Annotated in this window: 55 protein-coding genes and 1 pseudogene (2 of these 56 cut by a window edge); 27 read left to right on the top strand and 29 right to left on the bottom strand. The window is 64.5% G+C overall.

Annotated features, from left to right (window positions below):
• Positions 1-57, bottom strand: the 5' end (the start) of a protein-coding gene (locus W823_RS35345; protein ID WP_023955238.1) for a YccF domain-containing protein. 363 nt of this gene lie to the left of the window's left edge; 57 of the gene's 420 nt are visible here — the first part of the coding sequence; it begins with the start codon at positions 55-57; its stop codon lies beyond the left edge, outside the window.
• Positions 58-158: 101 nt separating this feature from the next.
• On the opposite strand from W823_RS35345, the gene W823_RS0127985 reads away from it, so the two are divergent.
• Positions 159-374, top strand: a complete 216-nt coding sequence (locus W823_RS0127985) for a hypothetical protein (RefSeq protein ID WP_030167137.1) — start codon at positions 159-161, stop codon at positions 372-374.
• Between the two features lie 2 nt (positions 375-376).
• Here the strand turns inward: W823_RS0127985 and W823_RS0127980 are convergent, their stop codons facing one another.
• Both W823_RS0127980 and W823_RS0127975 read right to left on the bottom strand, forming a co-directional pair.
• Entirely contained in the window at positions 377-1,021 is a 645-nt protein-coding gene (locus tag W823_RS0127980; RefSeq protein ID WP_031331436.1) for a response regulator transcription factor, read from the bottom strand.
• On the bottom strand, positions 1,009-2,127 hold the full coding sequence (locus W823_RS0127975; protein ID WP_031331435.1) for a histidine kinase: 1,119 nt from the start codon (positions 2,125-2,127) through the stop codon (positions 1,009-1,011). Before W823_RS0127975 ends, W823_RS0127980 begins: the two co-directional genes overlap by 13 nt.
• A 211-nt stretch (positions 2,128-2,338) precedes the next feature.
• On the opposite strand from W823_RS0127975, the gene W823_RS35340 reads away from it, so the two are divergent.
• The 3 genes from W823_RS35340 to W823_RS35330 all read left to right on the top strand — a co-directional run bounded on the left by W823_RS35340 (position 2,339) and on the right by W823_RS35330 (position 6,521).
• On the top strand, positions 2,339-4,489 hold the full coding sequence (locus W823_RS35340) for an MMPL family transporter (RefSeq protein WP_200866348.1): 2,151 nt from the start codon (positions 2,339-2,341) through the stop codon (positions 4,487-4,489).
• A gap of 70 nt (positions 4,490-4,559) precedes the next feature.
• Positions 4,560-5,879, top strand: a complete 1,320-nt coding sequence (locus W823_RS35335; protein WP_023955230.1) for a cyclic diguanylate phosphodiesterase — start codon at positions 4,560-4,562, stop codon at positions 5,877-5,879.
• A 231-nt stretch (positions 5,880-6,110) separates the two neighbouring features.
• Positions 6,111-6,521, top strand: a complete 411-nt coding sequence (locus W823_RS35330) for a hypothetical protein (RefSeq protein WP_023955228.1) — start codon at positions 6,111-6,113, stop codon at positions 6,519-6,521.
• Between the two features lie 13 nt (positions 6,522-6,534).
• Here W823_RS35330 and W823_RS35325 read toward each other — a convergent pair whose 3' ends face one another.
• Positions 6,535-6,912: an Lsr2 family protein gene (locus W823_RS35325; RefSeq protein ID WP_023955226.1), complete on the bottom strand. Its 378-nt coding sequence runs from the start codon at positions 6,910-6,912 to the stop codon at positions 6,535-6,537.
• Positions 6,913-7,302: 390 nt separating this feature from the next.
• On the opposite strand from W823_RS35325, the gene W823_RS35320 reads away from it, so the two are divergent.
• Positions 7,303-7,494, top strand: coding sequence for a hypothetical protein (locus W823_RS35320; RefSeq protein WP_023955224.1), 192 nt, complete (start codon positions 7,303-7,305; stop codon positions 7,492-7,494).
• Positions 7,495-7,823: 329 nt separating this feature from the next.
• Here W823_RS35320 and W823_RS35315 read toward each other — a convergent pair whose 3' ends face one another.
• Complete coding sequence (locus tag W823_RS35315) at positions 7,824-8,459, bottom strand: hypothetical protein (RefSeq protein WP_051406349.1); 636 nt, start codon at positions 8,457-8,459, stop codon at positions 7,824-7,826.
• 293 nt (positions 8,460-8,752) lie between these two features.
• Positions 8,753-9,817 (bottom strand): GAF domain-containing protein, encoded by a 1,065-nt coding sequence (locus W823_RS35310; protein ID WP_023955220.1) that lies wholly within the window; start codon positions 9,815-9,817, stop codon positions 8,753-8,755.
• A gap of 353 nt (positions 9,818-10,170) precedes the next feature.
• Between W823_RS35310 and W823_RS35305 the strand changes: the two genes are divergently transcribed.
• Entirely contained in the window at positions 10,171-11,874 is a 1,704-nt protein-coding gene (locus W823_RS35305; RefSeq protein WP_161633972.1) for a bifunctional diguanylate cyclase/phosphodiesterase, read from the top strand.
• A 29-nt stretch (positions 11,875-11,903) separates the two neighbouring features.
• Here the strand turns inward: W823_RS35305 and W823_RS35300 are convergent, their stop codons facing one another.
• From W823_RS35300 to W823_RS35290, 3 genes are all read right to left on the bottom strand, one after another.
• Complete coding sequence (locus tag W823_RS35300; protein ID WP_023955216.1) at positions 11,904-12,980, bottom strand: diacylglycerol kinase; 1,077 nt, start codon at positions 12,978-12,980, stop codon at positions 11,904-11,906.
• A gap of 65 nt (positions 12,981-13,045) precedes the next feature.
• Entirely contained in the window at positions 13,046-13,786 is a 741-nt protein-coding gene (locus W823_RS35295) for a glucose 1-dehydrogenase (RefSeq protein WP_023955214.1), read from the bottom strand.
• 101 nt (positions 13,787-13,887) lie between these two features.
• The gene (locus W823_RS35290; protein WP_023955212.1) at positions 13,888-14,256 is read right to left on the bottom strand and encodes a PLDc N-terminal domain-containing protein; all 369 of its coding nucleotides are present in this window, start codon (positions 14,254-14,256) and stop codon (positions 13,888-13,890) included.
• 432 nt (positions 14,257-14,688) lie between these two features.
• On the opposite strand from W823_RS35290, the gene W823_RS35285 reads away from it, so the two are divergent.
• Positions 14,689-14,919 (top strand): hypothetical protein, encoded by a 231-nt coding sequence (locus W823_RS35285; protein ID WP_023955210.1) that lies wholly within the window; start codon positions 14,689-14,691, stop codon positions 14,917-14,919.
• 6 nt (positions 14,920-14,925) lie between these two features.
• Here W823_RS35285 and W823_RS35280 read toward each other — a convergent pair whose 3' ends face one another.
• Positions 14,926-15,606, bottom strand: coding sequence for an alpha/beta hydrolase (locus W823_RS35280; protein WP_023955208.1), 681 nt, complete (start codon positions 15,604-15,606; stop codon positions 14,926-14,928).
• A 152-nt stretch (positions 15,607-15,758) separates the two neighbouring features.
• Here W823_RS35280 and W823_RS35275 point away from each other — a divergent pair, with 152 nt between their 5' ends.
• A complete protein-coding gene (locus W823_RS35275; RefSeq protein ID WP_031331427.1) occupies positions 15,759-16,496 on the top strand; it encodes a DJ-1/PfpI family protein in 738 nt (245 codons plus the stop codon).
• Between the two features lie 24 nt (positions 16,497-16,520).
• On the opposite strand, the gene W823_RS35270 is transcribed toward W823_RS35275, so the two are convergent.
• The 6 genes from W823_RS35270 to W823_RS35245 form a co-directional block, all read right to left on the bottom strand.
• Complete coding sequence (locus tag W823_RS35270) at positions 16,521-18,098, bottom strand: acyl--CoA ligase family protein (RefSeq protein ID WP_023955204.1); 1,578 nt, start codon at positions 18,096-18,098, stop codon at positions 16,521-16,523.
• 59 nt (positions 18,099-18,157) lie between these two features.
• Entirely contained in the window at positions 18,158-18,967 is an 810-nt protein-coding gene (locus tag W823_RS35265; protein ID WP_023955202.1) for a UbiA family prenyltransferase, read from the bottom strand.
• Between the two features lie 114 nt (positions 18,968-19,081).
• A complete protein-coding gene (locus W823_RS35260; RefSeq protein WP_023955199.1) occupies positions 19,082-20,257 on the bottom strand; it encodes an alkaline phosphatase family protein in 1,176 nt (391 codons plus the stop codon).
• A gap of 11 nt (positions 20,258-20,268) precedes the next feature.
• Entirely contained in the window at positions 20,269-20,904 is a 636-nt protein-coding gene (locus W823_RS57065) for a hypothetical protein (RefSeq protein ID WP_235189401.1), read from the bottom strand.
• Between the two features lie 123 nt (positions 20,905-21,027).
• Positions 21,028-22,497, bottom strand: coding sequence for an MFS transporter (locus W823_RS35250; protein WP_023955197.1), 1,470 nt, complete (start codon positions 22,495-22,497; stop codon positions 21,028-21,030).
• Positions 22,490-23,134: a TetR/AcrR family transcriptional regulator gene (locus tag W823_RS35245; protein WP_023955195.1), complete on the bottom strand. Its 645-nt coding sequence runs from the start codon at positions 23,132-23,134 to the stop codon at positions 22,490-22,492. Before W823_RS35245 ends, W823_RS35250 begins: the two co-directional genes overlap by 8 nt.
• Positions 23,135-23,340: 206 nt before the next feature.
• On the opposite strand from W823_RS35245, the gene W823_RS35240 reads away from it, so the two are divergent.
• The 3 genes from W823_RS35240 (at position 23,341) to W823_RS35230 (ending at position 26,019) form a co-directional block, all read left to right on the top strand.
• Positions 23,341-24,864 carry an aldehyde dehydrogenase family protein gene (locus tag W823_RS35240; RefSeq protein WP_023955193.1) on the top strand — a complete coding sequence of 508 codons (1,524 nt, stop codon included), beginning with the start codon at positions 23,341-23,343 and terminating at the stop codon, positions 24,862-24,864.
• Between the two features lie 53 nt (positions 24,865-24,917).
• On the top strand, positions 24,918-25,328 hold the full coding sequence (locus W823_RS35235; RefSeq protein ID WP_023955191.1) for a DUF779 domain-containing protein: 411 nt from the start codon (positions 24,918-24,920) through the stop codon (positions 25,326-25,328).
• 121 nt (positions 25,329-25,449) lie between these two features.
• On the top strand, positions 25,450-26,019 hold the full coding sequence (locus W823_RS35230) for a YdeI family protein (protein WP_023955189.1): 570 nt from the start codon (positions 25,450-25,452) through the stop codon (positions 26,017-26,019).
• A gap of 51 nt (positions 26,020-26,070) precedes the next feature.
• Here the strand turns inward: W823_RS35230 and W823_RS35225 are convergent, their stop codons facing one another.
• The 5 genes and pseudogenes from W823_RS35225 to W823_RS35205 all read right to left on the bottom strand — a co-directional run bounded on the left by W823_RS35225 (position 26,071) and on the right by W823_RS35205 (position 32,217).
• Positions 26,071-26,862: a YsnF/AvaK domain-containing protein gene (locus W823_RS35225; protein ID WP_023955187.1), complete on the bottom strand. Its 792-nt coding sequence runs from the start codon at positions 26,860-26,862 to the stop codon at positions 26,071-26,073.
• Positions 26,863-27,073: 211 nt separating this feature from the next.
• Positions 27,074-27,523 (bottom strand): nuclear transport factor 2 family protein, encoded by a 450-nt coding sequence (locus tag W823_RS35220; protein WP_023955186.1) that lies wholly within the window; start codon positions 27,521-27,523, stop codon positions 27,074-27,076.
• A complete protein-coding gene (locus tag W823_RS35215; RefSeq protein WP_023955183.1) occupies positions 27,524-29,329 on the bottom strand; it encodes an amidohydrolase family protein in 1,806 nt (601 codons plus the stop codon).
• Between the two features lie 133 nt (positions 29,330-29,462).
• Positions 29,463-30,853, bottom strand: a pseudogene (locus W823_RS35210) (glucose-6-phosphate dehydrogenase (NADP(+))).
• 68 nt (positions 30,854-30,921) lie between these two features.
• A complete protein-coding gene (locus tag W823_RS35205) occupies positions 30,922-32,217 on the bottom strand; it encodes an MFS transporter (RefSeq protein WP_038252237.1) in 1,296 nt (431 codons plus the stop codon).
• Between the two features lie 40 nt (positions 32,218-32,257).
• Between W823_RS35205 and W823_RS35200 the strand changes: the two genes are divergently transcribed.
• Together W823_RS35200 and W823_RS35195 are read left to right on the top strand one after the other, a co-directional pair.
• Positions 32,258-33,139, top strand: a complete 882-nt coding sequence (locus W823_RS35200; protein ID WP_023955180.1) for a LysR family transcriptional regulator — start codon at positions 32,258-32,260, stop codon at positions 33,137-33,139.
• A gap of 87 nt (positions 33,140-33,226) precedes the next feature.
• Entirely contained in the window at positions 33,227-33,427 is a 201-nt protein-coding gene (locus tag W823_RS35195; RefSeq protein ID WP_023955178.1) for a hypothetical protein, read from the top strand.
• A 67-nt stretch (positions 33,428-33,494) separates the two neighbouring features.
• Here W823_RS35195 and W823_RS35190 read toward each other — a convergent pair whose 3' ends face one another.
• The 4 genes from W823_RS35190 to W823_RS35175 all read right to left on the bottom strand — a co-directional run bounded on the left by W823_RS35190 (position 33,495) and on the right by W823_RS35175 (position 37,399).
• Entirely contained in the window at positions 33,495-34,304 is an 810-nt protein-coding gene (locus tag W823_RS35190; protein WP_023955176.1) for an ABC transporter ATP-binding protein, read from the bottom strand.
• A 14-nt stretch (positions 34,305-34,318) separates the two neighbouring features.
• A complete protein-coding gene (locus W823_RS35185) occupies positions 34,319-35,341 on the bottom strand; it encodes an ABC transporter substrate-binding protein (RefSeq protein WP_031331413.1) in 1,023 nt (340 codons plus the stop codon).
• A gap of 32 nt (positions 35,342-35,373) precedes the next feature.
• Positions 35,374-36,090 carry an ABC transporter permease gene (locus tag W823_RS35180; protein WP_235189400.1) on the bottom strand — a complete coding sequence of 239 codons (717 nt, stop codon included), beginning with the start codon at positions 36,088-36,090 and terminating at the stop codon, positions 35,374-35,376.
• A gap of 271 nt (positions 36,091-36,361) precedes the next feature.
• On the bottom strand, positions 36,362-37,399 hold the full coding sequence (locus W823_RS35175) for a LacI family DNA-binding transcriptional regulator (RefSeq protein ID WP_031331411.1): 1,038 nt from the start codon (positions 37,397-37,399) through the stop codon (positions 36,362-36,364).
• Between the two features lie 212 nt (positions 37,400-37,611).
• Here W823_RS35175 and W823_RS35170 point away from each other — a divergent pair, with 212 nt between their 5' ends.
• Genes W823_RS35170 through W823_RS35155 form a run of 4 tightly spaced genes read left to right on the top strand, consistent with a single transcriptional unit; the run spans position 37,612 to position 41,910 of the window.
• On the top strand, positions 37,612-38,769 hold the full coding sequence (locus tag W823_RS35170; protein WP_023955168.1) for a Gfo/Idh/MocA family protein: 1,158 nt from the start codon (positions 37,612-37,614) through the stop codon (positions 38,767-38,769).
• Positions 38,766-39,947, top strand: coding sequence for a dihydrodipicolinate synthase family protein (locus tag W823_RS35165; protein ID WP_023955166.1), 1,182 nt, complete (start codon positions 38,766-38,768; stop codon positions 39,945-39,947). Before W823_RS35170 ends, W823_RS35165 begins: the two co-directional genes overlap by 4 nt.
• Positions 39,947-40,810, top strand: a complete 864-nt coding sequence (locus W823_RS35160) for a sugar phosphate isomerase/epimerase (RefSeq protein ID WP_023955164.1) — start codon at positions 39,947-39,949, stop codon at positions 40,808-40,810. Before W823_RS35165 ends, W823_RS35160 begins: the two co-directional genes overlap by 1 nt.
• Positions 40,807-41,910, top strand: a complete 1,104-nt coding sequence (locus W823_RS35155; protein WP_023955162.1) for a glycerate kinase — start codon at positions 40,807-40,809, stop codon at positions 41,908-41,910. The genes W823_RS35160 and W823_RS35155 overlap by 4 nt, the downstream gene beginning before the upstream one ends.
• A 24-nt stretch (positions 41,911-41,934) precedes the next feature.
• Here W823_RS35155 and W823_RS35150 read toward each other — a convergent pair whose 3' ends face one another.
• A complete protein-coding gene (locus tag W823_RS35150) occupies positions 41,935-42,693 on the bottom strand; it encodes an ABC transporter permease (protein ID WP_023955160.1) in 759 nt (252 codons plus the stop codon).
• A 94-nt stretch (positions 42,694-42,787) separates the two neighbouring features.
• Here W823_RS35150 and W823_RS35145 point away from each other — a divergent pair, with 94 nt between their 5' ends.
• The 10 genes from W823_RS35145 to W823_RS58340 all read left to right on the top strand — a co-directional run bounded on the left by W823_RS35145 (position 42,788) and on the right by W823_RS58340 (position 55,189).
• On the top strand, positions 42,788-43,714 hold the full coding sequence (locus W823_RS35145; protein ID WP_023955158.1) for an ABC transporter ATP-binding protein: 927 nt from the start codon (positions 42,788-42,790) through the stop codon (positions 43,712-43,714).
• The gene (locus tag W823_RS35140) at positions 43,711-44,502 is read left to right on the top strand and encodes an ABC transporter permease (protein ID WP_023955156.1); all 792 of its coding nucleotides are present in this window, start codon (positions 43,711-43,713) and stop codon (positions 44,500-44,502) included. The genes W823_RS35145 and W823_RS35140 overlap by 4 nt, the downstream gene beginning before the upstream one ends.
• Before the next feature lie 47 nt (positions 44,503-44,549).
• Positions 44,550-44,846, top strand: coding sequence for a putative quinol monooxygenase (locus W823_RS35135; protein WP_023955154.1), 297 nt, complete (start codon positions 44,550-44,552; stop codon positions 44,844-44,846).
• Positions 44,847-44,906: 60 nt separating this feature from the next.
• Complete coding sequence (locus W823_RS35130; protein ID WP_023955152.1) at positions 44,907-45,539, top strand: PaaI family thioesterase; 633 nt, start codon at positions 44,907-44,909, stop codon at positions 45,537-45,539.
• A 25-nt stretch (positions 45,540-45,564) separates the two neighbouring features.
• On the top strand, positions 45,565-46,674 hold the full coding sequence (locus W823_RS35125; RefSeq protein WP_023955150.1) for a sensor histidine kinase: 1,110 nt from the start codon (positions 45,565-45,567) through the stop codon (positions 46,672-46,674).
• On the top strand, positions 46,671-47,282 hold the full coding sequence (locus W823_RS35120) for a response regulator transcription factor (RefSeq protein WP_023955148.1): 612 nt from the start codon (positions 46,671-46,673) through the stop codon (positions 47,280-47,282). The genes W823_RS35125 and W823_RS35120 overlap by 4 nt, the downstream gene beginning before the upstream one ends.
• Positions 47,283-47,590: 308 nt before the next feature.
• A complete protein-coding gene (gene gltB / locus W823_RS35115) occupies positions 47,591-52,177 on the top strand; it encodes a glutamate synthase large subunit (RefSeq protein WP_023955146.1) in 4,587 nt (1,528 codons plus the stop codon).
• The gene (locus tag W823_RS35110) at positions 52,170-53,636 is read left to right on the top strand and encodes a glutamate synthase subunit beta (protein WP_023955144.1); all 1,467 of its coding nucleotides are present in this window, start codon (positions 52,170-52,172) and stop codon (positions 53,634-53,636) included. Before gltB ends, W823_RS35110 begins: the two co-directional genes overlap by 8 nt.
• Positions 53,637-53,795: 159 nt before the next feature.
• Positions 53,796-54,689, top strand: a complete 894-nt coding sequence (locus tag W823_RS35105; protein ID WP_031331401.1) for a cutinase family protein — start codon at positions 53,796-53,798, stop codon at positions 54,687-54,689.
• Between the two features lie 332 nt (positions 54,690-55,021).
• A complete protein-coding gene (locus W823_RS58340; RefSeq protein WP_023955140.1) occupies positions 55,022-55,189 on the top strand; it encodes a hypothetical protein in 168 nt (55 codons plus the stop codon).
• A gap of 15 nt (positions 55,190-55,204) precedes the next feature.
• On the opposite strand, the gene W823_RS35100 is transcribed toward W823_RS58340, so the two are convergent.
• The 3 genes in view from W823_RS35100 to W823_RS35090 are tightly spaced (at most 50 nt apart) and all read right to left on the bottom strand, a layout consistent with a single transcriptional unit that may run on beyond the window.
• Positions 55,205-56,083 (bottom strand): alpha/beta fold hydrolase, encoded by an 879-nt coding sequence (locus tag W823_RS35100; RefSeq protein WP_023955138.1) that lies wholly within the window; start codon positions 56,081-56,083, stop codon positions 55,205-55,207.
• A 50-nt stretch (positions 56,084-56,133) separates the two neighbouring features.
• The gene (locus tag W823_RS35095) at positions 56,134-56,967 is read right to left on the bottom strand and encodes a class II glutamine amidotransferase (protein WP_023955136.1); all 834 of its coding nucleotides are present in this window, start codon (positions 56,965-56,967) and stop codon (positions 56,134-56,136) included.
• 44 nt (positions 56,968-57,011) lie between these two features.
• Positions 57,012-57,671, bottom strand: partial view of a hypothetical protein gene (locus tag W823_RS35090; RefSeq protein WP_200866347.1) — the 3' portion only. The gene runs 99 nt beyond the window's last position; the window shows 660 of its 759 coding nt (coding positions 100-759); its start codon lies off the right edge, out of view; it ends in the stop codon at positions 57,012-57,014.

Raw genomic sequence — 57,671 nt, 5'->3', positions numbered from 1 at the left:
CAACGCCATCCAGAATCCACAGAGCACGAGCCAGATGACATTCAGAATGGTCTTCATCAGTTCAGTCTGCCAAATGTGACCGACTCCGCATGGATGAACGCAGCTACCCTGTGCGTTCTTCTGAGAAGCTGACGGGACTTTCGCTTCTGAGGAGTCTGATGAGATCTGGGCTTCGAGAGCTCGTGTGGTCGTTCGGGATGATCGTGATCCTGCTGGTCCGGATCGTCACCACCCTCACCACGGCATTGCTGATCATCGGCTGGGTTGTGGTGGCGTTTAGGTCGGACCTGCTCAACAACTGGTTCTGGCCGGCCGCTGTCTCGGGCATCCTGCTGGCCGGCAGTACCTTCCTCTACAACGTGATCCGCGGCTGAGGTCAGACCCCTAGATAGGCGAGCACCGCCAGGACCCGTCGATTGTCGTCGGCCGACACCGGCAGATCGAGTTTCGTGAAGATGCTGTTCGAGTGCTTGCTGACCGCTTTCTCGGAGACGAACATGGCCTCGGCGATGGCTGCGTTCGAGCGGCCCTCGGCCATCAGGGCCAGCACTTCGCGTTCCCGCGCAGTCAGACGTTCCAGCGGTCCGTCGGCTCGCTGACCGGTGAGCAGCTGCGACACCACCTCCGGATCGAGGACGGTGCCGCCCGCGGCTACCTGCCGTACGGCATCGATGAACCCGGCGACGTTGGCCACCCGGTCTTTGAGGAGATAGCCGACCGCCCCTTCGCCACTCTCCAGCAGCTCTCGCGCGTAGAGCTGTTCGACGTATTGAGAGAGCACCAGGACCGGGAAGCCGGGACGGGAGGCCCGGATCTTGATGGCAGCGCGCAGACCTTCGTCCGTGAACGTGGGTGGCATCCGTACGTCCAGCACCGCAGCGTCGATGGAGGCGTCGCCGAGCGCGACGTCGAGCTCGGTGGCGTTGTCGACGGCCGCCACCACGTCCATGCTGTGGGCTTGGAGGATGCGGGTGAGCCCGTCCCGCAGGAGAACGTGATCTTCGGCGATCACGACGCGCATGGCACCTCCATCGACACGATGGTCGGCCCACCGATCGGACTGTGCACGAAGAGCCTTCCGTCGAGGGCGGTCAATCGCTGGGTGACACCGTGCAGCCCCGAGCCCGAGGGTGCGGCGCCGCCCACCCCGTCGTCGCCGACCTCCACGCGCAGCACACCGTCGAAGATACCCATGGCGATCCACGCGTTCCGTGCACGGGCGTGTTTTCCGATGTTGGCCAGCGCCTCGGCAACCGCGAAATACACGGCGTTCTCCGTGGCGATGGGAAGGCGTTCGCGCACACCGAGATTGAGTGTGATGGGCAGGGGCATGTCGAGAGCCAGCGCTTCGACTGCCGGTCCGACGCCGCGATCGGCCAGTACCGGGGGATGGATGCCGCGGACCACTGATCGCAGATCGCCGAGGGCCGACGTGGCAGACGCCCGCGCTTCGGCCATCAGTTGCCGGGCCGCTTCCGGGTCGGTGGCGATCTGACTCTCGGCCAGACCGATCGTCATACCGAGGGCGGCCAGCCGCGCCTGAGCCCCGTCGTGGAGGTCCCGTTCCACCCGGCGCAGCTCGGCTGCCGCGGAATCAACTGTCGCAGCCCGTGACTCGGTCACCTCGTGTACGCGTGCCTCGAGGACTTCGTTACGGCTGCGGTTCAGCGCCCACAGATCCATCACGGCACGGGTTTTCATCAATGGCTCCACGAAGGGGAGCAGGATGAGGGTCGCCGTGAAGATCACTCCTACCAAGGAGATGACAAATCCGACCGTCGACGCGATCACCAGCCAGCCGAGGTCGCGCCAGCGCAGGGAATCGGTACTCCACACGGACAACAGATGAAAGATCCCTCGATTGTTCGTGGGCCGGTAATCACCCGGCTGCCACGGCCGGTCGAGAACGCCTGCTGCCATCCGCCGATGAAGGTCACAGAACGCGCCGGTGATCGGCACCTTGATCCACAGCACCAGAGCGCCGACGGAGACCAGGACCAGCGGGATCGCGACCACCTGGACGACGAACAGCACCAGCGCGACCGGCGCGAGCAGAGTGGTGACAACGGCATACATGGCCGCTCTCAGCCACCGAACAATCGGCGTCGGTTCTTCGTCGGATCTCACAGCGGTCCTTCCACTCTTCAGGTCTCCATCGTGACCGAAGCGGGCAGTAGATGACAGTAGACCTGGGCCTACCCCAGGGGTGGGATATTCCGCGCTCACCTGGGGGATTGACGCTCCTGACCGGGCTCCGGGAAGCGAGCAGTCTCAGGTGGTGCTCGGTGTTCGCCGGGCCACCCGTCGAGGCGGACCGCCTCACGCATCAGGAGCTGACATGGGAAAGATGACCCGAGGGCCACAGGCAGTGGCGCGGTGGAGTGCGCACAACCCTTGGCGCGCAATAGGACTCTGGCTTGCCCTTGTGGTGTTGGCCGTGGGTTTGAGCGCGTTGATCCCCACCCAGACAACCGACGACGCCGATTACCGGGTCGGTCAATCGGGGACTGCCGACCAGATGATCCACGAAGCCGGTCTCGCGGCACCGGACACCGAGTACGTCGTCGTCACCGGCGACCGCGACGCGGCGCTGCTCGCCGCAAACGAACTGCGCGAGGCACTGGCCGGCTCGGATCAGGTGCAAGAGATCGTGGCGCCGGTGTGGAGTCCCGATGGCACGACGCTGTTGACGGCGATCTCGCTACGTGCGCCACCGGGCGACGAGGACGCGTCGATCACCGATATCAACACCGCCGTCGCGGCGGTCGAGTCGAATCACCCGGAACTGACGTTCGGTCAGACCGGCGATGTCTCCCTCGACGAGTCGATCAACGAGCGGGTGGCCGACGACCTGGTCTCGGCCGAGATCATCAGCATCCCCATCACGTTCGGCATCATGCTTGTTGCCTTCGGTGCGCTGATAGCCGCCGGCATCCCGGTGTTGCTGGCGATCACCTCAGTGGTCGCCACCATCGGTATCTACGCTCCAATCTCCTACCTCGTTCCTTCCGAGTCGACTGCGTCGTCGATGGTGATGCTCATCGGAATGGCTGTCGGAGTGGACTATTCGCTCTTCTACCTCAAACGCGAACGTGAAGAGCGGCGCAAGGGTCACCGCACGATCGATGCGGTGGAGATAGCGGCAGCCACCTCCGGGCACTCGATCATCGTGTCCGGTGTTGCGGTGATCGCCTCACTCGCCGGTGTCTATGCGCTGGGCAGTGCGACGTTCAACTCGCTCGCCACGTCGGCGATCATCGTGGTGTCGGTGGCGGTCATCGGTTCCCTCACCGTGTTGCCGGCGTTGCTGGCCAAGCTCGGCAAATGGGTAGATCGTCCCCGGGTGCCGCTGCTCTGGCGCGTCAACAATCGGATCGGTCAGGGCGGGATCAGCTCGCGGATCATCGGACCCGTCATCCGTAGGCCCATCACCGCGTTGCTGGCGGGGCTGGTCGTGATGCTCGCCCTGGCGGTACCCGCGTTGTCGATGACGATGCGCAGCGCCAACCTCGACACGCTGCCACAGGATCTACCTGCGGTGCAGGTCGCGCAGACGATGAACACGCAGTTCCCGTCCGAGGGCCCTTCGGCCAAGATCGTTGTACAGGGCGGCGATGCTGCCGAAGTTGCTGTCGCACTGGACAACATCGGCAAACAGGCCGAGAGCTCAGGCGAGTGGACGGTCACCGGAGAGCCCGCGATCTCGCCGTCCGGCAGCACCAGCATCCTCGAACTCGCCAGTACCTACCCGCCGGACGACGCGAAAGGTGACGACGCCCTGGTGGCACTTCGGGCAAGCGTGGTGCCCGATCAGATCGACCCCGTGGACGGCGCCCGATTCGCTGTCGGTGGTGACCTCGCCGAACAGTATGACTCGGCCAAGAATCAGTCCGATGGTCTGCCGGTGGTCATCGCGGTGATCCTGACTCTCACCATGCTGATGCTGATCGCGACGTTCCGGAGCCCGGTGATCGCAGTGGTGTCCACGCTGCTCAACCTGATGTCGGTGGGTGCCGCGTTCGGGGTGCTGGCCCTGGTGTTCCAGCATTCATGGGCCGAGAGCATTCTCGACTTCAATTCGAATGGAACCGTGGTGGAGTGGATACCGCTGTTCATGCTGGCCGTGCTCGTCGGGTTGTCGATGGACTATCACGTGTTCGTCCTGAGCCGGATCCGGGAAGGTATCGACATGGGATTGACACCTGAGGCCGCGGTGCGCGCCGGCGTCACCCAGACCGCCGGGGTGGTCACAAGCGCGGCGCTGGTCATGGTCTCGGTGTTCGCGTTGTTCGCGGCGCAGAGCATGGTGGAGATGAAGCAGATGGGAGTGGGGCTGGCAGCGGCGATCCTGATCGACGCGACCATCGTGCGCTTGCTCCTGTTGCCGTCCATCCTGGTACTCCTCGGTGACCGGGCGTGGTGGCCACGGCGTGGCCGCGCTGTCCGGCGTCAGGCTTCGGATCCCCAGGTCGCACCTGCTCGGGTGTGAGGTAGTGCACAATTGAGGGCAGGCTCACGGCCGTGCCGTGACAGACGCCGAGAACAGATCGGAGGACGCGATGAGTGACACAACGTCACCGGCTCGCGACTTCTGGACTGCTCTCACCCCCGGCGAAGACCCGGCTGCCCGGCTCGAACAGGTCCGCCGCGCTCACGAACTCTTTGTGCAGACGGGCACGCTTGCCCCGGCCACCGGCCCCACCTCGGTGCGGTCGGTGGTCCGGGACTCGTGGCTGCGCTCGGTCAAGGGGGGCGTCAACCCGTCGGGAATGATCGACGCGGGAGGGATGTCGTGGAACGACTTCCTCGAATACCGCGCCGGACACCCGATGGCAGCCGCTTACCCTCTGGTCCGTTCGCTGATGCTCGACGAGGTGTCCGACTCAGGTGTGGTGGTAGCTCTCACCGATGACGTGGGTCGGCTGTTGTGGGTAGAGGGCGACCACAAAGCCCGAGACCAGGCCGGCGGCATCAATTTTGTCGAAGGAGCGGTGTGGGCGGAGCGCGTTGCCGGCACCAATGCCCCCGGCCTGGCTCTCGAGGTCGACCACGGCGTGCAGATCTTCGGGGCAGAGCACTTCTCGGTACCCGTTCAGGAGTGGAATTGCGTCGCGGCTCCGGTGCACGATCCCGTGACCGGCGCCGTGATCGGCGTGATCGATGTGACGGGCGGCGAGCGGGTGGCTGCACCCTTTGCCCTGTCGATGGTGAAATCGGTGGTCGCGGCGGTGGAGAGCGAGCTGCGGGTGCGCACCCTGACCGGGAATGCGCCTGCGGTGGCGCCGGCGACGGGCCCGGAATTGCTTGTGCTGGACGGCGATCGGTACTTCTGGCGGACCGGTTCGGCGCCTGCGCTCCGACTGTCCCGCCGGCATGCCGAGATCTTGGTTCTACTGGGTGAGTACCCGGATGGTCTCGGTACCGAGGAGATCGCCACCATGCTCGCCGAGGACGGGATCGACCCGGTGACCGTACGTGCCGAGATCTCCCGGCTCCGGCGCGACCTGGGTGCGGACCTGGTGGCGTCGCGACCGTACCGCCTCACGATGCCCGTTGAGTCGGACATCGAGCAGGTGCGTCGGTTGCTCCGCGGAGGTGATGTCGCCGGCGCCATCGAGAAGTTCGGTCGCGGTGGGTTGCTCGCCGCGTCACTGGCCCCTGGGATAGCCGATGTCTTCGAGGAGCTGAAGGAAGACATGCGTTCGACGGTCCTCGCGGCACGCGACCCCGAGTTGCTGCGGGTGTGGACCGGCTCGGTGCACGGGCGTGAAGACCTGACGGCGTGGCGTCGCTGGGCGCAGACGCTCCCACCAGGTCACCGCGACGAAGCCCTCGTCCGCGGCAGGGTCAGGCTGCTCGATCGGCGTTTCGGGATCTGATCGCCGGCCTCAGCCGCAGTTGCACCAACTTCATCCCCCTACGTGACCTCCGAGGGCAATTAGCCCTAGACAATTACTCGCGGGGACGATGTTGGTGCCAACTCACGTGCCCCCACAATTGGTACCTATCTGCACCGGCCTCCAGCTGATAGGCATATCAGGGCCGAACATTTGTCGCGAGCGGCGCCGTGGTCGGCCGGCCGATGCATACACGCGAAGAATGAGGCGGACATGACCCGATGGATCCGAGCAGCAGCATCGGCGGTGGCCGTCATCGGCGCTGCCACTCTTACCGCCCCCGTTGTGGCGGCACAACCCGTCGGTTCAGAGGAGGGCTACGTCGTCAGACTCGATCCTCTGACCACCAAGCTGTTCGCGACCTATCAAGCAGAGGCTCTGGCTGAGGCCGTATGGGCCACCCCGCTACCCGACGGCTTCCTGCTGGGGTCGAACTTGCTGTGGGCGAACAGGATCGCGCAAGTGGCGGCGCGCTACCCCGCAGGCTGCGTGGAGATGCACATACGGCTGAACCGCACCTCGTCCTACTCGAGTGGTGTCGGTTCGGCGATAGAGAATTGCCAGTGGCTGGTGCCGTCGGTAGCTCGTGAGGAGCCCACCAAGGGTGGGTGGTCCCGCGGGTAGCGCGGGTCTTCGTTCAACGCCCGTCCGACTGCTCCCGGTAAGCGGTGATGATCTGCTGGCTGATGCGTCCGCGATCGCCGATGTCGTAGCCCTGTTCCCGGGCCCATTGCCGAATGGATGTCCGTTCGTCGGCGCCGACCGCGGGCCCCTCGCGGCCGGTGGTGTGGTGCTTGGGTGCGGTCGACCGTCGACGACCACCTACGCGGGCCGACTTGCTCAGCAAAGTCGAGACCGGAACTCTGCCTGTCTCTATCTTCTCCAAATTTGTTGCACTGGTGTCGATTACATAATCGACCCCCAGCCACGACCACTCGATCGTGTGCAACTGATCAATGTGAACCGGCTTGCCATCCAAGTCGTCGACGTATTCAACGACGGTCCTTTTCGCCATGCGGCTAAAGATAGCCAAGTTGGTGTCGGTACGCGGGCTAAAAAGACAATCCGTCCGCAAAAACGTTTCGTGGACGATGTGATTCGTAGTCTGAACGGTTGAATGGCTCCGCACGTAAGACTGTTCTGGCTACAGCTGACCGCTCGGCCGACGTGTTGTGCCCGCTGGCGGCGAAGCTCAGCTGAACTGTTCTTCGAGCCCTCGCCGCTGTTGCGATAGGTGCCCAGGGAGTTCGGCGGCACCGTCGGTAACGATGTGTAGGTCGCTGGATCGTCGAGGTTTGCAGTTCATCGTGTAGGTCTTATCGACCTCGCGCGTACAACTCCGGCATGGCAAGATAAGCCGCATGGGGGTTTTTGAAGTGTACAAATCAGAGTTGGTCGGTATTTCGTGAACGATTACAACGAATCAATGGAAATCAAGGATGATTCATCGATGCCGCTGGATACGTCCGTTGTCGATGACCGGATTCCGTCGGCAAAACACACCTTGATCGGGGGCGATCTGATGAAGGTCCTAGCCCTTACTGCTCTTCTGGGCCTGGTCATAGGCGTGATCGTGCTCATCGAACTGGCCAATTGACAACAGCTCGCGACCTTCGATTCATTGTCATTCGGGCATGAATGCAATTGTTCGCCCGCTGTGGACACGTGTCTATTAATTGTTCCGGTGAAGACAGAGTTCAGATGTGCCTTGACGCGCAATGGATGACTCAAATGGTGAGCGCATTGATGCGTCCGATCAATCGGCGGCCATAGAAATGTCGCTCGGGACGGACGCGTTTGCTGTGGTGGCAGAGTCCGCTTCTCCAATGCGGCCGAGGTTTGCGACCTCATCCGAGACACTGAGGTATTGCCGGTATTGCCGATTTACGCAGAAGAACGATTCGGCCGCCGAGTGGACGGGGTTGCCTAAGAGTCCTTTGAGTGTCGGGGCGACGACGCGACAAAGAGGGCGACGGCGTTCTCCCGCCACACCGTGACGACCGAGAAGTGCCGCTCGAGTAGATCGCGCAACATCTCTTCGGTGTCGGTGGTGTTGCCGAACGCGCCGGTTCGATTGCACGCCCACATCAGGATGCGACCGAGACAATTGTGCTGAGCCGTACCGATCACGGTGGCACCGAACAACGTTCCCTCCGCGTCCGTCATGCGAGCGAGGTTGGCCACCGCTGGTTCCTTGGCCGGCATCGGTCCCGGAAGGCAATGGATGAGGTAGTTGGCGGCGACGGACTTGTAGCGGCTGGGGGGCAGATCGTCTGAGACGAGGATGTCGGCCACGTATCCAGTGATCCGGGGTTGCTCTCCGGTGAGGCGTCCCTGCCCGAGGCGCGCTCCGGCATATGCGAGTGTTGCGTCGTTCGGGTCGACGAGCGCCAGCTTGTCCCAGGTCTTTCCGAGCTGGGAAAGAAAGTATCCGGACCCGACACCCACCTCCGCGTGCACGGTGGTGCAGTGTTCGGCATAGAGGGCGGAGATCGTCTTGCGGTGGCAGCCCCAGGCGTACGGGGAGGTGAAACGAAGGACAAACAGATCGTAGAGTTGCAACGCGATGCCACTGTAAGGTCTTGCGCTGCGTGGAAGCTCTTGCTGGACAACAGTATCGCGCCGTGGTCCCGTGCTGTCGGCTCCTCGATCCATGATCAGTACTACCTTTCCGGCGGATGGTGCGGACCGTGCCCAACTGCCGACGTGTGCGAAATCGCTTTCACACCGCGGAGACACGACTGGTGCGCACCGCCGAGCAGGTCGCCGACCCGGCGTATCTCGTAGCGGCACAACTTGTTACAGGTAGTCGACCACGAGAGCGTCAGTCAGGTTACGGGGGCGTCCGGAGGCAGTCAATCTCCGTGCGGCTCTGCGCGTCGAGTGATGCGAACAGTGGCCGCCGGGGGTTCGGTGCCCTTGACTCGTTGGCAGACGAGATCCAGCGTGTGCCAGCGCGCGTCGTCGCCCCACAGCCGAAGCGTTGCTGTGAGTTCAGGCTCGCGTTCAAGTGTTTCCGCCCAACGGTGCGGGAGTCCGTGATCGTCGGGATGAACACGGGCGCGCCCGTTGTCTGGGTCCACATGGATGCCATCGAGCACCTTCTGGCCCTGCCAGCGGGCCACCATGATGGGGAAGCGGTCACCATGCGTTTGTGACCGATCCAGCTTCCAGTAGACGATCGCGGTCCACCCGTCCACTTCTTGTGCCAGAAGGTTGTTGGCAGCGTGGAGGGGGTTCTCGCGAGGCGGGTCGAACGGCGTCACGTCCCAGGTCACCCCGCGCCAGAAGAACCCGGTATCAGTCTTGACCACCTCGGTGGCCGCCCGTAACGACCTGGGGTCTGAACTGCCGTCGGGGCCATCTGAGGGGCGATCGATGCGGACGGTCATCGGGTAACGGGTGCCGTCCGCGCGACTCGCGAGCACTCCGGCAGCCACCACCATGTCCGCTTCCGAGAAAGTGTCGACCGTGTTGTGCAGTGGATATGGCTTCCCGATCGCCCAATCGCGCCCGTAGATGTCGGGTATGCCGGGGCCGTAGATCACGGTCAGGCTCTGCAGGTCCCATTCCCAAGCGCCGGTGATGACGTGGGGATATACCGGCTCGGCTGTACCCCCGGCCCATACCCAGACCGCGTGAACGTTCCCCGAACCAGAGGTCACCGGCTCGGCGTACGCGTGCAGTCGGTCCCCTCGAAGGAGTAGCTCTTTGCGAACAGGGGCCTGCGACGCCACTGCGACCTCGACGGCCGGCTTGACGAGTTTCGAGATGACTGGCAGCGGAAGGTCGACTCGCTTGAGCTGTTGAAACCCATCGGCACCAGGCGGCACCGCAGGATTGTCGCCCTTGGCCACCACGCCCGCGATGGAACCGCGAAAGGTCGCGATCAACAACCACGTGCCGGGTGAAACAGTCATCGGCCCCCCATGTCGCCGCCTCCCGCGGGTGACATCTCGATACCCTACGGAACCCCATCATTCCAAGGCCCATTGTGCGTGGCGCGCGACGTCTCAACAATCGCGTGCCGGCCCCCGGGGCAGCAGCCTGGCATCGCCCGAATCAATTCTGGACGCGTGACTATTTTCTTGAAAAGACGGCCGACCGGAATGTTGTCGAACGGACCTGCAATTCCACGGAATATCACCCGGGTCGTTCTCTTCGGTCTCCACGGCGACAACTCCAAAACAACCTCGTCCAGGTTGGTGGGTTTTCACAGCACGGTCTCAGTGGTCCCATGCTGTACTTGATCGAAGAGGGGGACAGCCGTGCGATGAGCGACAACAACACAGACGTGAGCACCGGACAGGCCATCGGGGCCGTCGAAGACGCGTCCGAGCAGCGTGCGTTGCGTGAGCACGAGCACTATCAAAGTCTCGTCGAGCACAACCCCCATCCGATTGCCGTGCACTCCGGCGGTGTCATCGTCTATGTCAACCGCGCGGCCATCGTGGAGATCGGCGCCACCAAGCTCGACGACTTGGTCGGTCGGCCCATCACTGACGTCATGCATCCGGACTCGATCCGCGAGATCACCACGAAGTTGGTCTCACTCACGACGGACGGTGACTTCACCGACGCGGTCGAGGTCCGGATGGTCCGATTCGACGGCTCGGTCATCGACATGGAGATCGTGTCTGTCCTCACGAAGTGGCGAGGTGCGCTGGCCTATCAGGTCATCTTCCGGGACCTGACGGCCACCAAAGCCGCGGAGCAGGCGATCCGTCATCAGGTCGCGCTGGTGGCCACCGTCAGCGACGCCATCATCGCCACCGATTCCGCCGGAACAGTGGTCAGCTGGAATCCGGCCGCACAGTCCATCTACGGCTCCACCGCGGTCGAGGCGATCGGCTGTCCGGTCGCCGAGGTACTGGGGGCGCCGATGAACCTCCGTCGCCGTGTCGGCAAACCCGCCGAAAGCGTTGTGCACTATGCGAAAGACGGCACTCCCAGGATGATGCGTCTGGCTGTTTCCGAGATGGACGGCGGATATGTGGTGGTCTGTTCGGACAACACCGCACAGATCGAAGCCGAGACGAAGTTCACCTCGGTGGTCAATTCACTTCAAGAGGGCGTGCTGCTCATCTCTCAAGACGGGGTGGTCGAATCCGCCAACCCGGCTGCTCGGCGAATGTTCGAGAGCGAACAGCGCAGGGCCGCAGGCTCCACCGCGGAGCGCATCACCATCGTCGACTTGAATGGCATTCCCATTCCGCCGCAGAACTGGCCGTCGCAGATCGTGACTGCCACGCACAAGCCGGTCATTGATGCGATCGTCGGCTTCGACCGCCTCGATGGCAGCAGAGTGTGGCTGTCGTGCAATGGTTTTGTCCTGAGCCCCAACGACCCCGACCATTCGTCGGTGGTCATCTCGTTCACCGACGTCACCGAGAGCCGGGCGCGTGCCGCACGACTCGAGTACGCGGCCGACCACGACATGATGACCGACCTGCCCAACCGTTCCTATGTACTGCGTCGCCTCACCACAATGCTAAAGAACCGCGCCGCACAACAAGATTCGGGCGACATCGACGTGGTGATGTACATCGACCTCGACAAACTGAAGAACGTCAACGACTCTCATGGTCATCGCGCCGGCGACCGCGCCCTCATCGCGGTGAGCAGAAGGCTGCGTGCGGCGTTGCCCGCACCGCATTTCGTGGGGCGTGTCGGCGGCGACGAGTTCGTAGCTGTGCTGATCGGAGTCGACGAAGAGGACATGGAAGACATCTCCGACGACATCCACCTGCTGCTCCTCGATCCGATCGAGATCAACGGGGAGGAGTTCCGGATGCGCACAAGTGTGGGCATTGTCCGGATTCGCGACGGCGAGAAGCGCACTGCCCAGGACATCATCAGCGATGCAGACACAGCGATGTACCAGGCCAAACTCCGCGGTGGAGGCCATACGGTGGAGCACGACAAGTCGCACCCGAGCCGCGAATTCGCGCCGGCGGCAATCAAATTGGTGCGCTGAGCTCGGTCAGGGCCCGGGCTTCGCGGGCGTCAGACGTGGGCGAACAGCCCTCGACCGGTCACCAATGGCAGATCAAGCGTGGTGTGGATGCCCGGAGTCGCTGCGATGACCTCAGGGATCGCGTTGACGATGCGGCCTGCCGCGGCGACGATCGCGGCATGGTTGTGGTCGCCCTTCTCGCTGGTGGGGCAGATGTCAACGGTGTAGCTGGGTTCGCCGGTGATCTCCACGCGGTACGAACCGCCTTCCTGCGCGGGGCGGGCCCAATCGGGCCGGAGGTCGTCGCGTAGTCGGGTGACGTGTTCGACGACGATGGCCGAGTGGCCGTTGACCTTCCCGTGGATCTCGAAACGCATGGCCGCGACGGTTCCCTTCTCGATTCGTCCGACAGCGACGTCGAACGAATCCGGCGCAGGTTCGAGCTCGAAGCTCTCGGTGATCTCGTCCACCTCGATGCCGAGACCGGCAGCAAGCTGGCGGATCGTTGTGCCCCAGGTGAATCCGAGGATGCCGGGCTGAAAGAGGATCGGGAGTTCGTCGAGCGGTTTGCCGAAGCCCATCACGTCGAACATCACGATGGCGCCGTCATAGGTGGCGTAGTCGGCGATCTCCATGACGCGAACCTGCTCGATACGCTGGCACGTCCCGGCCAGCGCGAGCGGGATGAGGTCGTTGGCGAAGCCGGGGTCGACGCCGGTGATGAAGATGCTGGCATCACCCTGCTTCGCCGACGCCTCGACCCTGGCTATGTTCTTGTCGGGTAGTAGCTGCCATGGGTACTGCAGGATCACGGGAGACGACCCGACAACGTTGACGCCGGCTTCCAGGATCTTCTGGCAGTCCCGGAGCGCATCACCGGTACGGGTGTCTCCCATCGCGCAGTAGACGACGCAGTCGGGTTCGGTCGCGAGCACCGCGTCGATGTCGCCGACCGCGGTGATCCCGGTGACGACGTCCAGACCCGCGAGTTCACCCGCGTCGCGGCCGATCTTGAACTCTGTGGAGACGCCGACAGCGGTCAGTTCGTAGTCCGCACTCGTGATGAGTTGGGTCAATGCCAAACTCCCCACGTTCCCGGTTCCGATATGAGCGACGCGAATCGCCATGGGTGCCTCCTCGTGAAGTGTTGTGCGACTTGCGATCAACGTGCGAGTGCTGCCACGTATGTGTGTTACATGGACTTGTGCGGCACGTCGGTGACCAACCCGCCGTCCACCACGAACTCGGTACCCGTGGCGTACGACGACTCGTCACTTGCCAGGAACAACACAAACGTGGAGACCTCGCTGGAGTTGCCCGGGCGGCCGAGGGGGATCGTCACCAGGTCGTCAGGGAACTTCTCGGTCATGGGTGTGCGGATCAAGCCCGGATGCAGTGAATTGACCCGGATGTTGTGGGGGGCGAGTTCGAGGGCTACCGACTTCGCGAGTCCGCGGACGGCCCATTTCGTGGCGACATACCCGTGGGCCCAGGGTGCTCCGCGAAGTCCTTCGATCGACGACACATTGATGATCGAACCGCCGCCGGCCGCGATCATCGGATCGGTCGAGGCCTGGATTCCGTAAAAAGTACCCGTGAGGTTGACGTCGATGATCTTCTGCCACTTGTCGTGCTTGAACGCCTGAATGGAGCTGCCGTTGGCAATGCCGGCGTTGTTCACCAGAACGTTGAGTTTGTCGAACTCACCGACGGCAATGCCCACAGCCTCTTGCCACTGATCAGCCTGGGCCACGTCGAGGTGCACATAGCGTGCGGCGTCACCGAGCTCATCGGCGAGCGCTTTGCCCTCGTCATCCAAGATGTCGCCGATCACGACCTTGGCGCCCTCGGCGACAAGTAACCGCGCATGCGATGCGCCCATTCCTCGAGCACCGCCGCTGATGATTGCAACTTTTCCGTCCACGCGTCCCATGGGGCGACACGGTACCTGCAAATCCAGACATGTGTCCAGACCCGTGTCGCGCAACAAGTCCAACGCTGGCGGACGCTGCGGTCTGCGAGCGAGCGAGCGAGTCAGTCGGCCTCGCGCTCGCGTCGACGGCGGTCGAGTTCACCTTGACGCCGTTGCTGTTCCGCGCGCTCGCGGCATCGCCGCAAGAACTCCGCATCTGCCTCGGGATCTTGCGGTTCGAATCGTCCCGGGACGTCGTACTCGGGGTAGCCGAGTGCCGAGGCGCGACCTGAACCGCTGGCCCGGCCCGAGATGCCGGAGACCGGGCGACCCGCGAGGAACCACACGATCGATCCGACCAGCGGCAAGATGATCACCAGGAGAAGCCACGCCCAGCGCGGAAGTCCCCGGATTCCGGCAGCGTCGCTGCCGATGATGTCCACCAGTGCGGCGATCATCACGACAAGCACAATCAGACTCAGATATGGCACGCGAACCCCCACTCGGTGAAATCGCACAAATTGCGACCCTCATTCATATCCCGAGGCACTGGCGACGCGCGTCCCCGGAACGGATGAGTCTGCGCGGTTCGTCAGGGAGCTTGAAAACGCTCTCGGCGGTGGAGTGTCGCTTCGCATACAGCTGGGTGCGATTCGTGTGGCACCGATTCAATTACTGACGCTACAAAAAACTATTGAGTTTTTATGCGCTCTTTGTTCCCCGATAAATCCATTCATTTCGGACTATCTTTTTTCAGAAAGAATTCGAAATCGAGATGAATGGGGTGGGTTGGATGAGGAGAATTCTTGGTTCATTGGCATGTGTAGTGCTTGGCGGGAGGGTGGGCTGCCGCGGCGCCCGCTAGTGCGGCCCCGGGGTACACGGACGTGGCGCTGTCTTGGGGCACCGGTTTCGGCTGTCCCGTGAACGTGACGAACGCCGGGACCGCGGCGGCCGACAACGTCTTCGTCGTACCCACGACGCCGGCGCCAGTCGCGCCGCAGTGGGTGGGAACGATCGCGCCAGGTGAGACCAAGACGTTGAACTACGGCGATTGCTACTTCTATGACCTCCCGTGGCCGCAGCGAATCTTCGCGGCGACCACGTCATGGGACATCAACTGGGACAACAACAATTTCACATTGGTTGACTGACGAACCTCAGGAAGTGACGCCGCAGGCGCCCGCGACCCGGGATGCCACGTCTGCGGTAACGGCTGCGGTGTCGGGCGCATCCGAGGGCACGTAATGGTCGGAGGCCGCGTCGTAGGCCGCTCCGGCGATCGAACCGTGATCGGCGTCGAGTTCGACGAGTTCGACCGGCCAGTCACTGCGCTGGAGTGTGGCGGCGAAACCTTGGCTGGAGCTGATCGATACGACGTCGTCGGATCGGCCGTGCAGCAACGTGAACGGTGGTCGCTGACCGGTCGACGTCAGTTCCTCGGGGAGCTTCTCACCGGTGAGCGGACTGGTCGCGGTGAAGGCTCCGGCGAGGCACACGGCGTGATGGATACGGACTCCGAGTGTGTCGGCGTCGATGGTGAGTCCGGCCGCCGCGATGCCACCGAGTGACCACCCGACGATGACAAATCCGCTGGAAGACTCGGTCCGATCCATCGCAACCTGCGCTGATCGGAGCAGATCTGCTCGACCACCGTCGGCGGAGTGCGAATCCCAGTCCGGAGCAATCACGTTCACCCCGTGTGCGGCGATGCGTTCTGCCAGCGGGCGAACAGCTGCACGTGCATCGGTCTGCATCCCGTGCCAGAGCAACACGGTGGGATGTGCTGGGTCGCCGAAGAGGTCTGCCTGTCGTCCGGGTGCGTAGTCGATGGTCTCCATACCCCGAGTCTGCCTGAGATCAGGCGATGGCGAAATTGGTCGAAAGCGACACGGGTGAACCGATCACCGGGATGAGTGAGGGGCTCGTCCCGTCGACCCGGAAGCCGCAACGGACGGCATTACCAAATCTCACCGAGAAAAGAGGAGTTCACATGACACAGATCGCGCTGGTTGTGTACCCGGGTTTCACAGCGCTCGATGTTGTAGGACCGTACGAGGTGTTTCGCATGTTGCCGGATGCAGACGTCCGCTTCGTGTGGCATGAGGCCGGCCCCGTTGTGGCCGATTCGGGGGTGTTGATCCTTGGTGCAACCCACACACTGGACGAAACGCCGTCGCCCGATGTGGTCCTCGTTCCTGGGGGCAACGCCTCGGTGATGAATCAGGCCCGGGACGGGCAGCTCCTGCAGTGGCTGAGGTCTGTCCACACCTCGAGCACCTGGACCACCTCGGTGTGTGCTGGATCAGTGGTGCTCGCTGCTGCCGGTGTGCTCGACGGTCAGCGGGCAACCTCACATTGGCAGACCTTGAGTGCTTTGAAGTTGTTCGGTGTCACGCCGGTAGGGGACCAGCGAATCGTGCATGAGGGAAAAATCGCGACCAGCGCAGGGGTGTCGGCCGGAATCGACCTGGCCCTGTGGCTGGCTGCTCAGATCGCCGATGAGAAGCGAGCCAGAGCGATCCAGCTGGCCATCGAGTACGACCCGCAACCACCCTTCGATTCGGGGCACGCAAGCAAAGCCGATATGGGAACCAAGGCGGTCGCGACAGCAATACTCGCCAAAAAGAGCCTCAACAAGGCTCAGATCTCCGCCGCGTCGAAATTACTGTGGGAGCAGGTGATCTCGGCGGCGCGAGTCAAGATGAGCAGGCATCAGAAGACCCGGTGAGACGCTTCAAGTCGCTGCCTGACTTCACCTTCCGTGTCCTGACCGCAGCACGTTCTTCTGTATTTTTCCGGTCGAGGTTTTCGGCAGGTTGCTGAACACGATCTCTTTGGGGACCTTGAAACGGGCGAGTCTGGTTCGGGCGAACTCGATCAGGTCGGCTGCGGTGAGGTCGTGGCCTGACCGGACAGTGACATAGGCGACCGGCACCTCACCCCAGCGTTCGTCGGGACGGCCGACGACGGCCGACTCCACAACATCTGGATGCGCGTCGAGGACACGTTCGACCTCGACCGATGCGATGTTCTCGCCGCCGGAGATGATGACGTCCTTGCTGCGGTCTTTGAGTTCCACGTAGCCGTCGGGATGCATCACTGCCAGGTCGCCGGTACGCAGCCACCCGTCGATTGTCGCGGCGCGGGTGGCATCGGAATCGCGGTAGTAGCCCAGCATCACGTTGTTGCCGCGAACCACCAGCTCCCCGAGCGTCTGGGCGTCGGACGGCACATCGTCGCCGTCGGCTGAAACGACGCGCACCGGCCCGGCGGTGATGTTCCCGATGCCCTGACGCGCCTTCTTCTCGGCCACCTCATCGGGTGTGGCTGCGTCCCACTCGGGTTGCCATTGATTGACAACGATGGGGCCGAAGGTCTCGGTCATCCCGTACAGGTGGGTCACTTCGATATTGAGCGCGGCCATCCGGGCGAGCAGGGCGGGCGACGGCGGGGCGCCGCCGGTGGACACCTGGATCGGGGTGTCGAGCGGTGAGGCAGAACGATCCTCGGCGATCATCGTCAACACCGTCGGCGCAGCGCAGAAGTGGGTGATGCCGGTGTCGCGGACCAGTCGCCAGATCTCGGCCGTGTCGATCGCCCGCAGACAGACATGTGTACCGCCTGCCGCGGTGACGGCCCAGGTGAAACACCAACCGTCGCAATGGAACATCGGAAGGGTCCACAGGTAGTTGGAGCCCGGGTCGAGACGGGACTGGTAGGCCATCGAAATGGCCTGCAGGTATGCGCCCCGGTGGTGGTACATCACGCCTTTGGGCCGCCCGGTTGTCCCAGAGGTGTAATTGATGGCCAGCAGACCACGTTCGCTGGGTTCGCGCTGTACCGCGCCGGGAGACTGAGAGAGCAACTGTTCGTATTCGTCGTCGGGTCCTCCTGCCACGATCAGTCGAATACCCACTGCTGTGGCGACTTTGGCAGCGACGTCGGCGAACTCGGCTGTTGCCACAAGGACCTTCGCTCCACTGTGGTCGAGGATGTACTCGATCTCAGGCGCAGAGAGCCGAATGTTGAGGGGCACCAGAACCGAACCGTGTAGGGGGATGGCACTGTGCAGTTCGAGCATCACGTGGCTGTTGGCACACAGTGCCGCCACCCTGTCGCCCTCACCGATCCCCAGGTCTTCGAGCACTCCGGTGAGGGCAAGTGCGCGTCGGTGGTAGTCGGCGTAGGTGAAGGTGAGATCGCCGTCGACGATGGCGGTGCGGTGCGAGAAGGCCTGCGCAGCCCGCGTCAGAAATGCCGCCGGGGTCAAAGGGGCGAAGGTGAAGTCACTCGGATGGGGGTCGGCTGCTCGTTCTGCTGGCATCGTCATTGCTCCTCCTAGGCCACTCGAATGGTGCAATCGTAGGCTCGGCGTCCGTGGCGGCGGCGTCACCGCGCGATCAGCACAAGCATGGTGACATCGACCGCGGCGATGACGATCGCACCATAGAACGGGGTCCGGCCAGGAGCGCGCATCGTTGCCAGTGCGATGACAACCACCGCGCCGAGTCCGGCCCACAGCCATGGCATGTGGGAGTTGGCGATCACCGCGATCGCCGTGGCGCCCACGAGCAGTCCTGCTGCGACGTAGGGGATTCTTCGAGCGCCCAACAGATGCGGCAGTCCCTCGATGCCGGTGGCGGCGTCGTCTCCGAGGTCGGGTACCACGTTGAGCAGGTGTGCCCCCACCCCGAGCAGTCCACTGACCGCGACCATCCACAGCGGCGGCAGATGACTCGGCTCGGCGGTCAGCATCACGACCACCGGTAGCGAGCCGAATGCGATGAAGTAGGGAACCCAGGAGAACACCGTCGACTTGAGTACTGCGTTGTAGGCCAGTGCAGACCCGACGCCCAGAACCAGGTGGACCAGTCCCGGTGCCACCCCGCACGCCAGCGATGCGACCACACACACCACGGCAGTGATGACAACCGAGACGGTCACCGTCCTGGAGCTGAGGTGGCCGGCGGCCAGCGGTTTGTCGGTCCGGCCGACCTGCCGGTCCCGGTCCCGGTCGATGAGATCGTTTGTCCAGCCGACGATCAGCTGCCCGCTGAAGACGGCGACCATCAACACGAAGATCAACCGGGCCTCGACGTCGGCGGCGAAGGCGACAGCCGCGGTCAGTGCGGTGACCGCGAGGGCCGGGATCACGTGGGCCGCGCCCACCAACGCAACTGCCGGCCGGAGTGTCAGCACGGTACGTCGATCACCGTGGGGCCGGTGGCGGCACGTCGAGTGGTCCGTGTTGCCTTCACCGAACCAACGGTACGGCGAACTCGTTCCGACACAACTCGCTTGGACACGAAGATGTCAGCGGGTGCCCCGCAGAACGATGGCCGGGACCAACTGCTCTGCCGAGTCCCAGGCCCCGTGCTGCCCGACGAGCTGGGACTCGAGTGGTTCGACGACGGAGCGCACCATCGCGGTCACTCCGCGGGCCGCCGCGATCACATCCCCGATCCTGACCTTGTGCCGCTCGGTCACAGCCGGCCCGAACCAGCCGGCATCAATCGCTTCTTCTCGGGTGACCACGGTGGCGCGGTCGCCCAGCGTTTCCTGCCAGACGCTCCGGACATCGGCCGCTGCTCCCGGTTCGGTGTAGATGTGCCGTACCCGTGCCTCACCGGCGACCGCAGTGGTACCGATCGTCAGCTCGTGGTGGGTGTCGATGTCGAATCGGCCGGTCGAGGTGTCGACCATCCCGTGGTCACCTGTCACGACGATCTGTCTGCCCGCCGGTAGCTCATCGGCAAGTGCGCCGACCATCTCATCGATGAGGCGCAACTGTTCGCGCCAGGACTCCGACCCCGGCCCCTCGAGGTGCCCGGCGAGGTCGAGGCCACCGTAGTAGGCATATGCCACTGTCGGTTCGCGCCCGGCCATCTCGGCGAGGATGGCCACGCGCAGTTCGTCGAGCTTCTCGGCGGCGATCACCTGCCCGGCCCCGCGGAAGGCTGCGCGCGAGAGACCCGACCCGATGTGGTGGCCCGGGACGATCTGGCGGGTGATGAATCCCTGCGCGCGGCAGCGCTCGAAAATCGTTGTCCCCGATTGGATGTCCTCGGGTACCGCCACATGCAGCAGGTCGTGGTCGTGATCTCCGTGTACGCACCATCGCAGTGTGTTCAGGATCGGCGACTGGGGGACCAGCCCATCGGCACCGGCCCTGAACGTGTAGCCGACCATCCCGTGTTGCCCCACCGTGCGCCCGGTACTCAAGCTGGTCAGGCTCACCGACGTGGTGGCCGGGAAGCCGGCGGCGACCACCGTCGAATGGTCCAGACTCGCGGCATTGAGATTCGGGGCATCAACCGGATGGGCGGCCACCAGTTCCGCACCCAGACCGTCGATGAGTAGGACTGTTGCCGAGTGGGCCGGGACAAGACGCAGCCGGTTGTCGAAGTCGGCCGCACCGAGCGATGCGGCCACCGACTCGAGCACCGACGACAACGGCGGCAGGGTGCTATGGGGATCCAATTCGCTCATCGGCTACGACGCTAACCTGCGACCGCCTGTCTCGCAGGCGCTTTCTTTCGGGGGAGACTCAGGAGGGAGGCAGCCAGGAAACAAAGGGCTCCGACGAAGGTGCCTACCTGGTCGATGAAAGGGGCAACCACCTTGCCGGACTGCGGATCGATGTAAGCGCCGACCGCCGAGAACCCGAATGCGATGGATCCGGCGGTGTTCAGGGCGGTCGCGCCCCAATCGGGCGCATCGGGTTCATCGCGCTGCCTGTAGAGCTCGGTGGCGAATACCGCCAGTCCTGAGCTGACGAGAAACGCGGCCGACCCATAGAGGTCGGGCCGCCAGCTGAAGCGGTCTGCGTCGGCGATGGAATGTACGACAAGCGCTGCGCCGGTGCTGATGTTGAACGCGACGGTGCCCGCCAATTGCACCGTGGCAGACCACCACTCCGACGAGTGCACCTCGCGGCCGACTCGCTGCGACCCGGCGATCGACATCCCGGGTCCGCCAAGCGATCCGCAGAGCTGAAACTGGACAAACGCGGCGAAGGTGAAGAACCACGAGCGACGAAGAACGAGACATTGGCCGCCGGGGCACCGGCCCAGTTCGCGAATCCGGGCGCCGAGCCGATCGCGAAAAGTGCCGAGCCGATCGCAAAACCCCAGCATTCGGTGCGAACGTTGTGACGTATCACCACCGAAGGCTATCGCGCGGCCGAACGTCCCGTGCCGAAGCGGAGTATGTACGCACCTCGATGATTTCGCGGCCGACACGGGCCGCCGGCCAAGTGATCAGTCCGCCAGTGCGGGCTCCTTTGCCGGGTCCGGCGTAGCGACCTTGTTGACGCGGATGAGCGCAAGCGACGCGATCAGTGCCAGCACTGTCACCACGATTGCCGCCTGGAAGGCGTGCTGCTGGCCGGCCACGAAGATGTCTGCCTGACCAGCTGCGGTGCCGGCGCTACTGCCGAGGTCGTCGGCTCGGGTGGTCGCGGCGTGCGCAAAGATCGTGCCGAAGACGGCGAGGCCGATTGCGCCGCCGACCTGCTGGCCCGTGTTGAGCAACGCCGAGGCCAGGCCTGTCTCGTGCGGCGCGACACCGTTGACGGCCGTCAAGGTGAGCGGCACGAAGCTGCACCCCATACCCACGCCGAGCAACAGAAGGGATCCGAAGAAGGTCCAATAGCTGCTGTTCGCATCGAGCTGTGCGAACGAGACCATCGCCGCGATGGCGAAAATCGGGCCGATGGTGAGGAAGGGTCTGATGCCGATCTTGGGGATGAGTCGTCGGACCACCACGATGGACATGAACATGATCGTCACCGGCATGGGCAGGAAGCCGACCCCGGTGTGGAACGGGCTCCATCCGTGCACGTTCTGCAGGTATTGCGCAAGGAAGTAGAACGTCGTGAACATTCCCGCCGCGAGGAACAGCATGATCAGGTAAGAGCCGGTGCGGTTGCGGTCGGCGAAGATGTGGAACGGCATGAGCGGGTGGCTCGAGAGGTGCTCGATGACCACGAACGCGACCAGGAGGATCACAGCGATCGCGAGGGTCACCACAGTGGTTGTCGAGGCCCAGCCGTCGTCGGCAGCCTTGGTCAGGCCGTACACCAGCATCGACATGCCGGCGGTGACGGAGATTGCGCCCGGCAAGTCGAGCTTGGTGCCTGAACCCTGCGACTCGTTGAGTACCCGTGGCGTCAGAAGGAGGACGATCGCGCCGATCGGCGCGTTGATGAACAGGGCCCAGCGCCAGCTGGCAAAGTCGGTCAGCACGCCACCGAGCAGCAGCCCCAGGGCGCCACCGGATGCCGCCATGGCGGCGAACACGCCGAATGCACGAGCTCGTGCCTTCGGCTCGGTGAACGTGGTGGCCAGCAGTGCAAGAGCGGTGGGCGCGGCGATGGCACCACCAGCGCCCTGAGCGGCGCGGGCGATGATCAGCATCATCTCGCTGGTGGCGAATCCGCCGAGAAGCGATGCGACCGCGAAGAGCGCGATGCCGATCATGAACATCCGCCGACGGCCGAACAGATCGCCGGTGCGTCCGCCGAAGAGTAGGAGCCCGCCGAACGCGAGCGAGTAGGCGGTGACAACCCAGGTGAGGTTGGCGGCCGAGAAGTCGAGGTCGTCGCGGATGCTGGGCAACGCAACATTCACCACGGTGGCGTCGAGCACCACCATGAGCTGCGCGACGCAGATCACGGCCAGGGCGAGCCCGCCGTTGCGGGTCGAAGAGGAGGGTGGTGCTTCAGTCATGGGCGGTGTCTCTCGTGTCGGAGGTCGAAATGGGTCGCGTGCGGAGACCGAGCACCGGGATCAGCACGCTGTCCACTATTTGTTCGGCGTAGGCGCGGCCGGCGGGCTGGCCTGTCGTGAGGGCCCGCTGCAGCATCAGCGAGGGCAGCAGGCTCGCCACCATGGCCACGTCGACGTCGGGACCGAGTTCGCCTCGGCCCCTGGCGCGTTCGAGCATCTCGGTCATGCGTGCGATGCGCGGTTCGGTGAAGCGCGTTCGGAACGCCTCGAGCAGCTCGGGCTCGCGGGGCAGGGCGGAACAGATGCTCACCATCACCTGCAACAGCCGCTGTGATCGCGGACTGCACGACACGGAGACCATCAGCTCGATGTCGCCCTCGAGCGTGCCGGTGTCGATGGCGTCGATGGCAGGCTTGAGGGTCGCCATCGTGTCGATGACTAGCTCGGCCTTGTTGCTCCATCGGCGGTAGACGGTGGACTTGCCGACGCCCGCTGCGGTGGCGACACCCTCCATGGTCAAGCGGTCGTAGCCGTCACGGACGAGGACCCGGACCACCGCGTCGGTGATCGCCTCGTCGCGACTCGGATCCCGAGGGCGCCCTCTAGGGCGTTCGTCCGCGGAGTAGGTGGATGACACCGGCAGACGCTAACACGAAACGAAACGGAACGGTACCGTATCGCATTATTCTGGTGTTGTAGAGCGACGCTCATGGGGGCTCGGACGGTCCGTGAACAGTTGCAACCCTGATGCAACGCGGCGACTCGTACTGTGTGCCTTACGTCACACGTGGCCACCTCATGCGGGTGGGTCACGATGGCCACCACAGGTAACAGAGGAGCATCATGACCGTTTACGCCAATCCCGGAACATCCGACGCAGTGATGAGTTTTGAGTCGCGCTACGAGAACTGGATCGGTGGCCAATGGACAGCGCCGGTCAAGGGCCAGTACTTCGAGAACCCGTCGCCCGTCAACGGCAAGACGTTCTGCGAGGTCGCCCGGTCCACGTCCGAGGACATCGATCTGGCCCTCGACGCAGCCCACAAGGCCGCCCCGATGTGGGGTCGTACCTCGGTCGCCGAGCGGTCACTGACGCTGCTGCGGATCGCAGACCGGATGGAGGAGAACCTCGAGAAGCTGGCCGTTGCCGAGTCGTGGGACAACGGCAAGGCCGTTCGCGAGACCTTGGCCGCTGACATCCCGCTGGCGATCGACCACATCCGCTACTTCGCCGGAGCACTTCGCGCCCAGCAGGGATCGATCTCCGAGATCGACGAAGACACGGTGGCCTACCACTTCCACGAGCCCCTCGGCGTTGTCGGCCAGATCATCCCGTGGAACTTCCCGATCCTGATGGCCGTCTGGAAGCTCGCTCCCGCGCTGGCCGCCGGGAATGCGGTGGTGCTCAAGCCCGCCGAGCAGACACCGGCTTCGATCCTCTACCTGATGAGTCTGATCGCCGACCTGCTCCCGGCCGGCGTGCTGAACATCGTCAACGGATTCGGTGTCGAAGCGGGCAAGCCGCTGGCCTCGAGCAACCGGATCCGCAAGATCGCGTTCACCGGCGAGACCACCACGGGCCGGCTGATCATGCAGTACGCGTCGGAGAACATCATCCCGGTGACCCTTGAACTCGGTGGCAAGAGCCCGAACATCTTCTTCGCCGACGTCATGGCACAGGACGACGGCTTCCGTGACCGCGCGCTCGAAGGCTTCACGATGTTCGCCCTGAACCAGGGCGAGGTGTGCACGTGCCCCAGCCGTGCCCTGATCCAGGACTCGATCTACGACGACTTCATCGACCTCGCGGTGGAGCGCACAAAGAAGATCAAGCAGGGCAACCCGCTCGACACCGACAGCATGATGGGCGCCCAGGCGTCCAACGACCAGTTCGAGAAGATCACCTCGTACCTCTCGATCGGCAAGGAAGAGGGAGCCAAGGTTCTCACCGGCGGCGAGCCCCTCGAATTGGAGGGCGATCTGGCCGGTGGCTACTACATCAAGCCCACCATCTTCGCCGGCACGAACCGGATGCGCATCTTCCAGGAGGAGATCTTCGGCCCGGTCCTGGCTGTCACCAAGTTCTCCGACTATGCCGACGCCATGCAGATCGCGAACGACACCCTGTACGGACTCGGTGCCGGGGTGTGGACCCGCGACGGTGCCACCGCCTACCGCGCAGGCCGTGAGATCCAGGCCGGGCGGGTGTGGACCAACACGTACCACGACTACCCGGCTCACGCGGCCTTCGGCGGCTACAAGCAGTCCGGCATCGGCCGCGAGAACCACCTGATGATGCTCGAGCACTACCAGCAGACCAAGAACCTGCTGGTGGGTTACGCTCAACAGGCCAAGGGCTTCTTCTGATCGAAGCTTTTCCTCAAGCGTGACAAGAGATTTCATCAGGAAGTGAGTGTGTGATGACTGCACCGGAACGGGTCGTCGCAACTGACTCCGCCGTGGAGCTCCTGACCAAGCTGTCGGAGCTCCACGGCGGCCTCATGATCCACCAGTCCGGTGGATGCTGCGATGGATCGGCCCCGATGTGTTACCCCGCCGGAGAGTTCCGCGTCGGGAGTCGTGACGTGCTGGTCGGAACGCTCGACCTGCCCGAACCCCTACCCGCGGTACGGGTGTGGATCAACGGCGACCAGTTCGAACTGTGGAAGCACACCCAGCTGATCCTCGACGTCGTCCCCGGGCGTGGTGCCGGGTTCAGCCTCGAGGCGCCCGAGGGTGTCCGGTTCCTTTCCCGTTCAAGAGCATTCACCGCTGACGAGAACTCCGATCTCGATGCCGCTCCACCCCTGCGCGGCGCAGAGGTCGGCTGACCCGATCAGGGTCACCCCGCCCGCTCCGGACATCTCTGACGGCCGCCACTGAAAGAGATGACCGGGGCGGGTGTTCGGCATTTCGGCGGGCCGCAGATGGCACCGGCGCTACGCTACCGACATGGCTGACACCCAGGCGCCCCAGCTGCATCCGGCGGATCTTTCCGAATGGGGCAGGTGGCTGGCAGACAATCACGCCACGTCGTCGGGCGTGTGGCTCGTGTTCTGGCGCAAGGGATCCGGTCACCCACCACTCGACTACGACGAAGCCGTTCGCGAAGCGCTTTGCTGGGGATGGATCGACGGTCACACCCGGGCGATCGACGACCACCGCCGCGGCATGTGGTTCACGCGAAGGGGACGCGACAGTGCGTGGGCGGCGTCGAACAAGGCACGGGTTGCCGATTTGATCGCTCAGGGGCGGATGCGACCTCCGGGGCAAGCGGTCATCGACGACGCCAAAACCCGCGGAATGTGGAACCTGCTCGATGATGCCGAGGCGTTGGTCGAATCAGCCGAATTGGCAACAGCTCTCGATACCAATCCCGACGCGCGCCGCAACTGGGATGCGTTCCCGCCCAGTGCTCGTAAGTTCGGGCTCTCGCAGATCGCGTTTGCCAAGCGCCCGGAGACCAAGTCCAAGCGCATCGCCGCCATCGTCGAGAAGGCCGCCCGGAACGAACGGCCGTGACAGGGCTGCGCCGCCATTCCCTTTCCAGAAATGGCGGCGTGAGCCGGATCGTTAGTGCTTCTTGCCGTCTTCGTCGACCTCGACGCGCTCCTTGCGCACCTCGTCGGTGACAGTGGCCTCGTCGGTCACTGTCTCGGTGTTGAGCCGAACCCGTTCGACAGCTTCGACGTCCTTGTCCACGACGGGCACCTCGCTGTGGAGGACCACCTCGTGCTCCTCTTCGCTGATGGCGGGACCGTCGTGCGCGGCGCCACGATTGGCGTCGGTGATCGGCTCACGCTCCACACGCACCTCTTCATGGCTGACCGGAACCGTCTTGGTGACGTTCTCGGTGACGACATACTTGCGCAGTCGTGCACGGCCGGTCTCCTGCTGGGTGGTGCCGACACGAACCTTCTCCTCGGAGACGGTCATCGCATCGTCCGTGGTGGGACCCGAAGTATCATGTCCGACAACTCCTTTGCCGGAATTGCTCGGCTTGTCCGCGGTGCCGACGTGGCCCGCATCAACGCCGCCGCCGGTTCCTGCGAGACCGTAGTACTCGTAGAGTCGGTCCTCTTCGGCCGGCGACAGACTCCCGTCAGGATCGACCCGCGGCGCGTCTTTGATCTTGTCTTTGTCGTAGTGGATGGCAATGTCGTTGCCCTGCACGGTGGCATCGGCGAGAGGTGCGAACGACTCGGATGTGCCGAACAGGCCCGTCTTGACGGTCACCCACGTGGGCTCGTCGGTCTGGTTGTCGAGGTAGATCTGGCCGATACTGCCGATCTTGCCGCCGCTCGCGGACACGACGTTTCCGCCGCCGCTGGAAAGTTTGCTCACTTGGTTGCTGGAAATGGTCACGGTGTCTCTCCTAGTAGTGCTCGGAATGAACGGCGATTTGCAGTCGCAAATGCTGCCCTACCGAACGTATGCCCGTGATCATCAACACCAAAACATCTGAAATTAAAGATAATTAGACAATATGTCCGATTTATCCGGCACGTTTCGGTGGACCCACATCACCGCGCGCCACGGTCACGCCGAGGCTGGGTTGCGGCCGCTCAGGGCCGACTCAGATGACGCCGGTCGCGTCGTACATCCACGACATGTCGGCGGAACTGAAGTTCTCCACCCAGTTCGGCGGCGCGTGATTGGCCAGGCCGCCGAAGTCCCAGTAGTCCTTCCACAGGGTGATGCGCCCATCGACAACCTTGTGCACGGTCACAAAAGCGAGGGTCGCGGTTTCGCCGGTGGGCCAGGTCCAGGTCTCGGTGTGTTCGTACATCACGTCCTGACCGTTCTCCACCAGTAAGCCGTCATGGTTGACGTAGTCGGCGAGGCTCTCCAAGCCGATCTTCAGGCGCTTCACGATGTCCTCGGGCCCTCGGGCGGCAGCGGCAGGACCCACCGGCATGTCGACGTATATGCAGTCGTCGGACACAAAGCCCTTGATGGCCTCCCAGTCGCGTCGGCTCAGGGCGGCCCACAGGCCGAGGACTACGGATTCGTTGGTGCTCGTCACTCATACCCCTTGAGGTGTTGGATGTGCGGATCGATCGTGCGGCGACGGGGCCGGGCTACCACCGGTTCGGGTGCGTAGAAAGCGCCCGACCCGTCGTTTACCGAGAACTGCTGTGGGTGAACCACTCTCGAACACCAATTCGCCGTTGACCATCACGGCGCAAACGGTTTCGTCGTTGCGGTTCACCATTCGTGACAGGCCGCCGAACTGCTCGAGCCTTGATTCGCTGTAGGCATCGAGTTGCTCGTCGAGGTGGTCGGGGTCGAGAACGAGGAGGTCTGCCCGGTCGCCGATGCGAAGGTGCCCGGCATCGATGTCGTACCAGTCGGCGAGCTCACCGGTGAGCCGGTGCACCGCGTGTTCGACCGTCATGAACGGCGTACCGGCCTCTGCCGCCGAATGAACATGGCGCAACAGCCGGAGTCCGAAGTTGTAGAACGCCATGTTGCGCAGATGGGCGCCGGCATCGGAGAAGCCCAGCTGAACACCCGGTTCCACTGCGAGCTTCTTGAGGAGTTCGGGACGGTGGTTCGAGATGGTTGTGCGCCAACGGAGGTGGTTGCCGTGCTCGACGACGAGATCGAGGAACGCGTCGACGGGGTGCAGTCCACCGCGGTCGACACCGACCTGGCCGAACGACTTGCCGACCACCGAGGTGTCGGGGCATTCGACGATCTCGGCGTCGAAGAAGTCGCGATGCCACACCCGGGGGCCGTACTTGCGTCCGTAGTCCTTGCGGAACGCGCGCCGGTAGCCCTCGCCTTGCATGAGCTCGTTGCGGTCGACCTCGGTCTGCAGATGCAGAGCTGCCGCGCCCGAGCCGAACTCCTCGAACACCGCCAGGTCGATTCCGTCCGCATAGACCTCGAAGGGGACCGGGAGGTGTTGCCAGCGGAAGTTCCCGCCGAGCTTGTTGATGAACCGCGCGATCGGACCCATCGCGTGGATGACCTCGGGGCGAGCCTTGATGTCTGCCGCCGAGAGCAGGCTGGTCTTGAGTTGGCGACGACGACCCAGGCCCAGGGAACCGAACGCTTGGGAGAGCACGTTCCAAGGCCGCGAGATGTCGGGTCCGGTCTGCAGAACCCGATTGCGGGTGCGCAGTATGGCACCCAGCCGACGGAGTTCTGGCGCCTTGGCGTAGGTGGAAGGAAGCGTGCGAGAACGGCACACCTCTCCGTCGAGTTTGTCGAAAAGCAGCTGCTGCGAGGACATTCCGACAAAGCCGGCGTCCAGCGCCTCGTTGAGCATCTTCTCCATGCGAAGAAGCTCTTCGGGTTCGGGGGCCACCTCTTTGCGTGTCGCCCGGTCGAGGCCCATCGTTGCCGCCCGCATGTCCGAGTGTCCGATGAACGCGGCAAGGTTGGGCCCCAGCGGAAGCGATTCGAGCGCGTCGACGTACTCGGCGGCACTGCGCCAGTTCTTGCGGCTGTCGACGTTGGCGATCACATGTCGCCGCGGGATCGCCTCGACGCGGCCGAAGAGATCGCCGGCCACCTCGGCTCCGATGTGGATCGTGGACAGTGAACACGAACCCAGCAGAACGGTGGTCACGCCGTGCCGCAGCGACTCGCTCAACGCCGGCCCGCCGAGAACCTCGACGTCGTAGTGGGTGTGGATGTCGACCATGCCGGGCAGCACCCATCGGCCGGTCGCGTCGATCACGGTGCGGCAGCCGGCCGGATCCAGCGGCTGCGCGCTGACCGCGACAATTCGGCCGTCACGGATGCCGATATCGGCGATGGAAGAAGGGGCGCCGGTGCCATCGAACCACCGACCCCGGCGGATCAGTGTGTCGTAGGTCATAGTCGGATGTAACCCCACTGATCAAGGCGCGTCAACAGTGGGCCTTCTACCGCCGAATTCCGTTGGCATAGTGCAAATGCCGCCTACGGAACCAAGTGCCCGGTCGCGCCGTGAAGTGGGGGAGCATCACGCGTCAGTCGAAGATCCACCCGCAGGGTCCGACGAGTCGGTCAGCAGCACTCGGACCTACCGACCCCGGGGAATAAGGCTGTGGCACAGGAGGATTGTCGAGAACAGGGGCGGCGACCTCCCAGACGTGTGCCAGACCGTCCGGCCTGGTGAACAGGGAGCGGTCACCGCGTAAGACGTCGAGGATCAGCCGTGAGTACGGGGCGAGGCCGTCGGCGACGCTGTCGAGGGGGAGCGACATGTGTCCGACGGACAGGGAAGTGCCCGAGCCCGGTTCTTTCACGGTCATCGCCATGTCGATCGACCCGTCCCCCTTGAGGTCGAAGGTGAGCACGGTGCCCTCCGGTGGGAGATGTTTGATCGGCCCGTCAGGGCGACGGAACACGAGGCTCACCCGCTGGGCACTGCGGTTAAGCATCTTGCCCGTGCGCATCACGAATGGCACTCCACGCCAGCGGTCGGTGTCGACCCACATGCGTGCCGCCACAAAGGTCTCTGTCTGCGAGTCGTCGGCAATGCCTTCGGTGTCCCGGAAACCTTCGTATTGGCCGTAGACCACCTCGGCCGGATCAAGCGGGCGGAAGGCGGCGATCACCGACTCGCGGGCGCCTGCAGATCGTCGGCGTCCAGGCTCAGCGGCGGCTCCATCGCCACCTCCGCGGCGACCTGGAACAGGTGTGTCACCACCATGTCGAGGAACGCCCCGGTGGCGTCGTAGAAGACCGCCCGATCGTCGATGTCCAACGTCTCGGGAATGTCGATCTGGACCTGCTCGACGTGCTCCCGATTCCACACGCCGGACACCATGCCGTTGGCGAACCGGAGTACATGCAGATTCTGGGTGCTCTCCTTACCCAGGAAGTGGTCGATCCGGTAGACCTGCTTCTCGTCGAACACGTCGTGCACGGCCACATCGAGCTTCCGGAAGTCGTCCGGTGAAGTGCCGAAGGGCTTTTCGTACACCACGCGGGCACCGTCGGCGAGACTGTGTGCCCCGAGGGCGGCTGTGTAGTCGGAGAAGGTCGTGGGCGGCAGCGCGATGTAGTGGACCAATTGGACTTCGCCGCCGAGTTGTCCGCGGAGGTCGTCGATGACGCTTGGCAGATCGCCCGGGTCGTCCACGGAGAAACCACCTCCGGCGAATCGGACGTTCTTCGCGAAATCGGCCCACTGGGTCTCGTCGGGTGCAGCATCGAACGCCGTGACCGACTGCCGCACGTGGTCGCGGAACTCGTCGTCGGAGCGATGGCCGCGCCCGTTTCCGATCAGCGCCCACGTCTCGGGGAGCAACCCTTCGCGGGCCAACTCGTAGAAGGACGGCAACACCATGCGTTTGGCGAGATCGCCTGTGGCACCGAATAGAACGAATACAACCGCGCTGCTCTCGTCGGGCATGTTGGGTGAGCTCCTAGGGCGACGACTTTCCGATGGCTTCCCCGAGTCTAGGTCAGCTCTCGATGGGCTCAGGCGATTTCGCCGATGACCGCAGGCATGGTGATCGACCGCAGCAGGACGGCGGTGAGGACGGCCCCGGCGATCAGAAACGCTGCCACGTATCCGGCCAGGCCGATCCAGCCTCCCATCGCGAACGCGACGCCACCACAGGCCCCGACGATCGAGCTCCCGAGGTAGTAACCGAGTAGATAGAGCGAGGAGGCCTCGGCTCGGTGATCGGTGGCCCGGGCACTGACCCACCCGCTGGCCACCGAATGAGCCGCGAAGAACCCGGCGGTGAAGAGGAAGATGCCTGCCAGAACCGTTGGCAGCCAATCGGGAACGCTGAGCGCCAACCCGGCCACCATCACGCACATCGCGGTCACCAGCACGCGTTCCCGTCCCCAGGAATCCGACAACCTGCCCGCCACGGCTGAGGATGCGGTTCCGGCGAGATAGAGCGTGAACACCAGTCCGGCCAGAACTGCCGGCAGATCGAACGGGTCGGCGAGCAGGCGGTAACCGAGAAAGTTGTACACCGTCACGAACCCGCCCATCAGCACAAACGCGAGCCCGAACAAACACAGGAGCGGGACGTCGCGCAGGTGAATGGCGAGGTTCTGCAGTGTCCGCCTCGGCGAGATCGGTTGTGGCCGAAATTGTTTGGACGGCGGCACCAGGCGCGAGAACATCGCTGCGAACACAAGCGCAACGGCGGAGACAACCTCCAGCGCCCACTGCCATGCCGTGAAGTCGACCACGAGGGTGGGGATCAGGCGCCCGGTCAGGCCTCCGATCGTGGTGCCGGAGACGTAGATCCCCATCGCCGTGCCCAGCGATCGGGCGTCGATCTCCTCGGCGAGGTAGGCCATGGCCACTGCGGGAACTCCTGCGCAGAGGATTCCCTGGACTGCGCGTCCCGCCAGCAACAGTTCGAACGTCGGGCTCCACGGCAGCACCACGCCCAGCGCGGCGGCCGATACCGCCGACACGGTCATCACCCGTACTCTGCCGAACCGCTCCGACAGCACGCTGGCGGGCACGATCGCCACGGCGAGAAGACCTGTGGTGACGGAGACGGCCAGTGCCGAGACGGCCGGCGACACCCCGTAGTGGTCCGAGAACATCGGCAGCAGACCCTGCACGTAGTACAGCGTCATGAACGTCGCCATCCCCGCGGTGAACAGCGCCAACGCAGTTCTGCGGTAGCCGCGCTCGCCGGTCCGATATCCGGCGCGGGGCGGGATCGGACGGGGAGGGCTGATCGGCGAGCGGGTCACCGAACCCAGGGTTCCACTAGTCGGCCACGAGTGGAAATGAATCATTTGGTGCGCTCTAATGCATTTGACGCATAAGGAGGCTCCCATGGCCGACGCCTGGTTCATCACCCTCGCGGAACTCGAGAACACGTCCGCAGCCGCTCGCAAGCTGCATTTGACGCAACCCACGTTGTCGCGAATGCTCGGCAGGCTCGAACGAGAGCTCGGGGTGGAATTGTTCGACCGGCACGCCAAGCGACTCCGGCTCAACGCCTACGGGCAGATCTACCTAGGGCATCTGCGCCGGGCCGTCGCCGAGATGGACGCCGCCCGCCACGAGATCGCCGACCGGGCCGGCCCGGTCGAAGGGTCCATCGACCTGGGCTTCCTGCACTCCTTCGGGGTCTGGCTGGTGCCGACCCTGATCGGGGAGTTCCGGCGCCAGATGTCGCCCCGGGTCGCCTTCACCCTCACTCAGGGTGCAGCTGAGTCCATCCTCGACCGGGTGGTCGCGGGGCCGGCCGACCTCGCCATCGTGTCGCCGCGACCACGGAGCAACGATGTGGGGTGGGCGCCGATCATGCGTCAGCGCCTGGCCCTCGCGGTACCCGCCGACCATCCGTTTGCGGTCCGCGACGAGATCGCCATGACCGAGGCGCGCGACGAGTCGTTTGTCGCGATGGGGCCGACGTTCGGCATGCGACGGATCCTGGAGGAGCTGTGCGCTGAGGCGGACTTCCGGCCGCAGATCACCTTCGAAGCCACCGAGCTGGGGACGGTCGCAGGCTTTGTCGCCGCGGGCCTCGGGGTTGCGGTGATACCGGTCGAGGACAACCCACAGCTGCCCGCGGGCCTCACCCTGCTCCCACTGACCGGTGACCGCAGTTCGCGTGATGTCGGGCTGATCTGGCATCGCGACCGCGCGATGACGCCGGTTGCCAGACGATTTCGCGACTACGTGACCGAATGGGCGGCCGAGCGCAGGTGATCGGTCGTTTCATCCGTGCGCCCTGAGCAGTTCAAGAAATTTCCGGCCAAGGGTTTTTTCGCACCGTCGACGGGGTAGGGGAATTCCATGACCGAGATCGGAGAACCAAGCGATGTCCAGCCTGTCGAAGATGTGCTCGAACAGCAGCAAGACGTGGATCCGGAGCAGGCCGATGTTGCCGAAGACGCCGCCGGTGGGAGCGGGCCGCTCGACGCGGACCCGGCCGACGTCCATGAACAGGAACAGGTGGTGACCGCACCGCTGGAAGACGAGTACCGCGGGGACTGACCGGACCAGCCGAAGCGGCCCGTCCGAATGGGAGTGGCGGGCAGCGCGTGCGCTGCCCGCCACTCAGTCAGTCTGCGCTGGTTGTCGCCCCGAGGAGATCACGTACCCGGTTGGCCACTGCGATGAACTCGGGCTGCTCCATGGTTGCGCTGTAGTCGCGCTCCGCGGGCAGATCGACGTCGAGTATCTCTACGATGCGGCCTGGCCGAGGACTCATCACCACCACTCGGTTCGCCAGGTACACCGCTTCGGCGACCGAGTGGGTCACCAGCATCACGGTGGTGCCGGTCTCTCGCCAGATGCGATGCAGCTCGACGTTCATCCGCTCGCGAGTTAGTGCGTCGAGCGCTCCGAAGGGTTCATCCATCAGCAGCACCTCGGGCTCGTGCAACAACGCCCTGCACAGGGAGACCCGTTGTTGCATGCCACCGGACAACTCATGGGGGAGCGCGCCCTCGAAACCGGTGAGCCCGGTCATCTCGATGAGCTGATCTGCCTTCGCCGCGGCAGTCCGCTTGTTCATGCCGCGCATCTCTGCCTGGATCAAGATGTTCTTGCGAACCGTGCGCCACTCGAGCAGGGCCGCCCTTTGGAAGACGTAGCCGATGCCCCGCTGAGGACCTTTGACCTCGCTGCCGTGTAGCCGCACGCTACCGTGAGACGCATTGGTGAGTCCCGCAACCACTTTCAGCAGCGTCGACTTGCCGCAACCAGAAGGTCCGGCGATCGTGACGAACTCGCCTTCTCGTACGTGCAACTGCACGTCGTCGAGTGCGGTGACCTCACCGCGCTTCGAGGAGAAGTGCACGCTCAGGTTCTCGACGGACACTGCGGAATCGGTCACAGTGTTCGGGGGTTCGATCGTGGTGGCATTCATAGTCACTCACTCACTCACTTGGTGTCGGTGGGGGTGAAGGCCGAATCCCAGTACTGCGAGGGTTCGCCGGCGTTCTCGAGTAGACCGGAGTCGCTCAGCACAGCGATCGTCGCGGCCCAGTCTTCGTCGGTGTTCACTCCGGGTGCCTCACCTTTGGTGCCGGCAGTCGAGAGCAGCGGAATGGTTTCCGTCCACTGCTGCAGCAGAACTTCCTTCGGCGGCATCTGGGGATCCTTGCCCTCCATCGCGGCCACTGCTGCCTCGGGATTGGCCGCGGCGGCGGTGAAGGCTTCGCTGGTGGCGTCGACCATTGCCTGCACCAGCTCGGGTGAGCTCTCGATCATTCCGTTGTTGGCGATCAGGCCGTTGCTGTAAAAGTTCAGGCCCACATCGGAATAGCGGAGGTAACGCATGTCACGCCCGCTCTTGTTGGCGATGGTCGGGCCCTGGTCATGTGCGAATCCGATGAGCCCGTCGACCTTTCCTGACAACATCGCCGCGACCTTCCCGGCGGCGTCGAGGCTCTGTTGCTTCACCTGATCGGCGGGCACGCCGGCCTTTTCGAGGTAGATCGGGAACGTGGTGGTCGGGGCGTCGCCTGCTGAGACTGCAATGGTCTTGCCGGCCAGGTCGGCCGGTTTCGTGATGCCGGAATCGGCATAAACCTGCACCGCCGATGGCGTTGTCTGCAAGAACACTCCGACGCTCTTGATCTTGACGCCCTTGCCGATGTTGCTCACCACGGCAGGGGTGTCGGCCCAGCCGAAGTCGGTCTGGTTCGAACCGGCGGCCTGCGCGGTCTTGGTCGATCCCTGCCCGGCCTTGATCGTGAGGTCGATTCCGTGTTTGGCGAAAATGCCCTCCTGCACCCCGTAATAGAACGGAGCATGCTCGCCGTAGGGGTACCAGTTGAGCATCAGCGATGTCGCGGTGGCCTGGCCGTCGGCGCCGGGCTTCTTCTCCGCGGCTCCACCACCGCAGCCGGCGAGTGCGAGTGTCGTCGCAATGGCCGCGACCACAAGGGTTTTCAGTTTCATGTTCAATCTCCGTTGAGTGAGGTTCGAGTGTTTCAGACGGCCGACGCGCCGACAGAGGCGGTAGATCGGCGTGAGGCATGCCATGGGATGAGCAGCTTCTCGGCGAACTCGATGATCATGAACAGGATGATCCCGAGCAGCGACATGATGATCAGCGCCGCGAACAGCATTGCGGTGTCGATGGTTCCGTTGGCCTGCAGGATCACGTAGCCCAGGCCTTCGTTGGCCCCCACGAACTCGCCGACCACGGCGCCGGTGACGGCGAGCGTCGCAGCGATCTTCAGTCCGGACAGGAGCTGTGGAAGAGAGGCGGGAAAGCGCACCTTGGCGAAGGTCTTCCAGCGTCCGGCGCCCATCGTGGAGGTGAGCTCGACGATCTCCGGATCCACCGAGCGCAGACCGGCCATCCCGGAGATGACGATGGGGAAGAACGCCATCAGCACGGCGACAAGGATTTTGGGGCTGGGTCCGAAGCCGAGCCACACCACGAACAGCGGTGCGATCGCGATCTTCGGGATGACCTGTGCGAAGAGGATCAGAGGGTACATCGTCTTCTCGACGCTCGGAGAGTAGAGCATCATCACCGCGACTGCTTCGCCGATCACGGCGGCGATGAGGAAGCCGGCGACGGTTTCGTAGGTGGTGACCCAGGTGTGGGTGGTGAGGTACGAAGCGTTGTCCACCATCGTCTGCCAGGTGTCGCCCGGTGACGGAAGGATGTACGGCGCAACCAGTTCGAACTTGGTCACCGCCCACCAGGCGGCGACGAGAACCGCTACCAGGGCGAGCGGCCGCCAAAGGCCGGACCAAGTATTTCGGAACGAGGGAAACCGTCGGTGACGCGTCGGCGTGAGGGGTGACGCCTGCAACGCAGCAGAACGGATCTCGACCGACGTTGTTACCGCCATGAGGAGTCCTAAAGCTAGTAGTGATGCAGACCGAGGTCCGCGGGAATGCGCTTTCCGAAGCTGAGGTCAACGTAATGTGATCGCGACCACACTGTCAATAGGCTGGGAGGAATCAGCTGCTCAAGGCGCTGCTGTGACGCAAGATCACGGTGCCCGGAACGAACTCGTGGGCACACTGCCCAGCGGCTGCTTCGTCGAGAGCCAGATCCACTGCACGCCGACCGATGTCGACCAACGACAGGGCGACTGTGGACAGGCTGGGGACATGATCGCGCAGGGTGGGGATGTCGTCGAAACCCGCCACGCAGACATGTTCGGGCACACTGAGTCCCAGCTCGCGCCATGCGGCGATGGCACCTATCGCCATCACGTCGGTGACCGCGAAAACGCAGGGCGGCCGGCCTCGAGGACTCTGCGGACTGATTTCCAGCGCCGCGGCGAGTCGTCGCGCCGCACTGTATCCGCCGTCTCGGGAGAAGTCGCCCGACACTTCGATGATCGGGCTGAGCCCGTGTCTGCTCAAGGTGTCGACGAATCCGTTCCGGCGGTCGACCGATGTGCGGATGTTGCCCGGCCCGCCGATGATCGCGAATGTGCGATGCCCGTGCTGGTAGAGGGCCTCTGCCAATTGCCCTGATGCCGACCAATTCTCAGGCTCGACGGCGGCGCCGAACGACAGCGGCTGGCCGATGACGACCACCTTGCCGCCGTTCTCGCGATAGACCGCGAACTCCTTCTCGAGGTCGCGATCGAGGTCTCCGCTCTGGCGAGACCCAGCCAGGATGATGGCGTCTGCCCGGTGGGAGATGAACGTGCTGACCGACTGACGCTCGACATCGAAGTCGCGTTCGGTGCTGGCGAGCAACACCAGCTTCCCCGCTGCCCGGGCCTGCGCCTGAACGCCCCGGACGATGGAGGAGAAGTACGGGTCGGCAACATCGTGCACCACCAGGCCGATCAGTCCGGTCGATGACCGCGCCAACGCCTGGGCCTGCGCATTTGGGACGTAGCCCAGCTCGGCGGCGGCAGCGCGAACACGGTCGGCAACACCCACGCCGGGAACGCGTGCGGACCCGTTGAGCACCCGCGAAGCGGTTGCCTGCGAGACGCCCGCGGCCGCCGCGACGTCCTGCAATCTCACCGCCGCCATCTCAACGACCTTTCGCCTCTGCATCGGCTCGATGTGCCTATTGACCAATCGTTGAGAGCAGCATAGCTTGGAAAGCGCATTCCGAAGCTGAGTTGTGAAATCCACTCGGGTGACCTTTCCCGCCCGTGTGTTCCCGTCCATCCCTTTCAGCTCTGCCGCGCCCCGGGCCGGCCGCCGATCGAGCATCGGCTGTTCAAAGAAAAGGCATTCTCATGTCCACCTCGACTCGTACCCTGCGCATCGCCATGAATGGCGTCACCGGCCGCATGGGCTACCGCCAGCACCTCATGCGATCAATACTTCCCATTCGTGACTCCGGCGGCCTGCTCCTGGCCGACGGTAGCCGCGTCCAGCTCGAACCGATCCTCGTCGGGCGCAACGAGGCAAAACTGCACGAACTGTGTTCTCTGCACGGCATCGCCGAATACAGCACCGACGCATCGGCGGTCATCCACGATCCGAGCACCGACATCTACTTCGACGCCCAGGTGACGTCGCGGCGGGCAGAGGCGCTGGCCGCCGCGATGAAGGCGGGCAAGCACATCTACACCGAGAAGCCGACCGCCGAGACGCTCACGCAGGCTGTCGAACTCGCCCGTATCGGGGAGAACGCCGGGGTCACCACCGGTGTCGTCCACGACAAGCTCTATCTTCCAGGGCTGGTCAAACTGCGTCGCCTCGTCGATGAGGGCTTCTTCGGACGGATCCTCTCTCTTCGGGGCGAGTTCGGCTACTGGGTGTTCGAGGGCGACGGTCAACCGGCGCAGCGTCCCAGCTGGAACTACCGTGCCGAAGACGGTGGCGGCATCGTCGTGGACATGTTCTGTCATTGGAACTACGTCCTCGAGAACATCCTCGGCAAAGTCGAGTCCGTCACAGCCAAAGCTGTCACCCACGTCCCCGTTCGATGGGACGAAGACGGCAACGAATACCCGGCCACCGCCGACGACGCCGCATACGGAATCTTTGAGATGGAGAACGGCGTTGTGGCACAGATCAACTCGTCGTGGACAGTACGGGTTCATCGCGATGAGCTGGTGGAGTTCCAGGTCGACGGTACCCACGGCTCAGCTGTCGCCGGACTGCGTAACTGTGTGGCCCAGCACCGATCCCACACACCCAAACCCGTTTGGAACCCCGACCTGCCGGTGACCGAACCCTTCCGGGACCAATGGCTCGACGTGCCCGCCAATGCCGACCTCGACAACGGGTTCAAGCTGCAATGGGAAGAGTTCTTACGAGACGTCATCGCCGAGCGTCCGCATCGGTACGGACTGTTGTCGGCAGCCCGCGGTGTGCAACTGGCCGAACTCGGCCTGCGGAGCTCGGCCGAGGGCCGCCGTCTCGCCGTGCCGGAGATCACGCTGTGACCGTCACCGATGCGCACCTGTCCATTGCTCTGCCGGGCAGGGGCAATCATGTGCTCGCCGAACCCGGGGAATGGACGAAGCCGTCATCGCCCATCACCTCTCGCAAGGTGTACGCGGCAGCCCATGTGATCCCACGCGCGACGGCAGACAACACGCCCGGTGCACCCGCCGACATCGACTGGGAGGCCACGCTTTCCTATCGACACGAGTTGTGGTCGTACGGACTCGGGGTCGCTGACGCAATGGACACAGCGCAGCGGGGCATGGGCCTCGACTGGTCGGCGACTGCCGAGTTGATCAGACGGTCGGGTGCCGAGGCGACCGCCGCCGGGGGCATGCTCGCATGCGGTGCAGGCACCGATCAGCTCGACCTCGACGCTCTGCCATCGGGAGCCGCCGGTCTCACCGCAGTCCTGGACGCCTATCGCGAGCAGATCGCCCTGGTCGGTGAGTCGGGCGCCACGATCATCATCATGGCGTCGCGGGCACTGGCTCGGGTGGCGCAATCGCCCGACGACTACGTATCCGTGTACACCACTCTGCTGTCCGAGGTGGATTGTCCGGTGATACTGCACTGGCTCGGCACCATGTTCGACCCTGCGTTGCAAGGCTATTGGGGCAGTGACGACGTCGAAGAGGCGACGGCCGTGTTCCGTGGGCTCATCGAGGCCAACAGCACGAAGGTCGACGGCGTCAAGGTCTCCTTGCTCGATGCGCAGCACGAGATAGCGCTCCGGCGCACGCTACCGCCGAACGTGCGGATGTACACCGGCGACGACTTCAACTACCCGCGGTTGATCATCGGTGACGAACGTGGTCACTCCGACGCTTTGCTCGGCATCTTCGCGGGTATCTATCCGGCGGCGTCCACCGCCCTGCAGGAGCTCGACCGCGGGAATGTCCGACGCGCAGAACAAATCTTGAGGTCCACCGAGGACCTCGGTCGCCACATCTTCACTTCGCCCACCTACTACTACAAGACCGGAATCGCGTTCCTGTCCTGGTTGCGGGGGAGACAGTCCGGGTTCTCCATGGTGGGCGGGCTGGCCTCCGGGAGAAGCGTGGAGCATCTGACGACCTTGTTCGTCCTGGCCGACAAGGCGGGATTGCTCACCGACCCGGAGCTGGCAATTCATCGTATGGGTCTGTACCTCGAACTGAACGGAGTCCGATCGTGATGACCACAGCTGTACAGACATCTCCCTACGACCTCGACAATCCCTACGCAACACTGTCTCTGAACACCAAGACCGTCAACTCGTGGACTTTGGCAGAAGCTGTGGACGGGGCGGCCAGTGCCGGTCTCGGCGCAGTCGGTCTCTGGCGAGATCGGGTACAAGAGGCCGGCCTCGCCTCGTCGGCGAAGCATATTGCGGACGCGGGCCTTCGGGTGTCGAGTCTGTGTCGGGGCGGATTCATGACCGGTGTGCTCGGTGACGGTCTCGACGACAATCGTCGCGCACTGGATGAGGCCGCCGAACTCGGGGCTCCCGAGCTGGTGATGGTGATGGGCGGTCTGCCGGACCGCGATCTCATCGGGGCACGCGCGCGAGTGGAAGACCGTCTGGCGCAGCTGGTTCCCTACGCGATTGACCGTGGTGTCCGCATCGCGCTCGAGCCGTTGCATCCCATGTTTGCTGCCGATCGGGCGGTGATTTCCACCCTGGGACAGGCGTTGTCGATGGCATCACCGCACCCCGTCGAAGCCGTGGGAGTTGTCGTGGACACCTTCCACGTCTGGTGGGATCCGGAGCTGTACAACAAGATTCGGCAGGCCGGGAAAGAGGGCAGGATCAGCTCCTACCAGGTGTGTGACTGGTTGGTGCCGATGGAGGCCGACCCCTTGCTCTCGCGCGGAATGATGGGTGACGGAGTCATCGATTTCGGCACCATCGGAACGTGGGTGCGAGCGGCCGGCTACCAGGGCGATGTCGAAGTGGAGATCTTCAACGAGAAAGTGTGGTCAACCGACGGCCACCAGGTGATCGAGGACATGAAACAGCGGTACCGTGATCTCGTCTTGCCACCGCTGGCCGGATGAGAGTTCTGGTCGCGCCCGATTCGTTCAAGGGATCGCTTGGCGCGGTGGACGTCGCGCAGGCCTTGAGCAGAGGTTGGGCCCGGGCACGCCCGGGTGACGAACTCGTCCTCATGCCACAGGCTGACGGCGGTGAGGGAACGCTGGCGGTAATTGCCCAAGCGGTCGGAGATGCCACGTGGTCCGCCCACGACACCGCAACCGGTCCCCACGGGCGTCCGGTCTCAGCCCGTTGGCTGAACATGCCTGACGGTCGCGCTGTGGTGGAGCTCGCCGAGTCGTCGGGAATCGCCTACCTCGATCGGCTCGACCCACTCGGCGCGACGTCTCGCGGACTCGGCGAGGTGATCCGACGCACCGACTGTTTGAGACTGACTGTGGCGCTGGGCGGTTCCGCCTCGACGGACGGAGGATTGGGTGCTCTACGTGCGCTTGGCCTCGAAGTCTTCGACCGGGCGGGCAGGCCGGTTCCAGAAGGCGGGGCGGGTCTCCTCGTCGCCGCACGTGTCGACACGTCCTCATTGCTCAGTCCACCGGCCGACGTCGAGATGCTTGCCGACACCTCCGCCGTGCTGTTCGGTCCGGCGGGTGCGGCGAGCGTGTTCGGGCCTCAGAAAGGCGCCGACGCACAAATCGTTGAAGAGCTGGACAGGGGACTGCGTCGATGGGTGGATCTGTTGGCCGACGCCGGTCTCGCTGCCGATCCCTCGATGCCCGGAATGGGCGCGGCGGGTGGCGTCGCATTCGGCCTGGCGGCGGCGTGGCGAGCACGGATCACCCCAGGTGCAGCGCGGGTGTGCGGCCTGACTGGTCTCACGTCGGCCGCGCCGGAAGCGGATCTGATCATCACCGGCGAGGGCAGGTTCGACCACACATCGCTCACCGGCAAGATCGTTGGGCACATCGTCTCCCTCGCCGCTGAAAGCCACGTCTCGGTGGTAGTGGTTGCCGGCCAGGTCGACGCGGGTATCGACGTGCCGACCTATTCCCTGACGGAAATGGCAGGTTCCACAACGCAAGCGATGAAGGCCCCGTCGTACTGGCTGACCGAAATCGGCCGACGAGCAGCTCAACGCGCAGACGAATTCGTGCACCAGGCGTGACCCGACTCGACAAGACTCACTCGCTCACCGTCGTGCCACGAGCACACCCCGCGCGACCAGATCGGTGGTCGCCACCATCGCGCAGGAGCTCACCGCCAGGATGGAGATGAGGACGAAGAGCTGCATCACAGCGGCATCGGTGGTGGACGCACCACCCAGCACCATTCCCACGAACGCGCCGGGAATGGTGACCAACCCGACCGTCCGGGTCTGGTCGAGGGCGGGGATCAGGGCCGTGGACGCAGCGGTGCGACAGATCTCCATCCGCGCCTGGTGATTCGACAGCCCGAGCGACATCGCGGCCTCCACCTCACCGCGTCGCGACGTCAGTTCGTCGAGGGCGCGGCGACCAGTCAACGAGGTGGTGTTCATCGCGCCGCCGATCATGATGCCGGCGCTCGGTATCAGCGCGAGACCGGTTGCGGGTAGCACGCCCACGACAGTCAATGCGCTCACCACCACAACTGACGGTGCGGCGACCGGCAGCAGTAATCGGGCGGTCTCGGACACCGTCGGACGACGGCCGGTCACCCGGCCCGCCGCCGTCCAGGCGGCCACCAGAGCCATCAGCACCACGAATCCGGCGGACAACCAGATGTGGCGGACAAGCAGTCCCAGCACCACCGCCAGCAGGCCGAGCTGAACGGCCGCACGCACCGACGACCAGGCCACGGCGCGTTCGTGCCCGGTGCGGCCCAGATAAGTGACCGCGACCGCCACGACGGCCAGCAGCACCACAGCGACGGCCAGCGCCGGCCCGATTCGGACGACCGTGTCGGACAACGGGATCGACCTCCTGCCCAGATGACATCTGTCATGCCGATCTCGTGACATTAGCCGTGGGTGGCGGACCGCGGTGGCCCGCAGGCTGTAAACCATGAACACAACGGCGCTCGAACTGAGCGGATTGACAAAGACATTCGACTCGGCGGGCGGGCCTGTGCGCGCCGTGGACGGCATCGATCTCCGTATCGCGGCGGGCGAGATGGTCGCGTTTCTGGGGCCCAATGGCGCAGGCAAGACCACAACAATCGACATGATGCTGGGACTCTCGACACCTGACTCGGGAACGGTCAGCGTCTTCGGCCAGAACCCGGTGACGGCCGCCGGCGACGGACGGATTGCTGCGGTGCTGCAGACAGGCGGGTTGCTCCCCGACTTCACCGTCGCCGAGACCGTCCGCATCGTCGCAGGAACGTTCGGCGACGCTGCCGCTGCCGCGGAGGTCATCGAGCGCGCACAGCTGACCGGGATCGCGGACCGCAAGGTCTCGAAATGTTCTGGCGGCGAACAACAACGACTCAAGTTCGCGCTGGCCCTGTTGCCCGACCCAGACCTCATCGTGCTGGACGAACCGACGGCAGGCATGGACGTGGAGTCTCGACGATCCTTCTGGGCGACGATGCGTGCTGATGCCCGCCGGGGCCGCACCGTGGTGTTCGCCACGCATTACCTCGAGGAAGCGGATGCTTTCGCCGACCGCATCGTGATGGTGGCCAACGGGCGCATAGTCGCGGACGGTTCGGTTGCGAGTATTCGTGCGCAGGCCAGTGGACGCAGCGTCTCGGCGTTGATGTCGCCGAGCGATGTCGCCCGGACGCGGGCCGCGTTCGGAGATCTCGCCGAGGTCGGCGACCGGGGCGGACGGACCATTCTTCGCACTGACGAGTCAGATGACCTGGCGCGCTTCCTTCTCACGCAGACAGGTGCGCGCGAGGTCGAAATCGGCTCGCGGAACCTCGAAGACGCATTTGTCGCACTCACCTCGGACCACGACCGGACCCCCGAAAGGATCACCCTGTGACCACCCTGACCGACACTCACACCGCGTCGCCCCTCCGGGGCTTTACGACCACGTACATACGCCTCGACCTGCGGCGGGTCCTGCGCAACCGGCGGGCAATGATCTTCACCCTGGCCATCCCGACGCTGATGTACGTGATCTTTGGGGCCACCACCGACTACGGCAGCGGCCGGATCGGCAGTGCCGACACCGCGGCCTACGTCATGGTGCACATGGGAATCTATGGCGCGATCCTCGCGACAACCACCACCGCGGCCTCGGTGGCCTCCGAGCAGCAAGCCGGGTGGACGAGGACGCTGCGTATGACGCCGCTGACACCGCTGGGATACGTGATGTCGAAGGTGACGGTGGCCCTTGCGGTCGCGGCGATGCCCTTGGTCTTGCTCTCTGCGGTCGGCCTGGCCACCGGAGCCAGCGCACCGGCAGGCCAGTGGGTGTTGTGTGTGGTGCTGGGGTGGCTGGGCTCCGGGGTGTTCGCGGCATTCGGCCTGGCAGTCGGCAGCGCGCTTCGATCGGACGCGGCGACCCAGGTGCTCGGTGGCATGCTGACGTTGCTGGCGTTCGCGGGCAATCTCTTCGTCCCGCTCAAAGGTGCGATGCTGACGTTCTCGATGTTCACCCCGATGTTCGGCGTGAGCACGCTGGCGGGCTACCCGATGACCGGCGGCGACACCGTCTACGGCGAGCACATCTCGCTGTGGGTCTGTGTGCTGAACGTCGCGGTCTGGGCAGCTGTCTTCGGGTTCGCGGCAGTTCGCTGTTATCGGCGGAGCACTTCCCGCCGGTGAGTAGTTTGATCAGGACACCATCAGTGCACAGAAATTGGGAGACCACGATGTCGTTGACCGCTCTGCTCGAAGTGACCTTCAAGCCCGAAGCCCTGTCAGACGCCAAGGAGCTCATGACAAAGGTTCTTGCCGACACACGTGCGTTCGACGGGTGCGAGGGCGTCGAGGTGCTGGTCGACAGCGCTGATCCGAATCATTGGATGATCGTGGAGCGTTGGGAATCGGAGAAGCACGACGCTGCCTACCGCGAGTTCCGGGCAGGTCCGGGTGCCATCACCGAGCTCGGCCCGCTGCTCGCCGGCGCTCCCGGCCTGACGAAGTACGAGACCGACACCAGCGTGTAGCCCGCAGGCGGCGCCGATCGATGGTGGACATCGAAAACGGAAACGTGTTCTAGTTCTCCGATGGTGCAATTTCTGCAGGAAGATCTGAGCGACGACGAGATCGCGCGGTTGCGCGGGGTCTTCGAGCCGCTCGCGGTGGCGGTACGAGACCTCGTGGACGCGACGATCCGTACGACGGTCGACGAGGAGACCGTACGCACGGTTCAGTCGCAGATCGAGCAGGCCACCGCCCAGCTGAGGACCCAGCAGATCGACGGTTCCTACGGTGTCCGGATAACGCCCTCGGGGTTGTCGATGCCGTGGGGGAACGCCGTCGTCGGAGTCCGCAATGCGCTGGCGCCGCCCCTGAAGATCCACCACGACCGGGAGGGCGAGGCCTGGTCTGAGTTCCACCTCGGCGCCGCATATGAGGGTCCGCCGGGAATGGTGCATGGTGGCGTGTGCGCCTTGGTTCTCGACCACATACTGGGAGAGACCTCGAGCCACGGCAAGCGGACGAAGTTCACCGGCACCATCGAGATCAAGTACCTGCGGGCAACCCCGCTGGGTCCGGTACGCGCAGACGCGTGGATCGATCGGATCGAGGGCATCAAGACCTACGTCGTGGGCACCCTGTCCGACCAGGACGGTGTCACCGCCGAGGCACGTGGGGTGTTCATCGTCCCGAAGTGGGCTCGCGAGCCCGGTGAGTAGACGTATCGAGTAGAACGGGAGCGCGTTGTCCGCCATCTCCAGCCGGCTCACCGCATGGCGTGATCTGCGCTGGGCCTTCGCCGCTGTGTGGTTGCTCTTCCTCGCCTATCCCGTTCTGACCGTGAGCAAGTCGGACACCATGAGCACGGCGGAGCGGGTCTACACCCTGGTCCTGCTCGGCGGGTTCGCAGTCGGGTATCTCCTGACATGCGTCTACGTGCTGTTCGGGGCGTCCAGGCATTCGGACCGGAGACGGGCAGCGCCGGTGGCGTTCGTCGCGCTCGCCGTGGTGGCCGCGGCGACAACGGTCACGCTCGACCAAGAGGTGTTCGCGCTGGCCCCCTATCTGATGGCCGTCGCCGCACTGTCATTCGCACTACCGGTGTCGGTGGCCATCTTTGTGCTCCTCACCGGTTCCGCGGTGGTGATGCCGGAGATCGTCGACGGTTGGGAACTCGACACGGGCGTCGTGGTGATGCTGTTGGTCGTCGGCCCGACCGTGCTCGCGGTGAGGATCTTGCGCGCCCGCGAAGAGTTGCGTGAGGAGTCCGAAGCGGCGAAACGCAGCCTCGACGAGCAATTGGCCATCGTCGCCGAGCGAGAGCGCGTCGCCCGAGACGTCCACGACATCCTCGGGCATTCGCTGACGGTGATGACGGTCAAGTCCGAGCTCGCGGGGCGGTTGATGGACGTCGATCCGACGGCGGCGAGAGCCGAACTCGCCGACCTGCACCGCATTTCGCGCGAAGCCCTCGCCGAGGTCCGCACCACCGTGGGGGGTCTGCGATCGCCGGATCTGGCGACTGAACTGCGGGCCGCCGACACGGCCCTCACCGCCACTCGGATCGCTGCCGATCTACCTGCTGACGCCACCGTCGCCGCACCGGAGAACCGGGTGTTGTTCGCATGGGTACTGCGTGAGGCGATCACCAACGTCGTACGTCATTCCGGAGCGACGACCTGCCGGGTGCGCCTGCAGCCCAACGCGATCGACATCGTCGACGACGGCGTCGGGCTCGACGGCTCGGTGTCGGGCAACGGGCTCCGCGGCCTTCGTGAACGGGTCCAGGCCGCGGGCGGCACACTGACCCTCCGCGGCGACCACGGCACCGAACTGCGAGTGTTGGTTCCATGACCGAGATCCGGCTGCTGCTCGCGGACGATCAGGCGCTCGTGAGGGGTGCCCTGGCGGCCCTGCTCGACCTCGAATCCGACCTGCGGGTGGTCGCTCAGGTGGGGCGCGGAGACGAGGTCGTGGAACATGCACGCGACGCCGAGGTCGATGTCTGCCTGCTCGACATCGAGATGCCGGGGGCCGACGGCATCGAGGCGGCCGAAGCGCTGCGCCGTGAACTCCCGCACGTGCGCAGTCTGATCGTCACCACGTTCGGCCGACCCGGATATCTGCGCCGAGCGATCGAGGCGGGAGCTTCGGGGTTTGTCGTGAAGGACACACCGGCGGCCGAACTCGCCGATGCGGTGAGGAGGGTTCACGCCGGCCTCCGCGTGATCGACCCCACCCTGGCCACCGAGAGCCTCACCACCGGACAGAATCCGCTCACCGAGCGTGAGCAGGACGTCCTACGCAGTGCACTCGGCGGAGCGACCGTCGCGGTCATCGCCTCCCGGGTACATCTGTCCCCGGGCACGGTCCGCAACTACCTGTCGAGTGCGATCGGCAAGACAGGAGCGGGTACGCGGGCCGAAGCCGCTCAGATTGCCCAGCGACACGGATGGTTGTAACGCCTGTTCAGAGAGGGTTTGACGGTCATCTCGAAGACGTGGCACACTCGCGATTTCAATACGGCGCGGGTGGCGTGAGAAAATGATCTGATGCCTGAAGCAGGAGTGATCCTCCATGCGGTGGGCAAACACGATCCGCGGTCAGCAATGGCGCTGGCCTCGGTGCACGGAAATGCTGCTCAGCAGCGCTGTATGCGCAGGTGAGAGCGGTGCGGTGGTCCTGACAAGGGCTGCCACAACCCGTGCGCCGTAACCTACAGCTGAAACGGTGCGCTCGCACGGCGAACGCGATGTTAAGGGCGAAAAGTATGAAGCACGCTCCCGGCCCGATAGGGCTCTATGACCCGCAGAACGAGCACGACTCCTGCGGCGTTGCCTTTGTTGTCGACATGCATGGACGACGCAGTCGCGACATCGTCGACAAGGCCATCGCGGCCCTGGTGAACCTCGAACACCGAGGTGCAGCAGGAGCCGAGCCGAACACCGGTGACGGTGCCGGAATCATGATCCAGGTACCGGACAAGTTCTTCCGTGCCGTGGTCGATTTCGAGTTGCCACCGGAAGGCTCCTACGCCACCGGTATCGCGTTTCTCCCGCAGGGTTCCGGCGACGCCAAAACGGCTGTCGACGGTGTCGAGAAGATCGTGGAGGCCGAAGGTCTCACGGTTCTCGGCTGGCGTGACGTGCCCACCGACGAGAGCTCGCTCGGTGCGCTGGCCCGTGACGCGATGCCGACGTTCCGGCAGATCTTCATCGCCGGCGACAGCAGCGGCGAGGACCTCGAACGGCGTTCCTACGTGGTGCGCAAACGGGTCGAGACCGAGCTGGGCAACAAGGGCGCGGGCCAGGATGGCCCCGGACGCGAAACCGTGTACTTCCCCAGCCTTTCCGGCCGCACCTTCGTCTACAAGGGCATGCTCACCACCCCGCAGCTGCGCGGCTTCTACGTCGACCTGCAGGACGACCGGGTCGAGAGCGCGCTCGGACTGGTGCACTCCCGCTTCTCCACCAACACCTTCCCGAGTTGGCCGCTGGCCCACCCGTTCCGACGCGTCGCCCACAACGGCGAGATCAACACCGCCACCGGCAACGAGAACTGGATGCGGGCGCGCGAGGCGCTCATCGACACCAGCGTGTTCGGCGAGGGCACAGCGGAGAAGATCTTCCCGGTTGTCACCCAAGGCGCCTCGGACACCGCGCGTTTCGACGAAGTGCTCGAGCTCCTGCACCTCGGTGGCCGCAGCCTTCCGCACGCGGTCCTGATGATGATCCCCGAGGCGTGGGAACGCCACGAGTCGATGAAACCCGAACACCGGGCGTTCTACGAGTACCACTCCACGTTGATGGAGGCCTGGGACGGACCGGCGTCGGTGTGCTTCACCGACGGCACCGTGATCGGCGCGGTGCTCGACCGTAACGGCCTGCGCCCCAGCCGTATCTGGGTCACCAAGGACGGACTCGTCGTGATGGCGTCGGAGGTGGGTGTCCTCGACATCGACCATTCCGACGTGGTGCAGAAGTTGCGTCTGCAGCCGGGCCGGATGTTCTTGGTGGACACCGCAGCCGGCCGCATCGTCGACGACGCGGAGATCAAGGACGAGCTCGCCGCCGAACACCCGTACCAGCAGTGGCTGGACGAGGGCATGCTGCACCTCGACAAGCTGCCCGGACGGCCGCACACCCACATGCCACACGACCGGGTCCGGCTGCGCCAGCAGGTTTTCGGGTACACAACCGAAGAAGTGGACCTGCTGGTCTCACCGATGGCCACCACCGGTGCCGAGCCCATCGGCTCGATGGGCACCGACACCCCGCTCGCTGTCCTCTCGCAGCGCCCGCGCATGCTGTTCGACTACTTCCAGCAGATGTTCGCGCAGGTCACCAACCCGCCGCTGGACGCCATCCGTGAAGAGGTGGTCACCAGCATCGGCGTGAGCATCGGTCGTGAGGCCGACCTGCTGAACCCCGGGCCCGAGTCGTGCCGCCAGATCGTGCTGCCCCAGCCGATCCTGGACAACGACGACCTCGCCAAGCTCGTGCACCTCGGTGACAACGAGCAGTACGCCGACTACCGCAGTGTGCAGATCCGCGGTCTCTATCCGGTCGCCGAGGGCGGCGACGGCCTGCGCAAGGCGCTCGACAACGTGCGTACCCAGGTGTCCGAGGCAATCGCGGACGGCGTCCGACTGGTTGTCCTTTCCGACCGCGAATCGGACGAGACCCTGGCACCCATCCCGTCGCTGCTGCTGGTCTCCGCGGTGCACCACCACCTGGTGCGGGAGAAGACCCGCACCCAGGTCGGCCTGCTGGTGGAGGCCGGTGACGCCCGAGAGGTGCACCACATGGCCGCGCTCGTGGGCTTCGGTGCCGCGGCGATCAACCCCTACATGGCTTTCGAGACCATCGAAGACATGTCGGTGCGTGGCGCCCTGGGCGACCTCGACTACGAGACCGCGCGCAAGAACTACATCAAGGCCGCCGGCAAGGGTGTTCTCAAGGTGATGTCGAAGATGGGCATCTCGACTCTGGCGTCCTACACCGGTGCACAGCTCTTCCAGGTCATCGGCATCAATCAGGACACCGTCGACGAGTACTTCACCGGGTTGCGGTCGCACCTCGGTGGTATCGGCCTCGACGACATCGCTGCCGACGTCACCGCACGCCATCAACTGGCGTTCAATCACCGGCCCGAGGAGCGCGCACACCGCGAGCTCGAGGTCGGTGGCGAATACCAGTGGCGTCGCGAGGGCGAGTACCACCTGTTCAACCCCGACACGGTGTTCAAGCTGCAGCATTCCACCCGCACCGGGCAGTACTCGGTGTTCAAGGAATACACCAAGCTGATCGACGACCAGTCGAAGAAGATGGCGTCGCTGCGCGGGTTGTTCGAGTTCAACTTCGACGACCGCGACCCGATCCCCATCGACAAGGTCGAGCCTGCCAGCGAGATCGTCAAACGGTTCTCGACCGGCGCGATGAGCTTCGGCTCCATCTCGGCCGAGGCCCACGAGACCCTCGCGATCGCGATGAACCGACTGGGTGGGCGCTCGAACTCCGGTGAGGGCGGCGAGAATCCGAGCCGTTTCGAACCCGACGAGAACGGCGATTGGCGTCGTAGTGCCATCAAGCAGGTGGCCTCGGGCCGTTTCGGCGTGACCGCGCACTACCTCACCAACTGCACCGACATCCAGATCAAGATGGCGCAGGGCGCGAAGCCCGGTGAAGGTGGACAGCTCCCGCCGCACAAGGTGTACCCGTGGGTCGCCGAGGTGCGCGGCTCCACACCCGGCGTCGGCCTCATCTCGCCGCCGCCCCACCACGACATCTATTCGATCGAGGATCTCGCCCAGCTGATCCACGACCTGAAGAACGCGAATCCGTCGGCAAGGATTCACGTCAAACTTGTGTCGGAAGTGGGTGTCGGCACCGTCGCGGCAGGCGTCTCGAAGGCGCACGCGGACGTGGTGCTGATCTCCGGTCACGACGGTGGCACCGGCGCGACGCCGCTCACCTCGGTCAAGCACGCCGGTGGTCCCTGGGAACTCGGCCTGGCCGAGACCCAGCAGACGTTGTTGCTCAACGGCCTTCGCGACCGCATCGTGGTCCAGGTCGACGGCCAGCTCAAGACCGGCCGCGATGTGGTCGTGGCCGCACTGCTCGGTGGCGAGGAGTTCGGATTCGCAACTGCGCCGCTGGTCGTCTCGGGTTGCATCATGATGCGCGTCTGCCATCTCGACACCTGCCCGGTGGGCGTCGCGACCCAGAACCCCGTGCTGCGTGAGCGTTTCACCGGCAAGCCCGAGTTCGTCGAGAACTTCTTCATGTACATCGCCGAAGAAGTGCGCGAACTGCTGGCCCGCCTCGGCTTCCGCACCCTGCAGGAAGCCGTCGGCCAGGTGCAGATGCTCGACACCACGAAGGCTCTGCAGCATTGGAAGTCGGCCAAGGCAGGAAAGCTGGACCTGTCGGCGATCCTCACCCAGACCGATTCTCCGTTCATGAATCAGGACCTGTATTGCTCTGGCAGCCAGGACCATTCGCTGGACAAGGCGCTCGATCAACAGCTGATCACCCAGGCTCGGGCGGCGATCGATTCGGGTGAGCGCGTGTCGTTCACCTCGGAGATCGCCAACGTGAACCGCACCGTGGGCACCATGCTCGGGCACGAGATCACCAAGGCGTACGGTGCCAACGGCTTGCCCGACGGCACGGTCATCATCGATTTCCACGGCTCCGCCGGAAACAGCTTCGGTGCGTTTGTGCCCAAGGGTGTGACGCTGCGACTCAAGGGCGACGCCAACGACTTCGTGGGCAAGGGCCTCTCGGGTGGCCGGATCGTGATCGCTCCGGCGGACAACGCGCCGGAAGGCTTTGTCGCCGAAGAGAACATCATCGCCGGCAACGTGATCGGCTTCGGTGCAACCTCCGGTGAGATCCTGCTCCGGGGTGTGGTCGGCGAGCGTTTCTGCGTCCGCAACTCGGGCGTCACCGCTGTCGTCGAAGGCGTGGGTGACCACGGCTGCGAGTACATGACAGGTGGTCGCGTGGTCGTGCTCGGACCGACCGGCCGCAACTTCGCTGCCGGTATGTCCGGTGGTATCGCGTACGTCTACGACCCCGACGGCGTACTGGAGAGCAATCTCAACACCGAACTGGTGCAACCGGAGCCGCTCGAGGACGAAGACCTCGAGTTCCTGGAAGGCATCGTGAACAAGCACCGCAACGAAACCGGTTCGCCGGTGGCCGCTCGTATCCTCGAAGACTGGGAGAGCAACGTCGGCCGATTCGTAAAGGTGATGCCGCGCGATTACAAGCGAGTTCTGCTCGCTATCGCCTCAGCCGAGAAGGACGGGCGCAACGTGGACGAAGCAGTGATGGAGGCCGCACGTGGCTGACCAGAAGGGCTTTCTCAAGCATCCCGAACGTGAATTGCCGCAACGGCGGCCGGTCCCGCTGCGACTCATGGACTGGAAAGAGGTCTACGAGGACTTCGATCGCGACAAGCTTCGCGTGCAGGCCAGCCGATGCATGGACTGCGGGATCCCGTTCTGTCACAACGGTTGTCCTCTCGGAAACCTGATTCCCGAGTGGAACGACCTCGTGTACAAGGACCGTTGGGCAGACGGCATCGACCGTCTGCACGCCACCAACAACTTCCCGGAGTTCACCGGTCGGTTGTGCCCGGCCCCCTGTGAGGCGTCGTGCGTGCTTGGCATCAACCAGCCTGCCGTCACCATCAAGCAGGTCGAGGTCGAGCTCATCGACAACGCCTTCGATGAAGGCTGGGTCACGCCGGTGCTGCCGACCGAGAAGACCGGCAAGTCGGTTGCGATCGTCGGTTCAGGCCCTGCGGGTCTCGCTGCGGCGCAGCAGCTCACGCGCGCCGGCCACGACGTCACCGTCTTCGAGCGGGCCGATCGGATCGGTGGTCTGCTCCGCTACGGCATTCCCGAGTTCAAGATGGAGAAGCACCACATCGACCGCCGTCTGGACCAGATGGTCGCCGAGGGCACCCAGTTCCGTGCGGGTGTCAACGTCGGTGTTGACGTGACCGTCGAACAACTCAAGGCCGACTTCGACGCTGTGGTGCTGTGCAACGGCTCCACCAAGGGCCGCGACCTGCCGATCCCGGGCCGTGAACTCGATGGCATCCATCAGGCGATGGAGTTCCTGCCGTGGGCCAACCGGGTTCAAGAGGGCGACGACGTCGTCGACGGAGACGGCATGCCGCCGATCAACGCCAAGGGCAAGAAGGTGATCATCATCGGTGGTGGTGACACCGGCGCGGACTGCCTCGGTACGTCGCTGCGTCAGGGCGCCGAGATCGTCCACCAGTTCGAGATCATGCCGCGCCCGCCGGACGAGCGCGCCGACTCCACTCCGTGGCCGACGTACCCCCTGATGTACCGGGTGTCCTCGGCCCATGAAGAGGGCGGTGAACGCGTATTCTCGGTGAACACTGAGCAGTTCATCGGTGAAGACGGCAAGGTAACCGGTTTGCGTGCGCACGAAGTCGTGATGAACGCCGGCCGTTTCGAGAAAGTCGAAGGCAGTGACTTCGAGCTCGAGGCCGACCTCGTTCTGCTGGCCATGGGCTTCGTCGGACCCGAGCGCGAGGACTTCCTCGACAAGCTCGGCGTGGAGTACAACGAACGCGGAAACGTCAAGCGCGACGACAACTTTCAGTCGACGGTCCCCGGCGTGTTCGTGGCCGGCGATGCCGGTCGCGGTCAGTCGTTGATCGTGTGGGCGATCGCCGAAGGACGGTCCGCGGCTGCCGCTGCGGACAAGTTCCTCACCGGCGCCACCCTGCTCCCCGCACCCATCGTTCCCACCCTGGCACCGCAGCGCTGAAGGTGCGGGATCGCTCCCGACCTGTCAAGATGAATCGGAACACACCTGTGTTCTGATTGGCATCTCGCTGTGATCAGCAGTTTTGCTCGGGAGGAAAAGTTCATGCCGGTGGGCACTGTTCTTGGTTGGCGGCGACAGCGTGGACGCCGCACACGCGCGATGACAAGTGTGTTGGCAGCAGCTGTGGTGACGGCCGGCGCATTGAGTGCAGTGTCGGCACCCACCGCATCGGCTGATCCCGCGGGCTGTCCAGAGCTCTACGTGCTGGCCATTCCCGGAACCTGGGAGAAGTCGGCCGACGCCCAGATCCGCGGAATGCTCGCCTACCCCACGACCGGCCTCGGCGGCGAGACCCAGACCCAGCTGGTCGGGTACAACGCCACCGCCTTCCCCTGGGAGAACGGTGGTGCCGTCTACGGCGAGTCGAAGGCGCAGGCCGTGGCCAACGCCGAAGGCCTGGCCATCACGATGACCAAACGGTGCCCGGGTACGAAGGTCGCCCTGATCGGCTACAGCCAGGGTGCTGACGCAGCCGGTGACCTCGCCGCCGACATCGGGACCGGCCGGGGAGCCATCGCGCCCGCCAAGTTCGCCGGCGCGGTGCTGATCTCCGACCCGCGCCGTTCCAAGCAGGATGCGCTCATCGGACCGGAGCTGTCGGGCGAGGGCAACGGCGGGCCACGTCAGGGCGGGTTCGGATGGGTGAAGAACCGCACCTTCACCATCTGCGATCCGGGCGACCAGTACTGCAACATCCCCCGGGACTACTACGTCTCCCGCGTGATCGGGTATCTGGCCGAGACCAGTAACCCGAACCCCGACATGTTCGCCCAGTACCAGGCCGAGGCCGCTGCGATCTTCAGTGAACTGGTCACCCGCGGCGGACCCGGTGCCGTACTGAACGAACTCAGCAACGAGAAGGCACGTTCGCAGATCATTGCGTTCAACCGCTTCATCGAATCGGGCTCGCACACCAACTACGGCAACTTCGAGGTGCAGCCGGGCGTCACCGCATTGCAGTGGGCCCAGAACTACCTGGCCGGCCTGGCCTGACGTACTTCCTCCGGTTTTGGTCACTTCCTCCGGTTGCAGTCGGAGGGCTTGGCTGGAGTCGGAGGGTTTGGCGACACCTACCCGCCCGCCGTGTTACCCCTGGGGAAGATGTGACTCGCCCGCGTGGCAACCCGGATCCGGACATCCCTGCGCGTAGCGTGACGTTCACCACATTGTGGCAGCAACACCCCTGGTGAGGCCTGTGCAGAGGTAACGACGCGGCGGGCCATCACGACACACAACGCGAAGGTACGGATGTTCAAGGGTTTCGACTCTGGACGATCGCGGTACCCAGAAAGTTATCCGCTGCACTAAACAGGACGTGATCAGTCGTGAAACTGGCGAAGTCGCACAACAGCCGCCGCACCCCACTACTCGGACGACACCCGCACATTTTCGGTTCGGATGGGCTGATCGCACATCGACGACTCGCTCGAATGCTGCCCGAAGAGGGCGAGCGACTGGTGACGAGCGCCGACCTGCGGAACTTCGACCTCTGATCGCTCCCGCTGGGACTACCTGTCGAAAATCGCGCGGGCGGCAAAATCCTCGATCAGCCCGGCAGCGACATCGGGCTGCTGGACGATGAAGAAGTGGCGCGCGGGAATCACGGGCGCGTAGTCGGCGCCGAGGAATCGGGCGTACCGGGCCTGCTTCCAGTTCCAGAACAGTCGGACCGGTGTGCGCCGCCCGGGCAGGGCGGAGACAACCAGGGTCGGCGCCGTCAGAGGCATCGTCCGTCGCATGACCACCAGTTCTGAGTTGAGAACCCCGAACGCGACCTGCTCGACGAGAAGTGCTCGCGGATAACGATTTCCGCCCAGAACCTCCCCGATCCAGTGGCGCTGCTCTGCTGTGTACCCACCCGGTGGCCCGGGCGACGTCGCGATCGCATGGCCACGGATGCCGGCCGACCGGGGAAGCCGCAGAGCCTTGATGAGGTGTGCGGTGAGGTGCGCCAACCGGTTGCTGAGGCCTGGCGGCACCATCTGCAGGGGCAGCATCACGTACGACCCGTCGAGCATGATGACTGCGGCCACCCGCTCCGGCCGGCCGCGGGCGAATCCCTCCGCATACAGCGACGCCAGCGAATGCCCTGCGACCACAACGGGTTCGGTGACCCCGACCGCGTCCAGCAGTTCGTCGATCCGCCGGTTCTCGTCGTCGATCGACGGGATCTGGCCGGGAGGGAGTGGATCGGACAAGCCGTAACCGGGCCGGTCGTATCGGATCACCGTCCACCGGTCGCGGAGCAGTTCGGCCAGGTGGTCGAAGTCGAACCAGTTGCCGCCGAGTGCGGCCAGGAGAAGCAGTGGTGGACCCTGGCCCTCGACGACCACATGGGTGCGCAGGCCGCAGATGGTGTAGAACGCACCGGGCGGCTGCAGCTGCATCGAGCCATTCTATGCCGGGCTCACCACCCGGCACGGCCGACGGAAACCGGTCAGGTGGGTGGTTGCGGTCGAAACGGTCTCTGTTCGTCCGGGCCCTTCTGCACGATGAGAGCGCTGGACGGCGGCACCTCGTGCCACAGCCCGGGAAGCGTGACCAGCGGTTCGGACACCACCACGCGAGCTTCCTCCGAGAAGTGCGCAAGCCGTTCGTTCTCCGGATACAGCTTGCGAACCGACTCGACGTCGCCGCTGACGTACAACGTGTTGACCACCGGACCGCTCGCGTAGCGCACGGCGTAGAGCCGCTCACCGTCGGTGAGCCCGATCGTCATCTGGACAGGCTCGGATATGCCCTGCGATGCCGCCAGCGCTTCGATGTGACCGGCCATCCGCTCCAGACCGCCGAGTGGATCGTCCTGCAGCCCGAAGGTCAGCGCGAGGTAGAACATCACCTCCGAATCTGTCGATCCTCCGATGCTCTCGAACAGGTCCGGTCGCACGGCGAGGATGAGGTCGCGTCGGAGACGTTGGAAGTCGGCGATGAAGCCGTTGTGCACGAACATCCACCGTCCATACCGAAATGGATGGCAATTCGTTTGTTGCACTGGGGTACCGGTGGCGGCCCGCACATGTGCGAGGAACAACGACGATCGCACCGTCGCCGACAGCTCGCGAAGGTTTTCGTCTCCCCAGGCGGGGGCGGCGCTACGGAACAGCGTGGGCCGGCCCGCCTCGCTGTACCAGCCCAGTCCGTGACCGTCGGCGTTTGCGGTGGGAACATCGGGCGCAGCAAGGCGACTCTGTTCGATGAGCGAGTGTTCGGGATCGTAGAGAAGTTCTTTGGGATTGATCGGATTCCCGTAGTAGCCGAGCCAGCGACACATGGGTCATCTCGTTCTCTGAGCGCCGGAGGAGATGGGTGCAGCGGTCAGGGCGTTCGCTGTTCGCGACCGCCGACGAGATCACGCATCCGGTCACGACGACCGACGTACAACTCGAACCGGCGCTCGGCGCGCTCGAGCTTGCGTTCAGAGTAGAACCTGCGCGCCCAGTACGAGGTCGGATGAGCCAGCCGCAACGCGCCGATCAACCCGAGTAGTGGCACCGGCAGCCCGATCAGTCCTGTCGCGAGCTTGCCCTTGAGCAGACAGATCACCGAGTAGGCGACGTGCACGAGCACGATCGCCGCTGTGATGGCCACGCTGGTGCTGGACGGATTGCCCTCGTCGATCCCGCCGAGGGGAGTGGTGCCGACAAGCATCGCGACACCGAACACCGTCGCGATCATCACCGCGTCGATCGACTTGCGCCCCTCTTCGGACCAGTACACGTCTTCCAGATGCAGCCACAGCGCGAACTCGTCGAGCGCGAGGGCGGCGCCGATCCCGAACGCGGCGGCCAGCACCTCGCGCCACGGCGGGTCGGGCTGGAACCGGAACTCGAGCAGCCCGGCGGTGAGGATCAGCAAAATGCCCCACACCTGGTGGTGGATGTGCACCCCGCCGATGTAGATGTCGTTAACCGGTCCGCCTGACGCGGCCTCGGCATCGTCCGGCGTGTTCTCACTGCGAGCGCGAATGGATCGGGT

The sequence above is a fragment of the Williamsia sp. D3 genome, from assembly GCF_000506245.1.
GTDB classification, from domain to species: domain Bacteria; phylum Actinomycetota; class Actinomycetes; order Mycobacteriales; family Mycobacteriaceae; genus Williamsia; species Williamsia muralis.
Note: the sequence above shows the minus strand (reverse complement) of the source record. Positions and strands in the feature narration are given on the sequence as shown.

What these genes read in the sequence shown, in the direction of transcription:
- W823_RS0127985 (WP_030167137.1), top strand. Translation starts at nt 159, where the DNA reads ATGAGATCTGGGCTTCGAGAGCTCGTGTGGTCGTTCGGGATGATCGTG.
- W823_RS0127980 (WP_031331436.1), bottom strand. Translation starts at nt 1,021, where the DNA reads ATGCGCGTCGTGATCGCCGAAGATCACGTTCTCCTGCGGGACGGGCTC.
- W823_RS35340 (WP_200866348.1), top strand. Translation starts at nt 2,339, where the DNA reads ATGGGAAAGATGACCCGAGGGCCACAGGCAGTGGCGCGGTGGAGTGCG.
- W823_RS35335 (WP_023955230.1), top strand. Translation starts at nt 4,560, where the DNA reads ATGAGTGACACAACGTCACCGGCTCGCGACTTCTGGACTGCTCTCACC.
- W823_RS35330 (WP_023955228.1), top strand. Translation starts at nt 6,111, where the DNA reads ATGACCCGATGGATCCGAGCAGCAGCATCGGCGGTGGCCGTCATCGGC.
- W823_RS35325 (WP_023955226.1), bottom strand. Translation starts at nt 6,912, where the DNA reads ATGGCGAAAAGGACCGTCGTTGAATACGTCGACGACTTGGATGGCAAG.
- W823_RS35310 (WP_023955220.1), bottom strand. Translation starts at nt 9,817, where the DNA reads ATGACTGTTTCACCCGGCACGTGGTTGTTGATCGCGACCTTTCGCGGT.
- W823_RS35305 (WP_161633972.1), top strand. Translation starts at nt 10,171, where the DNA reads ATGAGCGACAACAACACAGACGTGAGCACCGGACAGGCCATCGGGGCC.
- W823_RS35300 (WP_023955216.1), bottom strand. Translation starts at nt 12,980, where the DNA reads ATGGCGATTCGCGTCGCTCATATCGGAACCGGGAACGTGGGGAGTTTG.
- W823_RS35295 (WP_023955214.1), bottom strand. Translation starts at nt 13,786, where the DNA reads ATGGGACGCGTGGACGGAAAAGTTGCAATCATCAGCGGCGGTGCTCGA.
- W823_RS35280 (WP_023955208.1), bottom strand. Translation starts at nt 15,606, where the DNA reads ATGGAGACCATCGACTACGCACCCGGACGACAGGCAGACCTCTTCGGC.
- W823_RS35275 (WP_031331427.1), top strand. Translation starts at nt 15,759, where the DNA reads ATGACACAGATCGCGCTGGTTGTGTACCCGGGTTTCACAGCGCTCGAT.
- W823_RS35270 (WP_023955204.1), bottom strand. Translation starts at nt 18,098, where the DNA reads ATGACGATGCCAGCAGAACGAGCAGCCGACCCCCATCCGAGTGACTTC.
- W823_RS35260 (WP_023955199.1), bottom strand. Translation starts at nt 20,257, where the DNA reads ATGAGCGAATTGGATCCCCATAGCACCCTGCCGCCGTTGTCGTCGGTG.
- W823_RS57065 (WP_235189401.1), bottom strand. Translation starts at nt 20,904, where the DNA reads ATGCTGGGGTTTTGCGATCGGCTCGGCACTTTTCGCGATCGGCTCGGC.
- W823_RS35250 (WP_023955197.1), bottom strand. Translation starts at nt 22,497, where the DNA reads ATGACTGAAGCACCACCCTCCTCTTCGACCCGCAACGGCGGGCTCGCC.
- W823_RS35240 (WP_023955193.1), top strand. Translation starts at nt 23,341, where the DNA reads ATGACCGTTTACGCCAATCCCGGAACATCCGACGCAGTGATGAGTTTT.
- W823_RS35235 (WP_023955191.1), top strand. Translation starts at nt 24,918, where the DNA reads ATGACTGCACCGGAACGGGTCGTCGCAACTGACTCCGCCGTGGAGCTC.
- W823_RS35230 (WP_023955189.1), top strand. Translation starts at nt 25,450, where the DNA reads ATGGCTGACACCCAGGCGCCCCAGCTGCATCCGGCGGATCTTTCCGAA.
- W823_RS35215 (WP_023955183.1), bottom strand. Translation starts at nt 29,329, where the DNA reads ATGACCTACGACACACTGATCCGCCGGGGTCGGTGGTTCGATGGCACC.
- W823_RS35205 (WP_038252237.1), bottom strand. Translation starts at nt 32,217, where the DNA reads ATGATTCATTTCCACTCGTGGCCGACTAGTGGAACCCTGGGTTCGGTG.
- W823_RS35200 (WP_023955180.1), top strand. Translation starts at nt 32,258, where the DNA reads ATGGCCGACGCCTGGTTCATCACCCTCGCGGAACTCGAGAACACGTCC.
- W823_RS35195 (WP_023955178.1), top strand. Translation starts at nt 33,227, where the DNA reads ATGACCGAGATCGGAGAACCAAGCGATGTCCAGCCTGTCGAAGATGTG.
- W823_RS35190 (WP_023955176.1), bottom strand. Translation starts at nt 34,304, where the DNA reads ATGAATGCCACCACGATCGAACCCCCGAACACTGTGACCGATTCCGCA.
- W823_RS35185 (WP_031331413.1), bottom strand. Translation starts at nt 35,341, where the DNA reads ATGAAACTGAAAACCCTTGTGGTCGCGGCCATTGCGACGACACTCGCA.
- W823_RS35175 (WP_031331411.1), bottom strand. Translation starts at nt 37,399, where the DNA reads ATGGCGGCGGTGAGATTGCAGGACGTCGCGGCGGCCGCGGGCGTCTCG.
- W823_RS35170 (WP_023955168.1), top strand. Translation starts at nt 37,612, where the DNA reads ATGTCCACCTCGACTCGTACCCTGCGCATCGCCATGAATGGCGTCACC.
- W823_RS35160 (WP_023955164.1), top strand. Translation starts at nt 39,947, where the DNA reads ATGACCACAGCTGTACAGACATCTCCCTACGACCTCGACAATCCCTAC.
- W823_RS35155 (WP_023955162.1), top strand. Translation starts at nt 40,807, where the DNA reads ATGAGAGTTCTGGTCGCGCCCGATTCGTTCAAGGGATCGCTTGGCGCG.
- W823_RS35145 (WP_023955158.1), top strand. Translation starts at nt 42,788, where the DNA reads ATGAACACAACGGCGCTCGAACTGAGCGGATTGACAAAGACATTCGAC.
- W823_RS35135 (WP_023955154.1), top strand. Translation starts at nt 44,550, where the DNA reads ATGTCGTTGACCGCTCTGCTCGAAGTGACCTTCAAGCCCGAAGCCCTG.
- W823_RS35130 (WP_023955152.1), top strand. Translation starts at nt 44,907, where the DNA reads ATGGTGCAATTTCTGCAGGAAGATCTGAGCGACGACGAGATCGCGCGG.
- W823_RS35120 (WP_023955148.1), top strand. Translation starts at nt 46,671, where the DNA reads ATGACCGAGATCCGGCTGCTGCTCGCGGACGATCAGGCGCTCGTGAGG.
- gltB (WP_023955146.1), top strand. Translation starts at nt 47,591, where the DNA reads ATGAAGCACGCTCCCGGCCCGATAGGGCTCTATGACCCGCAGAACGAG.
- W823_RS35105 (WP_031331401.1), top strand. Translation starts at nt 53,796, where the DNA reads ATGACAAGTGTGTTGGCAGCAGCTGTGGTGACGGCCGGCGCATTGAGT.
- W823_RS35100 (WP_023955138.1), bottom strand. Translation starts at nt 56,083, where the DNA reads ATGCAGCTGCAGCCGCCCGGTGCGTTCTACACCATCTGCGGCCTGCGC.
- W823_RS35095 (WP_023955136.1), bottom strand. Translation starts at nt 56,967, where the DNA reads ATGTGTCGCTGGCTCGGCTACTACGGGAATCCGATCAATCCCAAAGAA.